At 71.9% G+C, this 52,497-nt stretch carries 51 protein-coding genes, 1 tRNA gene and 1 pseudogene (1 of these 53 cut by a window edge); 22 read left to right on the top strand and 31 right to left on the bottom strand.

The features are described from left to right. Nucleotides 1–193 precede the first annotated feature (193 nt). From galK to galT, 3 genes are read right to left on the bottom strand one after another with little or no spacing between them, the layout of a single operon-like run. Complete coding sequence (galK, locus tag ACFWWQ_RS15305; protein ID WP_384595916.1) at nt 194–1,390, bottom strand: galactokinase; 1,197 nt, start codon at nt 1,388–1,390, stop codon at nt 194–196. Continuing rightward, nucleotides 1,390–2,583, bottom strand: a complete 1,194-nt coding sequence (galE, locus tag ACFWWQ_RS15300) for a UDP-glucose 4-epimerase GalE (RefSeq protein ID WP_384595913.1) — start codon at nt 2,581–2,583, stop codon at nt 1,390–1,392. The genes galK and galE overlap by 1 nt, the downstream gene beginning before the upstream one ends. Beyond that, nucleotides 2,580–3,650: a galactose-1-phosphate uridylyltransferase gene (gene galT / locus ACFWWQ_RS15295; RefSeq protein WP_384595909.1), complete on the bottom strand. Its 1,071-nt coding sequence runs from the start codon at nt 3,648–3,650 to the stop codon at nt 2,580–2,582. Before galT ends, galE begins: the two co-directional genes overlap by 4 nt. 305 nt (nt 3,651–3,955) lie before the next feature. Between galT and ACFWWQ_RS15290 the strand changes: the two genes are divergently transcribed. Both ACFWWQ_RS15290 and ACFWWQ_RS15285 read left to right on the top strand, forming a co-directional pair. After that, a complete protein-coding gene (locus ACFWWQ_RS15290; protein WP_384595906.1) occupies nt 3,956–5,626 on the top strand; it encodes a sodium:solute symporter family protein in 1,671 nt (556 codons plus the stop codon). An 18-nt stretch (nt 5,627–5,644) separates the two neighbouring features. Then, the gene (locus tag ACFWWQ_RS15285) at nt 5,645–5,953 is read left to right on the top strand and encodes a hypothetical protein (protein WP_384595903.1); all 309 of its coding nucleotides are present in this window, start codon (nt 5,645–5,647) and stop codon (nt 5,951–5,953) included. A 75-nt stretch (nt 5,954–6,028) separates the two neighbouring features. Here the strand turns inward: ACFWWQ_RS15285 and ACFWWQ_RS15280 are convergent, their stop codons facing one another. The 4 genes from ACFWWQ_RS15280 to ACFWWQ_RS15265 form a co-directional block, all read right to left on the bottom strand. Next, nucleotides 6,029–6,721 (bottom strand): response regulator transcription factor, encoded by a 693-nt coding sequence (locus tag ACFWWQ_RS15280; RefSeq protein ID WP_384595900.1) that lies wholly within the window; start codon nt 6,719–6,721, stop codon nt 6,029–6,031. A 147-nt stretch (nt 6,722–6,868) separates the two neighbouring features. Then, entirely contained in the window at nt 6,869–8,665 is a 1,797-nt protein-coding gene (locus ACFWWQ_RS15275; RefSeq protein ID WP_384595897.1) for an ABC-F family ATP-binding cassette domain-containing protein, read from the bottom strand. A 117-nt stretch (nt 8,666–8,782) separates the two neighbouring features. Continuing rightward, complete coding sequence (gene cyaB, locus ACFWWQ_RS15270) at nt 8,783–9,355, bottom strand: class IV adenylate cyclase (protein WP_384595894.1); 573 nt, start codon at nt 9,353–9,355, stop codon at nt 8,783–8,785. Nucleotides 9,356–9,359: 4 nt separating this feature from the next. Next, entirely contained in the window at nt 9,360–10,742 is a 1,383-nt protein-coding gene (locus ACFWWQ_RS15265) for a hypothetical protein (protein ID WP_384595891.1), read from the bottom strand. A 186-nt stretch (nt 10,743–10,928) separates the two neighbouring features. On the opposite strand from ACFWWQ_RS15265, the gene ACFWWQ_RS15260 reads away from it, so the two are divergent. Beyond that, the gene (locus ACFWWQ_RS15260; RefSeq protein WP_384595888.1) at nt 10,929–12,206 is read left to right on the top strand and encodes a hypothetical protein; all 1,278 of its coding nucleotides are present in this window, start codon (nt 10,929–10,931) and stop codon (nt 12,204–12,206) included. Then, nucleotides 12,203–12,844, top strand: coding sequence for a GNAT family N-acetyltransferase (locus tag ACFWWQ_RS15255; RefSeq protein ID WP_384595885.1), 642 nt, complete (start codon nt 12,203–12,205; stop codon nt 12,842–12,844). The genes ACFWWQ_RS15260 and ACFWWQ_RS15255 overlap by 4 nt, the downstream gene beginning before the upstream one ends. A 109-nt stretch (nt 12,845–12,953) precedes the next feature. On the opposite strand, the gene ACFWWQ_RS15250 is transcribed toward ACFWWQ_RS15255, so the two are convergent. After that, a complete protein-coding gene (locus tag ACFWWQ_RS15250) occupies nt 12,954–13,469 on the bottom strand; it encodes a glycosyltransferase (RefSeq protein WP_384595933.1) in 516 nt (171 codons plus the stop codon). A gap of 73 nt (nt 13,470–13,542) precedes the next feature. On the opposite strand from ACFWWQ_RS15250, the gene ACFWWQ_RS15245 reads away from it, so the two are divergent. Beyond that, nucleotides 13,543–14,316, top strand: coding sequence for a glycosyltransferase family 2 protein (locus ACFWWQ_RS15245; protein WP_384595882.1), 774 nt, complete (start codon nt 13,543–13,545; stop codon nt 14,314–14,316). Between the two features lie 89 nt (nt 14,317–14,405). On the opposite strand, the gene ACFWWQ_RS15240 is transcribed toward ACFWWQ_RS15245, so the two are convergent. Both ACFWWQ_RS15240 and ACFWWQ_RS15235 read right to left on the bottom strand, forming a co-directional pair. Beyond that, nucleotides 14,406–14,744, bottom strand: coding sequence for a hypothetical protein (locus tag ACFWWQ_RS15240; protein WP_384595879.1), 339 nt, complete (start codon nt 14,742–14,744; stop codon nt 14,406–14,408). Beyond that, complete coding sequence (locus ACFWWQ_RS15235; protein WP_384595876.1) at nt 14,741–14,956, bottom strand: hypothetical protein; 216 nt, start codon at nt 14,954–14,956, stop codon at nt 14,741–14,743. The genes ACFWWQ_RS15240 and ACFWWQ_RS15235 overlap by 4 nt, the downstream gene beginning before the upstream one ends. 228 nt (nt 14,957–15,184) lie before the next feature. Between ACFWWQ_RS15235 and ACFWWQ_RS15230 the strand changes: the two genes are divergently transcribed. Together ACFWWQ_RS15230 and ACFWWQ_RS15225 are read left to right on the top strand one after the other, a co-directional pair. Further along, nucleotides 15,185–16,039: a helix-turn-helix domain-containing protein gene (locus ACFWWQ_RS15230; protein WP_384595873.1), complete on the top strand. Its 855-nt coding sequence runs from the start codon at nt 15,185–15,187 to the stop codon at nt 16,037–16,039. Nucleotides 16,040–16,049: 10 nt separating this feature from the next. Continuing rightward, a complete protein-coding gene (locus ACFWWQ_RS15225; protein ID WP_384595870.1) occupies nt 16,050–16,250 on the top strand; it encodes a DUF397 domain-containing protein in 201 nt (66 codons plus the stop codon). A 1,040-nt stretch (nt 16,251–17,290) separates the two neighbouring features. On the opposite strand, the gene ACFWWQ_RS15220 is transcribed toward ACFWWQ_RS15225, so the two are convergent. From ACFWWQ_RS15220 to rsmI, 5 genes are all read right to left on the bottom strand, one after another. Further along, nucleotides 17,291–18,190, bottom strand: coding sequence for a 4-(cytidine 5'-diphospho)-2-C-methyl-D-erythritol kinase (locus tag ACFWWQ_RS15220; RefSeq protein WP_384595867.1), 900 nt, complete (start codon nt 18,188–18,190; stop codon nt 17,291–17,293). Next, a complete protein-coding gene (gene rsmA, locus ACFWWQ_RS15215; RefSeq protein ID WP_384595864.1) occupies nt 18,187–19,152 on the bottom strand; it encodes a 16S rRNA (adenine(1518)-N(6)/adenine(1519)-N(6))-dimethyltransferase RsmA in 966 nt (321 codons plus the stop codon). Before rsmA ends, ACFWWQ_RS15220 begins: the two co-directional genes overlap by 4 nt. A gap of 121 nt (nt 19,153–19,273) precedes the next feature. Further along, on the bottom strand, nt 19,274–20,227 hold the full coding sequence (locus ACFWWQ_RS15210; protein ID WP_384595861.1) for a TatD family hydrolase: 954 nt from the start codon (nt 20,225–20,227) through the stop codon (nt 19,274–19,276). Nucleotides 20,228–20,300: 73 nt separating this feature from the next. Continuing rightward, the gene (locus ACFWWQ_RS15205; protein ID WP_384595858.1) at nt 20,301–20,765 is read right to left on the bottom strand and encodes a hypothetical protein; all 465 of its coding nucleotides are present in this window, start codon (nt 20,763–20,765) and stop codon (nt 20,301–20,303) included. A gap of 255 nt (nt 20,766–21,020) precedes the next feature. After that, nucleotides 21,021–21,911 (bottom strand): 16S rRNA (cytidine(1402)-2'-O)-methyltransferase, encoded by an 891-nt coding sequence (gene rsmI, locus ACFWWQ_RS15200; protein ID WP_384595855.1) that lies wholly within the window; start codon nt 21,909–21,911, stop codon nt 21,021–21,023. A gap of 329 nt (nt 21,912–22,240) precedes the next feature. On the opposite strand from rsmI, the gene ACFWWQ_RS15195 reads away from it, so the two are divergent. Genes ACFWWQ_RS15195 through ACFWWQ_RS15185 form a run of 3 tightly spaced genes read left to right on the top strand, consistent with a single transcriptional unit; the run spans nt 22,241 to nt 24,567 of the window. Next, a complete protein-coding gene (locus tag ACFWWQ_RS15195; RefSeq protein WP_384595852.1) occupies nt 22,241–22,519 on the top strand; it encodes a hypothetical protein in 279 nt (92 codons plus the stop codon). Nucleotides 22,520–22,534: 15 nt separating this feature from the next. Further along, nucleotides 22,535–22,771 (top strand): hypothetical protein, encoded by a 237-nt coding sequence (locus ACFWWQ_RS15190; RefSeq protein WP_384595848.1) that lies wholly within the window; start codon nt 22,535–22,537, stop codon nt 22,769–22,771. Between the two features lie 59 nt (nt 22,772–22,830). Beyond that, a complete protein-coding gene (locus tag ACFWWQ_RS15185) occupies nt 22,831–24,567 on the top strand; it encodes a dolichyl-phosphate-mannose--protein mannosyltransferase (protein WP_384595845.1) in 1,737 nt (578 codons plus the stop codon). Nucleotides 24,568–24,611: 44 nt separating this feature from the next. Here the strand turns inward: ACFWWQ_RS15185 and ACFWWQ_RS15180 are convergent, their stop codons facing one another. Then, on the bottom strand, nt 24,612–25,499 hold the full coding sequence (locus ACFWWQ_RS15180) for an alpha/beta fold hydrolase (RefSeq protein WP_384595842.1): 888 nt from the start codon (nt 25,497–25,499) through the stop codon (nt 24,612–24,614). Nucleotides 25,500–25,720: 221 nt separating this feature from the next. Here ACFWWQ_RS15180 and ACFWWQ_RS15175 point away from each other — a divergent pair, with 221 nt between their 5' ends. Together ACFWWQ_RS15175 and ACFWWQ_RS15170 are read left to right on the top strand one after the other, a co-directional pair. After that, nucleotides 25,721–27,367 carry a penicillin-binding transpeptidase domain-containing protein gene (locus ACFWWQ_RS15175; protein ID WP_384595839.1) on the top strand — a complete coding sequence of 549 codons (1,647 nt, stop codon included), beginning with the start codon at nt 25,721–25,723 and terminating at the stop codon, nt 27,365–27,367. Nucleotides 27,368–27,676: 309 nt separating this feature from the next. Further along, nucleotides 27,677–28,525 (top strand): EamA family transporter, encoded by an 849-nt coding sequence (locus tag ACFWWQ_RS15170; protein WP_384595836.1) that lies wholly within the window; start codon nt 27,677–27,679, stop codon nt 28,523–28,525. Between the two features lie 48 nt (nt 28,526–28,573). Here ACFWWQ_RS15170 and ACFWWQ_RS15165 read toward each other — a convergent pair whose 3' ends face one another. Beyond that, nucleotides 28,574–29,812, bottom strand: a complete 1,239-nt coding sequence (locus tag ACFWWQ_RS15165) for a serine hydrolase domain-containing protein (protein WP_384595833.1) — start codon at nt 29,810–29,812, stop codon at nt 28,574–28,576. Nucleotides 29,813–30,228: 416 nt separating this feature from the next. Here ACFWWQ_RS15165 and ACFWWQ_RS15160 point away from each other — a divergent pair, with 416 nt between their 5' ends. Continuing rightward, entirely contained in the window at nt 30,229–33,570 is a 3,342-nt protein-coding gene (locus ACFWWQ_RS15160) for a S41 family peptidase (protein ID WP_384595930.1), read from the top strand. A gap of 225 nt (nt 33,571–33,795) precedes the next feature. Here ACFWWQ_RS15160 and ACFWWQ_RS15155 read toward each other — a convergent pair whose 3' ends face one another. The 4 genes from ACFWWQ_RS15155 to ACFWWQ_RS15140 all read right to left on the bottom strand — a co-directional run bounded on the left by ACFWWQ_RS15155 (nt 33,796) and on the right by ACFWWQ_RS15140 (nt 37,674). Further along, nucleotides 33,796–33,954, bottom strand: a complete 159-nt coding sequence (locus tag ACFWWQ_RS15155; protein ID WP_384595831.1) for a hypothetical protein — start codon at nt 33,952–33,954, stop codon at nt 33,796–33,798. 230 nt (nt 33,955–34,184) lie between these two features. After that, nucleotides 34,185–35,066, bottom strand: a complete 882-nt coding sequence (locus ACFWWQ_RS15150; protein WP_384595828.1) for an SDR family oxidoreductase — start codon at nt 35,064–35,066, stop codon at nt 34,185–34,187. Next, nucleotides 35,063–36,154: an alpha/beta fold hydrolase gene (locus tag ACFWWQ_RS15145; RefSeq protein ID WP_384595825.1), complete on the bottom strand. Its 1,092-nt coding sequence runs from the start codon at nt 36,152–36,154 to the stop codon at nt 35,063–35,065. Before ACFWWQ_RS15145 ends, ACFWWQ_RS15150 begins: the two co-directional genes overlap by 4 nt. Then, on the bottom strand, nt 36,151–37,674 hold the full coding sequence (locus ACFWWQ_RS15140) for a flavin-containing monooxygenase (protein WP_384595822.1): 1,524 nt from the start codon (nt 37,672–37,674) through the stop codon (nt 36,151–36,153). The genes ACFWWQ_RS15145 and ACFWWQ_RS15140 overlap by 4 nt, the downstream gene beginning before the upstream one ends. Before the next feature lie 163 nt (nt 37,675–37,837). Here ACFWWQ_RS15140 and ACFWWQ_RS15135 point away from each other — a divergent pair, with 163 nt between their 5' ends. Further along, on the top strand, nt 37,838–38,644 hold the full coding sequence (locus ACFWWQ_RS15135) for a MerR family transcriptional regulator (RefSeq protein WP_384595819.1): 807 nt from the start codon (nt 37,838–37,840) through the stop codon (nt 38,642–38,644). A gap of 17 nt (nt 38,645–38,661) precedes the next feature. On the opposite strand, the gene ACFWWQ_RS15130 is transcribed toward ACFWWQ_RS15135, so the two are convergent. Next, the gene (locus ACFWWQ_RS15130; protein ID WP_384595816.1) at nt 38,662–39,207 is read right to left on the bottom strand and encodes an NUDIX domain-containing protein; all 546 of its coding nucleotides are present in this window, start codon (nt 39,205–39,207) and stop codon (nt 38,662–38,664) included. 479 nt (nt 39,208–39,686) lie between these two features. Between ACFWWQ_RS15130 and ACFWWQ_RS15125 the strand changes: the two genes are divergently transcribed. Together ACFWWQ_RS15125 and ACFWWQ_RS15120 are read left to right on the top strand one after the other, a co-directional pair. Beyond that, nucleotides 39,687–40,529, top strand: a complete 843-nt coding sequence (locus ACFWWQ_RS15125; protein WP_384595812.1) for a Scr1 family TA system antitoxin-like transcriptional regulator — start codon at nt 39,687–39,689, stop codon at nt 40,527–40,529. Then, nucleotides 40,526–40,735 (top strand): DUF397 domain-containing protein, encoded by a 210-nt coding sequence (locus ACFWWQ_RS15120; RefSeq protein WP_384595808.1) that lies wholly within the window; start codon nt 40,526–40,528, stop codon nt 40,733–40,735. Before ACFWWQ_RS15125 ends, ACFWWQ_RS15120 begins: the two co-directional genes overlap by 4 nt. Before the next feature lie 95 nt (nt 40,736–40,830). Here the strand turns inward: ACFWWQ_RS15120 and ACFWWQ_RS15115 are convergent, their stop codons facing one another. Then, nucleotides 40,831–41,634, bottom strand: a complete 804-nt coding sequence (locus ACFWWQ_RS15115) for an exodeoxyribonuclease III (protein ID WP_384595804.1) — start codon at nt 41,632–41,634, stop codon at nt 40,831–40,833. Between the two features lie 157 nt (nt 41,635–41,791). Between ACFWWQ_RS15115 and ACFWWQ_RS15110 the strand changes: the two genes are divergently transcribed. The 6 genes and pseudogenes from ACFWWQ_RS15110 to ACFWWQ_RS15085 all read left to right on the top strand — a co-directional run bounded on the left by ACFWWQ_RS15110 (nt 41,792) and on the right by ACFWWQ_RS15085 (nt 47,791). Further along, complete coding sequence (locus tag ACFWWQ_RS15110; protein ID WP_384595926.1) at nt 41,792–42,274, top strand: GNAT family N-acetyltransferase; 483 nt, start codon at nt 41,792–41,794, stop codon at nt 42,272–42,274. A gap of 129 nt (nt 42,275–42,403) precedes the next feature. Beyond that, nucleotides 42,404–43,330 (top strand): ABC transporter ATP-binding protein, encoded by a 927-nt coding sequence (locus ACFWWQ_RS15105; RefSeq protein WP_384595801.1) that lies wholly within the window; start codon nt 42,404–42,406, stop codon nt 43,328–43,330. A gap of 50 nt (nt 43,331–43,380) precedes the next feature. Continuing rightward, nucleotides 43,381–44,358 carry an ABC transporter permease subunit gene (locus ACFWWQ_RS15100; RefSeq protein WP_384595797.1) on the top strand — a complete coding sequence of 326 codons (978 nt, stop codon included), beginning with the start codon at nt 43,381–43,383 and terminating at the stop codon, nt 44,356–44,358. Nucleotides 44,359–44,539: 181 nt separating this feature from the next. Then, nucleotides 44,540–44,938 (top strand): GntR family transcriptional regulator, encoded by a 399-nt coding sequence (locus ACFWWQ_RS15095; RefSeq protein WP_384595794.1) that lies wholly within the window; start codon nt 44,540–44,542, stop codon nt 44,936–44,938. Between the two features lie 408 nt (nt 44,939–45,346). After that, a pseudogene (locus ACFWWQ_RS15090) lies at nt 45,347–46,138 on the top strand (MerR family transcriptional regulator); the annotation flags it as partial. Between the two features lie 369 nt (nt 46,139–46,507). Continuing rightward, nucleotides 46,508–47,791, top strand: coding sequence for a glycosyltransferase (locus tag ACFWWQ_RS15085; RefSeq protein WP_384595791.1), 1,284 nt, complete (start codon nt 46,508–46,510; stop codon nt 47,789–47,791). A 253-nt stretch (nt 47,792–48,044) separates the two neighbouring features. Here the strand turns inward: ACFWWQ_RS15085 and ACFWWQ_RS15080 are convergent, their stop codons facing one another. Further along, entirely contained in the window at nt 48,045–48,404 is a 360-nt protein-coding gene (locus ACFWWQ_RS15080; protein ID WP_384595788.1) for a transcriptional regulator, read from the bottom strand. Then, complete coding sequence (locus tag ACFWWQ_RS15075) at nt 48,401–48,946, bottom strand: hypothetical protein (RefSeq protein WP_384595785.1); 546 nt, start codon at nt 48,944–48,946, stop codon at nt 48,401–48,403. The genes ACFWWQ_RS15080 and ACFWWQ_RS15075 overlap by 4 nt, the downstream gene beginning before the upstream one ends. Before the next feature lie 235 nt (nt 48,947–49,181). After that, nucleotides 49,182–49,835 (bottom strand): LysE family translocator, encoded by a 654-nt coding sequence (locus ACFWWQ_RS15070; RefSeq protein WP_384595782.1) that lies wholly within the window; start codon nt 49,833–49,835, stop codon nt 49,182–49,184. Between the two features lie 195 nt (nt 49,836–50,030). Next, nucleotides 50,031–50,103: transfer RNA gene (locus ACFWWQ_RS15065), tRNA-Ala, on the bottom strand. A gap of 72 nt (nt 50,104–50,175) precedes the next feature. Further along, a complete protein-coding gene (locus ACFWWQ_RS15060; RefSeq protein ID WP_384595778.1) occupies nt 50,176–51,225 on the bottom strand; it encodes a hypothetical protein in 1,050 nt (349 codons plus the stop codon). Between the two features lie 151 nt (nt 51,226–51,376). Further along, entirely contained in the window at nt 51,377–52,000 is a 624-nt protein-coding gene (locus ACFWWQ_RS15055) for a GNAT family N-acetyltransferase (RefSeq protein ID WP_384595923.1), read from the bottom strand. Next, nucleotides 51,997–52,497, bottom strand: a complete 501-nt coding sequence (locus tag ACFWWQ_RS15050) for a molybdenum cofactor biosynthesis protein B (RefSeq protein ID WP_384595775.1) — start codon at nt 52,495–52,497, stop codon at nt 51,997–51,999. The genes ACFWWQ_RS15055 and ACFWWQ_RS15050 overlap by 4 nt, the downstream gene beginning before the upstream one ends. Beyond that, on the bottom strand, nt 52,494–52,497 hold the end of the coding sequence (gene moaC / locus ACFWWQ_RS15045) for a cyclic pyranopterin monophosphate synthase MoaC (protein ID WP_384595772.1). It continues 479 nt past the right edge of the window; only the last 4 of its 483 coding nucleotides appear in the window; the start codon falls outside the window, past its right edge — the gene reads right to left on this strand; the stop codon is at nt 52,494–52,496. The genes ACFWWQ_RS15050 and moaC overlap by 4 nt, the downstream gene beginning before the upstream one ends.

Raw genomic sequence — 52,497 nt, 5'->3', positions numbered from 1 at the left:
GGCCCCCACCGGCGCGCATCTCAGGATACGGACGGGGGCCGGTGCTCAACAGGGGGAGCGGCCCTTTGCCGAAAGTCCCGGCGCGCACGGCCGCGGCGCGCTCCCTCGCCCGCGCCGGTGCGTACCGCCGGGGTGGTGCACCGGGTTGACGCGCCCGTCCCGGCGCGCGCCCGACGGCACGTCAGGCGGCGCGTCAGGCGGTGCGGTGCGCGCCCGGCCCGGGGCGGGCGGTGAAGACGCGCGGGGCGGCGTGCCCGGCGGCGGTGAAGGCCGCGTGGACGGCCTCGGTGATCTCCCGCGCCGCCGCGTCCTCGGCGAGGGCGATCGCCGAGCCGCCGAAGCCGCCGCCGGTCATCCGGGCGCCGAGCGCACCGGCGGCCAGCGCGGTGTCGACGGCGAGGTCGAGTTCGGCGCAGGAGACGGCGAAGTCGTCGCGGAGCGAGGCGTGCCCGGCGGTCAGCAGCGGGCCGACGGCGCGCGGCTCCCCGGCGTCCAGCCGGGCGATGACTTCCTGGACCCGGTGGTTCTCGGTGACGATGTGCCGCACCAGGGGCTGCACATCGGGGAGTTCGCCCAACTCGGCCAGAGCGTCCGGGAGTTGGGCGTGAGCGATGTCGCGCAGGGCGGGGAGACCGAGGTGGCGGGCGGCGCGTTCGCAGCCCGCGCGGCGCTCGGCGTACGCGCCGTCGGCCAGGGCGTGGCGGACGCGGGTGTCGACGACGAGCAGCCGCAGACCGTGGCCGGTGAGGTCGAAGGGGACCTGGCGGGCGGTGAGGTCGCGGGTGTCGAGGAGGAGGGCGTGGCCGGTGGTGCAGCGGGCGGCGGCCGTCTGGTCCATGATCCCGCAGGGCACGCCGACGAAGGCGTTCTCGGCGCGCTGCGCCAGACGGGCCAGCTCCCGCCGGTCGAGCCCGAGCCCGTACAGCCCGTCGAGGGCGAGGGCGGTGGCGACCTCCAGGGCGGCGGACGAGGAGAGTCCGGCGCCGGTGGGCACCGTGCTGTCGAGGTGCAGGTCGACGCCGCCGACGGGCAGTCCGGCATCGCGCATCGCCCACACCACACCCGCCGGGTACGCGGCCCAGCCCAGGTCCCGGCCGGGCTCCAGGGCGTCGGCCGGGACCTCGACGACGCCGCCGGGGACGTCGCCGGAGTGCAGCCGCAGCGTCCCGTCGGTGCGGGGCGCGGCGGCGGCGAGGGTGGTGTCGGTCAGGGCGAAGGGCAGCACGAAGCCGTCGTTGTAGTCGGTGTGTTCACCGATCAGGTTGACCCGGCCGGGCGCCGCCCAGATGCCGGTGGGCCCGGCACCGTACACGGCGCGGAACGCCGCTTCGGTGCGGGCCGCGCCGTGCGGGGGGCCGGTCGGCGGGGCGGCGGCTTCGTGCGCGGGCATCAGGACTCCTTCGTCCGGGCGGTGCGGCGGGCGAACTCCCAGGCGTCCGCGATGATTCCGGCGAGGTCGGCGCGGGTGGGGCGCCAGCCGAGGCGGTCGGCGGCGGTCCGCGCGGAGGCGACGAGGACGGCCGGGTCGCCGGGGCGGCGTTCCGCGAGGATCTCGGGGATCGGGTGGCCGGTGACCTTGCGGGCGGTGTCGATGACCTCGCGGACGGAGAAGCCGTTGCCGTTGCCGAGGTTACAGATGAGGTGTTCGCCGGGGCGGACGTGGGGTCGGGCGCCCAGGGCCTCGCCCTCGGGCGCCGCGCCGCCCGGAGCCGGACGGGCCTCTTCCGAAGCCCCTTCCGAAGCCCCTTCCGAAGCCCCTTCCGAAGCCCCTTCCGAAGCCGCCGTGGCCGCCGTCGCCGCCGTGGCCGCCGTGGCCGCCGTGGCCGCCCGGGCCGCCCCGAGTGTCGCCTCCAGCGCCAGCAGATGGGCCTCGGCGAGGTCGGCGACGTGGATGTAGTCGCGGACGCAGGTGCCGTCGGGGGTCGGGTAGTCGTCGCCGTAGACGGAGATCGTCTCGCGGCGGCCCTGGGCGACCTGGAGGACGAGCGGGATGAGGTGCGACTCGGGGTCGTGGCGCTCACCGCAGTCGCCGTACGCCCCGGCGACGTTGAAGTACCGCAGCGAGACGGCGGCCAGGCCGTGGGCGGCCGCCTCGCCGCCGATGAGGTGGTCGACGGCGAGCTTGCTCGCACCGTACGGGCTGGTCGGCGCGGTGGCGGCGGCCTCGGTGACCGGGGTGGCGGCCGGCTCGCCGTAGGTGGCAGCGGTCGAGGAGAAGACGAGGGCGCGCACGCCCGCGCCGCGCATCGCGTCGAGGAGGTCCATGGTGCCGCCGACGTTGTTGCGCCAGTACTTCGCCGGGTCCGCGACGGACTCGCCGACCTGCGAGAACGCGGCGAAGTGCAGCACGGCGTCGTAGGAGGCGTCGAGGTACCGGGCGGCGTCCTGGACGCGGCCCTCGATGAAGCGGGCACCGGCGGGGACGCCCTCGCGGTGGCCGGTGGAGAGGTCGTCGAGGACGGTGACGTCGTGCCCGGCTTCGAGCAGATGGGCGGCGACGACGCTGCCGACATAGCCGGCACCGCCGGTGACCAGGCACTTCGCTCGGGTGGTCGGCTTCTGGGGCGGCACGCTCACACTCACTTGGTCGCTACCTCTCGCAGTCGCTGGGCCGCGGCTTCCGGCGGCACATCGTTGATGAACACGTTCATGCCGGATTCGGAACCCGCGAGAAACTTCAGCTTTCCGGCGGTACGGCGAATGGTGAAGAGCTCCAGATGGAGCGCGAACTGGGCGCGGTCGTCGGCGCGGACCGGCGCCTGGTGCCAGGCGGCGATGTACGGCGTGCGGGCCGCGGCGTCCGCGTCCGGTCCCTGACCGTCGCCCTCGCCGAAGATCCGGTCGAACCGGCGCAACAGTTCCAGATAGACCTGTGGGAACTCTGTGCGCGCCGCGTCGTCGAGCGCGGTCAGGTCGGGGACCCGGCGGCGCGGGTAGAGGTGGACCTCGTACGGCCAGTGGGCGGCGTACGGCACGAAGGCGGTCCAGTGGTCGGTGTCGAGGACGATGCGGGTGCCGTCGGCGCGTTCGCGGGCGACGGTCTCGTCGAAGAGGTTGGCGCCGGTGGCCTCGCGGTGTGCGGTGAGCGAGGCGAGCATGCGGGCGGTGCGCGGGGTGGTGAAGGGGTACGCGTAGATCTGGCCGTGCGGGTGGCCGAGGGTGACACCGATCTCGGCGCCGCGGTTCTCGAAGCAGAAGACCTGGGCGACCTGCGGGAGTCGCTGGAGGGCGGCGGTGCGGTCGGTCCAGGCGGCGAGGACGAGGGCGGCCTGTTCCTCGGTGAGGTCGGCGAAGGACGCGTCGTGGTCGGGGGTGAAGCAGACGACCTCGCAGCGTCCGCTGTCCCCGGCGAGGGAGGGGAAGCGGTTCTCGAAGACGGCGACGTCGTAGTCGGCGGCGGGGATCTCGGACGGCCGCCCCTCGCGCGAGGGGCAGAGCGGGCAGGCGTCGGCCGGGGGGAGGTAGGTGCGGTCCTGGCGGTGCGAGGCGATGGCGACGTGGTCGCCGAGCAGCGGGTCGCGGCGGATCTCGGAGGCGGTGGCGACCTTCGGGAGGGGGCGGCGGTCGGGGGCGGCGCGGTCGACGTCGTCGCGGGAGTCGTAGTAGATGAGCTCCCGGCCGTCGGCCAGCCGGATCGTCGTCTTCTTCACGGGGGGCTCCTCCGCCTGCCACTCGGTCGCTGCCACAGCCTCGACCGAACACAAAAACAAACACAATGAAGCACAACCGAACAGAGCAGTCAACACGGGGCTGGAACGCGGGCATGGGGCACCGGATGCGCTTCAGATCGGGCATTAACCCACAAAAACGCCCCCCTATCGGGCCCTTATCCAAACTGAAACGAACACAACTGTTCAGTTTCCGGAATCCCGGGCGTAGCTTTTTGTGCGTTCCACGTGAGCACAACGATGTGTCCTCCTGGGGGTCTCCCCCAGCCCCCGGAAATGAGTGCCCCATGATCACCTTGGCCGAAGGGCTCAGGCTCCCCACCAACGGGCTCGACTACGCGATCCTGGCCCTCTACTTCGCCGTCGTCCTCGGCATCGGCATCGCCGCCCGGCGCAGCGTCCGCACGAGCCTGGACTTCTTCCTCTCCGGCCGGTCACTGCCCGCCTGGGTCACCGGTCTCGCGTTCGTCGCCGCCAACCTCGGCGCCACCGAAATCCTCGGCATGGCCGCCAACGGCGCGCAGTACGGCGCCTACACCGTCCACTGGTACTGGATCGGCGCCATCCCCGCGATGGTCTTCCTGGGCCTGGTGATGATGCCGTTCTACTACGGCTCCAAGGTCCGCTCGGTGCCCGAATTCCTGCTGCACCGCTTCGGCCCGTCCTCGCATCTGCTGTCGTCGTTGATCTTCGCCGTGTCGTCGGTGCTGATCGCGGGCGTCAACCTCTACGCGATGGCGATCGTGCTGCAGGCGCTGCTCGGCTGGCCGCAGTGGGTGGCGATCGTCGTCGCCGGGTTCTTCGTCCTGGCGTACATCACCATCGGGGGGCTCTCCTCGGCGATCTACAACGAGGTGCTGCAGTTCTTCGTCATCCTCGCCGCGCTGATCCCGCTGACGATCGTCGGGCTCAAGCGCGTCGGCGGCTGGGACGGGCTGACCCACTCGCTGACCTCCTCGCACGGCGACGCGTTCCTCACCGCCTGGAAGGGCACCGGCATCGGCGAGGCCAACCCGCTGGGCGCCAACTGGCTCACCCTCGTCCTGGGGCTCGGCTTCGTGATGAGCTTCGGCTACTGGACGACCAACTTCGCCGAGGTGCAGCGCGCGCTGTCCGCGAAGAACCTCTCCGCCGCCAAGCGCACCCCGCTGATCGCCGCGTTCCCCAAGATCTTCATCCCGCTGGTCGTGGTCGTCCCCGGGCTGATAGCCCTGGTCATGGAGCCGACGCTCGGCAAGACGAAGGACGGGCTCCAGTACAACGACGCCATCCCGGTGCTGATGCGCGATCTGCTGCCCAACGGTGTCCTCGGCATCGCGGTGACCGGTCTGCTCGCCGCGTTCATGGCCGGTATGGCCGCCAACGTCTCGTCGTTCAACACCGTCTTCACCAACGACATCTGGGGCGCGTACCTGAAGAAGGGCCGCGAGGACGGCTACTACCTGAAGACCGGGCGGGTGGTCACCGCCGTCGGCGTGCTGATCGGCATGGGCACCGCGTTCATCGCCTCGTCCTTCAGCAACATCATGAACTACCTCCAGACGCTGTTCTCCTTCTTCAACGTCCCGCTGTTCGTCGTGTTCATCATCGGGATGTTCTGGAAGCGCACCAGCGCCGCCGCCGGGTTCTGGGGCCTGCTGTCCGGCACCGCCGCCGCGATGATCAACTACTTCGGGCTCTACAAGCAGGGCGTCATCGCCATCCCGTCCGAGCAGGGCGCCAACTTCGTCTCGTCGATCGTCGCGTTCGTCGTCGGCGCGGTGGTGATGGTCCTGGTCACCCTCGTCACCAAGCCGAAACCGGCCGCATCGCTCGCCGGGCTCGTCTACGGCACGCGGTCGCCCGGCATGGCGGAGCTGCCCGCCGACGGCGACGACGCGTGGTACCGCAAGCCCGCCCTGCTGGGCTGGGGCGCGGTCGTCCTCGCCGCCCTCTGCTACGTCCCCTTCTCCTTCTGAGCCGGCCGGGAGCCCACCATGTCCGATTACCAGCACGACGCCGCCGCCCTCGAACGCGAATCGGCGACCGCCGCCCGGCTCTTCGACGTCCGGCGCATCATCGGCGGACTGTTCGCCGTCTACGGCGTGATCGTCACCGTCGCCGGGTTCACCGCCTCCGACGCGGATCTGAAGAAGGCCCAGGGGATCAACATCAACCTCTGGACCGGCCTGGGCATGTTCGCCCTCGGGGTGTTCTTCCTGGTCTGGCTGAAGCTGCGGCCCACCGTGCCGCCTACCGCCGAGGAGCTGGGCGCCCAGGAGCCGGAGGGCACCCCGGCACCCTGATCCGACGGGCCCGGGCCGTCGCTACGTACACGGGCCCGGGCCCTCGCTACGTACGCGCGCGGGCCCGGGCCCTCGCTACGGCCGCGGGCCCGGGCCCTCCGCCGCCTCCGCGGCCCGCTCCAGCAACCCGGTGCGGGCCGCCAGCGCCGCCGCCTCCAGCCGCGAGCCGACCTCCAGCTTCATCAGCACCCGCTGCACATGGGTGCGCGCGGTGGACGGCGCGGTGCCCATGCCCGCCGCGATCTGCCGGGTGCCCTCGCCGTCGGCGACCCGCAGCAGCACCTCGACCTCGCGCGGCGTGAGCAGCGCCAGCAGCCGCGCGCCCTCGTCGTCCGGCTCCGCCGCCGGGTGCAGCAGCTCCTCGCACGCCTGCTGGAGCAGGAGCGGCGCGACGGCCACCTCGCCCGCCCGCGCCTTGAGCATCGCCCGCTCCACGCCCTCGATGCGCTCGTCGTGCCGGACGTAGCCGGAGGCGCCCGCGGCGAACGCGGCGGCGATGCCCCGCGGCGACGGCACCGGGCCCAGCACCACCACCGCGATGCCCGGCCGCTCCCGCTTGATCCGCACCACCGGGTCGAACACCCCGGGCTCGGCGGGCACCGCCGTCCCCAGCAGGCACACCTCCGGGGCCCGGCTCACCACCAGATCCGCGGCCTTGGCGCACGGCGCGGCCGCGGCCAGCACCCGGTGCCCCCGCAGCTTCAGGGCCGAGGCCAGCGCCTCGGCCAGCAGACGGTGATCGTCGACCACCATGAGCCGTACGCCCATTGCGCGGCCCTCCTCCCGGCGCACGGGGCCCCCGCCGGGCCCGCCGTGCACGGGAAGCTACACGCTCACCGCGCCGGGCGCGCCCCGTCCGGCCGGACTCGGCCGGATTGCCGGGCCTCCGGGAGGCGCGCCGCTCGGGCGGGGTCGTCAGGCGTCCTCGGCCAGCTCCATCCAGCGCATCTCCAACTCCTCGCGGCGGCCCACCAGTTCGCGCAGTTCGGCGTCGAGGCCGGCGACCTTCTCGAAGTCGGTGGCATGCTCGGCGATCCGCTCGTGCAGCTTCGTCTCCTGGTCGCCGATCTTGTCCAACTGCCGTTCGATCCGCTGGAGTTCCTTCTGCGCCGCACGGTTGACCGCCGCCGGCTTCTTCGGCGCCTCGGCCTGCGCGGGCACCGGGGCCGCCGCCTCGGCCATCTCCTGGCGCCGCTCGATGTACTCGTCGAGACCGCGCGGCAGCATCCGCAGCCGGAAGTCGCCGAGCAGCGCGAAGACCCGGTCGGTGGTGCGCTCGACGAAGTACCGGTCGTGGCTGATGACGATCATCGAGCCGGGCCAGCCGTCGAGCACGTCCTCCAGCTGCGTCAGCGTCTCGATGTCGAGGTCGTTGGTGGGCTCGTCGAGGAAGAGGACGTTGGGCTCGTCCATCAGCAGCCGCAGGATCTGGAGGCGGCGGCGCTCACCGCCGGAGAGGTCCCCGACCGGCGTCCACTGCTTCTCCTTGGTGAAGCCGAACTTCTCGCACAGCTGCCCCGCGGTCATCTCCCGGCCCTTGCCGAGGTCGACGCGCTCACGGACCGCCTGCACCGCCTCCAGCACCCGCCACGCCGGGTTCAGCTCGGCGACCTCCTGGGAGAGGTACGCCAGCTTCACGGTCTTGCCGACGACGACCTTGCCGCCGACCGGCTGCACCTCGCCCTGCGTACGCGCCGCCTCGGCGAGCGCCCGCAGCAGCGAGGTCTTGCCCGCACCGTTGACGCCGACCAGACCGATCCGGTCGCCGGGGCCCAGCTGCCAGGTCAGGTGCTTGAGCAGCACCTTCGGCCCGGCCTGAACGGTCACGTCCTCCAGCTCGAAGACGGTCCTGCCCAGCCGGGAGCTGGCGAACTTCATCAGCTCGGCGCTGTCCCGCGGCGGCGGTACGTCCGCGATCAGCTCGTTGGCCGCCTCGATGCGGAACCGCGGCTTGCTGGTGCGCGCCGGAGCGCCGCGCCGCAGCCAGGCCAGCTCCTTGCGCATCAGGTTCTGCCGCTTGGTCTCCTCCGTCGCCGCGATGCGCTCCCGCTCGGCCCGCGCGAAGACGTAGTCGCTGTAGCCGCCCTCGTACTCGTGGACGTCGCCGCGCTGCACGTCCCACATGCGGGTGCAGACCTGGTCGAGGAACCAACGGTCGTGGGTGACGCAGACCAGCGCGGAGCGGCGGGCCTGGAGGTGGCGGGCGAGCCAGGAGATGCCCTCGACGTCGAGGTGGTTGGTGGGCTCGTCGAGGACGATGAGGTCCTGTTCGGCGATGAGCAGCTTCGCCAGCGCGATACGGCGGCGCTCACCGCCGGAGAGCGGGCCGATGACGGTGTCCAGGCCCTGCCCGAAGCCCGGCAGGTCCAGGCCGCCGAAGAGGCCGGTCAGCACGTCGCGGATCTTGGCGTTGCCCGCCCACTCGTGGTCCGCGAGATCGCCGATGACCTCGTGGCGGACGGTGGCCGCCGGGTCCAGCGAATCGTGCTGGGTGAGCACGCCCAGGCGCAGGCCACCGGCGTGGGTGACGCGGCCGTCGTCCGCGCCCTCCAGCTTGGCGAGGATCCGGATCAGGGTGGTCTTGCCGTCACCGTTACGCCCGACGACGCCGATCCGGTCCCCCTCGTTGACGCCGAGCGAGACACCGTCGAGGAGGGCACGCGTCCCGTAGACCTTGCCGACGGCTTCCAGATTGACGAGGTTGGTGGCCATTGCTCTCCCTGCTGACGGCCCGCGCGGCTCCGGTACGGCGCACGCTCCCTGGGCCCTTCCAGGATCCCATGGTGGGGGCGGGGGGCGGGGCGCTGCCCCGGGGCCTGGGGAGGGGCGTTACGCGCGCTGCCCGAGGGCCAGGTCACGGTAGGGAAGCGCAACCGTGGGATGGCCCACGATGCCGAGGCTCTTCTCGATGTCCTCGACGAGTTCGGCGGCGCCGACAGCCGTGGGCCGGTTGACCTCCGTTTCCACGAAGGTGCCGACCCCGCTGACGGTGTCGATGCTGACCGTGACGCCGACGATGTCGGGATGGCGGTAGCTGGTGCGGTTCTTCTCGACGCGGACCAGCTCACGCATCCCGATAAAGGTGAGCAGCCTCTCAGCCGTGGATGCCTGCTCGCCCTCGCTGAGGATGACGTTCGTCTCGACCTTGGACACCACGTCGTCACGATCGTGGGTCGTCGGTGTCGAGGCAGGCTTGTAGGTGATCTCTGCGAAATCGCCCCTTCGCCGGACCCGCAGGCACTCGACCGTCTTCAAGTAGTCGACGTCCGGGCGGCTGTAGTACGTGTCGGTCTCGGTCGCCGGAGCGTCCGCCACATAACCGAGCTCAGCGAGTAGTGGAGTGATACTGCTTCCGTCATCCGGAAGCTCCCGCTTCCGCTCCACCTCGATGGTGTCGGCCATGTGGTCATCCTCCTGAGTTCACCGCCGAGTACATGCGAGCAAGGTTCGCCCTGCTGCACCACTGCTGCACCGCGTGCATGGCGGACTGTAGGGCGTCGGCGTCCGCGAGGGGAATGTTCGAGAACAACACGAGTTGCTTCGCATCCCGCAAGGGATTGGGTAACGCACGGCGAAGATAGCGGTTGTAGTAGCTCCGATCGCGCTGGATCACATCTTCCACCCGGACGGGCATGAGCACGGTCCGATTGTCCCGGTGGGCTTCGGCGGAGCTGACGGCGAACGTCGCGAGCAGCGTGTCGACCGTCATGTACGCATAGGTTTCGCGCCCCTCGCGGGTTTTCCAATGCTCCCAGACTTCCTGACACTCTCCCTCGCCGGCTTCCGCTGATGCAAGGAATTGCGAGAGCGCGATGTCGGTGCACTGATCGAAAATGTCACCGTCCACGATGTGGTGGTCGGCGTATCGCTCGCTCAGTGCAAGCATCATTGCCTTCTGGGAGATCGGGAGCCGGCCCGAATCTGTCAGTCGGTAGTGCACTCGTTTGTGTCCCGTCTTGGCGTCGATCCAGTCCGAGGCCATATGCCCGTCGAGGAACGGCACGAAGCCGAGCACTCCGGAACGCCAGGCGTGATCGCGCAGCGTGATGTAGTGCCGCTGGACCTCGCGGAAGATCCCGATCGGTGCGGAAATGAACACGTGGGGGCCGTTGGCGATTTCCTCCACAGGGACGATGTGCGAATCCTGCCGAACGGTCACCTCGTCGCCCTCTCCGTGATAGGGGTGCGTCCCTTCGCGGAGGTACTGCGGCAGAAACATTCGGAGGAATTGCACCCAGGAATTCGCCCCGTAAGTCTGCACCGCACGGTCGTGCAGGGAACCACCGTCCACCGCGTATACGTCGCGGTAGGCGAACAGGCCGCCTTCCCTCAGCACGGTGGGGATCATCCGAATCATCGAGTGCAGACCGGCATATCCGCCACCGTAGCTGTACACCTCATGCATGAGGGCCGAGGCGCTGATCACGTCCACCGGCTCCGTGACCAGCGTCCCGATGTCCTGCGCAAAACCGGTCACCAGGTCGCATGTGCCGATCCTGTCGAATTCCTCCATCGCCTGATGGAGCGACGTCGAGACAATGCCAGGCGCCTCCACGAGGGTGAGGTTCACATTCCGGTGCGCGTGCCCGCCGGCGGCGAGCCGAGCGGCCAGGAAGGCGACGGCCGAGCCTCCGCCCGGCCCGATTTCCACCAGCCGAGGGGAGTCCTTCGCCACTCGCTGCAGTGCCTGGTACGCGAGGTACCCCTTCTCCTCCCCGTGCGCGTTGGCCGCCACGTCCAGATAGCCGGCGGCGGTCTTGGACTCGGTCGCGAATTTCGATGCGTTCACCTTGCGCCCCCATGGTTTTGCGTCGTATCCCGGCTCGGCACAGGCCGTTGTTGCGTACCCCCAGTGCATCGCCCGGGAAGGAGGTGCGGGTGCTGCGCGACCGGACGTTCAGGCGGACGTTTTCCACCGCTCCGTACGGCCAACTCGCTACGGTGAGGGGCCATCCGCGATGGCGAGGGGGAGCGCATGGCGGGCAAGGCCGCGGACGGACTGGCGGGCTTACGGCAGGCAGCAGGCCACACGCAGCGGTCGTTCGTGGTGGCGTTCTTGGACGAAGCCGCGCGGCTCGGTCTCGACGCCTCGCTCAGCGTGCGGCAACTGCGGCGTTGGGAGCGCGAGACACCGCCGCCGTTGCCCCACCCGAGTCAGCAGGCTGTGTTGGAAGCCATGCTCGGCGTGCCGTTGACCGAGATGGGGTTCGACGTTCCCAGGCATCGCATGACGGTTGCGGTGCCTCTCAGCGACGCTGGAGAGGTGAAGAGGAGAACGTTCGTCGCCGACACCGGCATCCTCGCCGCGGGAGCCTTCTTCCCCACCCGGTCAGGCATGCGCGTGGGAACGGCCGACCTCGGCCGACTCCGTATGCGGTTGGACGGCCTCTACCGGACGGACCACACGGAAGGCAGCGTGCCGGCGATGGCGAAGGCGCGCCGTATCGAGGACGAGATCACCGGCATCCTCGGCGCCGCCTCATACACCTCCCGCGTCGGACGCGAACTTCAGACCATGCTCGCCGAACTGCACGGGCACCGGGCCTGGTACGGCTATGACGGTGGCCTCATCGGCGAGGGCCGCGCGGCATGTATCGAGGCTCTCGCGGCTGCGCAGCTCGTTGACAATCCCCTCCTCCAGGTCTCCGTACTGGAGACTCTTGTGCTCCTCGCGATCAAGGCAGGGCGGGTGTGGGAAGCCGTCAGTGCGGTCGAGCATGCCTACCACCTCGCCGCCGGCGCAGGCGCCGGACCCACCGTGCATCTCGTGATCGCATTGCGAGACGCCAATGTGGCCATCCATGCGGGAGACCTGTCCGGTGCCCGGCGTGCCCTGAGCCGTGCCGTGGCCCACCAGGGGCGCACCGATACCGATGTGGAGGTACCCAACTGGGCGCAGTTCGCCGGACCGTTCGAGGTGGACTACGCCACGGCCGACATGTACGTGCGTGCGGCGCAACCCCAACGTGCCGTGCCATTCCTCCGTGCCGCCGTGCGAGGCATCGGCGGCGATCTCGCCCGCAACAGCGCTTCTTACCGCGTGAAACTGGCAGGCGTACTCCTCGATGCCGGGGAAGTCGAGGAAGCGTGTGAGGAGATGCGCGCGGTTCTCGACGTGTACGGAGGCATCGGCTCTCCGCGACTGCTGGGCAAGATCCAAGAGTTTCGGCGAGCCGCTCGCCGAGTCGACAGCCCGGCGGCTCGCGAATGCGGCGAGCGCATCCGGGAGACCGTCCGAGGAGATACCGCATGACGCAGAAGGAGAACACCCTCGTCGAGTGCCTGGACGGGTCGGCCTCCGCGGGCGCCGAGGACGCGTTCCGGCTGGTGTACGCCGAAGTGTTCGCAGAGCCGCCCTACAACGAGACCGAGGACGACGTCGCGGCGACCTTCCGGCGCTTCCGCTCGCAGACCCGTAAGCGCACATTCCGCGGAGTTCTGGCCCGCACAGGGGACGGTGAACCGGTCGGTATGGCGTACGGCTACCCGCTCGGGCCCCGCACCCGGTGGTGGGATCAGCTCACCCGGCCGGTACCGGACGACATGCGCCGCGAGGACGGGCACCGGACCTTCGGCCTCATGGAGATCGCGGTACGTGGGCCGTGGCGCGGGCACGGCACCGCCGGCCGGCTCCATGCGGCCTTGCTCGCCGGCACCGAGGCCGAGCGCGTGCTGCTCAATGTCCACCCGGGCAGCAAGGCAGCGCAGGCGGCATACCGCGCGTGGGGCTATCGAAAGATCGGCGAGGCACGTCCGTGGGAAGGCGCGGACCTGCATGACGTGATGCTGCTCGACCGGACCACTGAGGCCACCGCCCGCCCCGCCGATGACAGTGAGGCAGGCGGCCGGGGCGAGGCCGGGCCGGAGCGACCCCGCCGACGGCAGAGCTGAGGGGCACAGGCGCCCCTCAGCCGCGCCCGCCGCCACCCGACGACCACGCGTTGAGCGCCCGTACGGCTTCTTCCAGCTCCCGGCGCCTGGCGCGCTGCTTCGCCCGAGGTCAGGAGGTAACGCGGAGCGTCAGTTCGCGAAGCTGGCGGCCGGTGGTAGCGATGTCGTATCGGCGCGCGTTATGGAGAGCAGCCTTGGTCAGGGCCTTGCGCCGGTGGGAGTCTCGGCCCATCTCGTCCAGGGCCGCAGCCAGCGAGCGAGGGTCGCCAGGGGTGTAGGCAACGCCGGCACTTCCGAGGATTTCCCTCACACCGGGAAGATCGGAGTAGGTAACCGGGAGTCCGTGGGCTTGGGCCTCAATGAGGACAAGTCCGAATGCCTCCAGACCTCTGGTCGTGAAGACGAAGGCGTCGAAGTTCGGCAGGCGGCGCCACAGTTCGGCGCGGGGCAGGAACGGATCAAAATGGACCCGGTCCCGCAACCCGAGTTCGATGGCCCGCTGCTCCAGATGCTCCCGTAGGGGTCCTTTACCGATCACGGCCAAGTGGTGCGGCTGATCGGCCCATGCGAGGGCTTCGATGGCGGTGATCGTGGATTTGTTGTCGTCCAGACGCCCGGCGTGCACCAAGGACAGGGGCTCCTACTCGCTTGCGGTGTTTGAATGGGGTGTCGGTCCTGATCTGGCGAGGAGATGTGCTGTGCCCCTGGTGTCTGTCGTGATGCCCGTCTACAACTCGGCGGCCACCCTCGGCGCAGCCGTCCGATCGGTACTCACGCAGACCCACAGCGACCTGGAGCTGCTGGTCACCGACGACCAGTCCTCCGACGGCTCCATGGAGCTGCTCCGCGAGTTCGCCGCCCAGGACGAGCGCGTCCTGCCGGAGGCGGCGCCCGAACGGGGTGGCGCGGGGCGGGCCCGCAATCTCGCGATCGAGCGGGCCCGCGGGGACTACGTCGCCTTTCTCGACAGCGACGACATGTGGCTTCCGGAGAAGACCGAGAAACAGCTCGCCTTCGCCGCGGCAGGCGACGCGCCCCTGACGTTCACCTCGTACTTCAAGATGGACGCCGACTACACCGGCGAGAGCACCGACTGGGTCCCGAACGGCCGGGTGATCCGCGCACGAGAACATGTGGACTACCGCGCCATGCTGGTCCAGGACCACATCGGTGCCCTCACCGCCATGTACGACCGCAGGGTCCTGGGCACGAGGCTGATGCCGGAGATGCGCAAGCGCCAGGACTACGCGCTGTGGCTGTCGATCATGCGGGACGGCGCTGACGCCCGGGGCCTGGCTGAGCCGCTTGCCGTGTACAGGGCCCACCAGGCGGGATCGCTGTCCTCCAACAAGCTGTCCTTGGTCAAGTACAACTGGGCCCTGTACCGCGAGCACGAGCATCTGCCGGTCCCGCGAGCGACGCGGGCGCTGGCCGGCGCTGTGTGGCAGTCGCTGCGCAACTCGCGCATCTGACTCCGTGCACGGGCCCGGGGAGCCCAGTGCGCGACCGTGGTGCATCGCAGTGCTGGACATCGCGCAGCTCGCCCTCTCTCCGGGCGGCCTCACCCCCGCCCGCCGCCACCCGACGACCACGCGTTGAGCGCCCGTACGGCTTCTTCCAGCTCCCGGCGCCTGGCGCGCTGCTTCGCCAGGCTCTGCCGCTCCTGCGCGGCGAGTACGTACGGCCGGACGAGGCGGTTGCCCTCGTCCCCCGGGGGGAGCAGGTCGGGCGGTACCCGGAGGGCGTATACGAGGCGTCGCCTCCGCGGAACCGTCGGCGGCCGGGCCGTCGCGGCGAGGGCGCCGATACTACAGGTCGCGCGATGACCGCCCCGCCCCGGAAGTAACCGCCCCAGCAGTGCTCCGAAGATCGTGCGGACAAGGCCGATCGCGCCGCTCACCGGGTGGCCGCTTTACGCAGAACCTCGGTGAGCTTGTGGGCGGTGGCCGCGTTGCAGTTGCCGAGAGCGACGAGCGGGACACCGTAGCTGCCCGCGAAGCTGGGCAGGTCGATGCCGAGCGATGGCAGCGTGATGCCGTTGTCCTTGAGCGCGGTACGCAGCTGCTCGGCGAGGTCGTGTACGTCGTCGGGGGCGGGGTGGTGGGTGGGCATGCGGCTACACCTTTCTGTGCGCGGCGTTGGGCGCGCTGAAGTGAGCCCTTGGGGGGGGCCAACGGGCATGCGGAGGGCGGCACTTGGGAGGTCCCGCGTGCTGCACTGCACTACTCGGAAGGTAGGCGCATATATGCGCCGTAGCAAGCTTGTCGCAGAGCATTAACCAGGTTGAGTGGACCGTCCTCACCGGCACGCGCAAGACTGTGCGCAAAAGGGGAAGGTGACATGCCACCGAGGGACAACCCAACGGCCCGCCAGGTTCGACTCGGCGGCGAGCTACGGAAGTTGCGCGAGCGCGCAGGCAAGACCGCCCGAGAGGCGGCGGGGATGGTTTCGACCGACCAGGCCAAGATCAGCCACATAGAGGCAGGACGCATCGGAGTCAGCGAGGACCGCATCCGCCGACTCGCCGCCTTCTACGCCTGCGATGACGAGGCCCTCGTCGAGGCGCTGTGCACCATCGCGCGCGAGCACCGTGGACAGCACTGGTGGGACGACTATCGCGGCGTGCTCGCTCCGGGGTTCCTCGATATCGCCGAGCTTGAACACCACTGCACGGCCTTGCGGTGCATGCAACCCGTCACTTTTCCCGGCATTCTCCAGACCGAAAGCTACGCACACGCCCTCTTCGCCAGCGTCATTCCGCAGCTTCCCGAGGACGAACTGAAGGCTCGGGTCGAGCATCGCATGAAGCGGCAGGACATCTTGGAACGCGATGCACCGCCGAAATTCAAGGCCCTCGTGCATGAGGCAGCGCTACGTATGCGAGTAGGCGGACGAAAGGTTCTGCGCGGGCAGCTCGAACACCTCCTGTCCGTGTCCGAACGCCCCGGCCTGAGCCTGCGGGTCATCCCGTTCACGAGCGAGGACTTCATCGACGTGACACAGACAGCGATGTACGCGAGCGGCGTCGTCCCGCAGCTCGATACCGTTCACATCGATACCCCGTTGGGCGTCCTCTACTTGGGTGCAGCCGCCGACCTTGACCGTTATCGCGTGCTACTCGACCGCGCCGAGCAAGCTGCACTCACGCCTGGGGAGTCGCAAAACTTTATCCACCACGTCACAAAAGAACTGTGAGATCCAGGGCATGAACAGCGAAATCGAGTGGCAGAAGTCGAGCTTCTCCAGCGGCGCCAGCGAGCAGTGCCTCGAAACCGCCATAGCCGACGGTGAAATCCTCCTGCGCGAAAGCGACGACCCCACCGTCATCGTCAAAACCACCCCGGAAAAACTCGCCGCCTTCATCCTCGGCGTGAAGAACGGCGAGTTCGACCACTTCGTCAGCTAATACTCCGGTCGCAGATCTCTGGCGAGCCTCGAAGCTCCAGAGTCATGGTTCCGGAGTGGTCGCCCCATGAAGCAGCACGAGGTGTGCGCTCTGCCTACCCGGTAGCGCAGACAACGAAAGCATGCAGATTGACGGTGACGGACCCCAGGTTGGCCCCCGTAACTGTCCAAGAATTGACGTCGGCTTCGGAAGAGGACAGATGAGTCTGTACGGGGTTGCTTTCGAACTCTCCTCCTCCGCCGGTAGGAGTTGTACCGGCTGGGCAAAATGCTGCGGTGGAGCGGTCCTGCCCGGGGGGAACCGGTTCCGACCGACCGACAACCTGGGTGTAGGTCACCTGGGAGACGCGCTTGGTGCCTGATTTGCCGTTGCCACCTCCTTGCGCGGCAGCAACTCCTGCACCGACAGCGACGGTTACGAATACTGCGATCGTGGAAATTCCGATGTGCTTCATCCAGACCTGCCTTGTGTCGTGGTGGCCTTGGACTTTTCTCTTCCCACGATGCCCACATACACCCGGCTAATCGCTCACCCGGCCTAAGAAAAAACGATTCCCCGTGCTCGAAAAGACTCATGCGTGATGCTATCGCCCGCGTCCTTTACCGGGTGCTCGCTTTTACTGCCTTGGGCCCGCCGACCCGAGCCCGCACGCCACAGCCCGGAATACCTCGCGGCGCAGCCCGCAACCATCGACGAGCCCGCCACCGTAACCCCCTGGTCCCGCCCCGGTAAAGGAGAAGTTCAGGCACTTTCCGGCAGCAGACCGAGAGCACGCCAGAGCCGCACGCGATCCGCGAACGGCGACGTGCGACAGCGCTCGCAACCATGGGCGTGAACTACCCGTACACGTACGAGGGCGCCCCGTTCCCCACAGTCCTCGTTCTCCATGGTGAAGTACCCGTTATGAGCTTCGGGAAGGCACGTCCGTGGGAGGGTGCGGACGTTCATGACGTCATGATGCTCGGCCTGCGTCGGACGGCCTCATAAGCGACGGCTGAGCGGAGCCCAGGGCGCTGCCCCGGCCCCGCATCACGCCGTCGTCACACCACCGTCGCGCCGGGTGCCGGGGAGGCGGCGATCCGCGCCGAGCGGCAGGTGCCGGATGCCGTCAGTGCCGCAGCGACCTTCTCCGCCGCCTCGGCATCCGCGGCGAGGAACGCGGTCGTCGGGCCGGAGCCGGAGACCAGCGTGGCGAGCGCCCCCGCAGCGGCCCCCGCGTCGAGGGTGGCCGCCAGCGACGGCCGCAGGGAGAGCGCGGCGGGCTGGAGATCGTTGACGAGTTCCCCGGCCAGCGCCGTCGCATCGCCCGCCGCGAGCGCGGCGAGGAGGGCGGGCGACGCGGCCGGTTCCGGTACGTCCACCCCGGCCGTCAGGCGGTCGAACTCGCCGTAGACCGCCGGGGTGGACAGGCCACCATCCGCGACCGCGAAGACCCAGTGGAAGGTGCCGCCGACCGGCAGCGGGGTCAGGACCTCTCCGCGGCCGGTGCCCAGCGCCGCCCCGCCGACCAGGCTGAACGGCACATCGCTGCCCAACTCGGCGCAGATGTCGAGGAGTTCGGCGCGGGAGGCGCCCGTCCGCCACAGGGTGTCGCAGGCCAGCAGGGCGCCGGCGGCGTCGGCGCTGCCGCCCGCCATGCCGCCCGCTACGGGGATGTCCTTCTTCAGGTGCAGATGGACGTCGGGGGTGCGGCCGTGGCGGGCCGCGAGGAGGGTGGCGGCGCGGGCGGCGAGGTTGGTGGCGTCGAGCGGGATGCTGTCTGCGCCCTCGCCCTCGGCGGTGATCCGCAGCCCGTCGGCCGGGGCGGCGGTGACCTCGTCGTACAGGCCGACGGCGAGGAAGACGTTGGCCAGGTCGTGGAAGCCGTCCGGGCGGGCGGCGCCTACCGCCAGCTGGACGTTGACCTTCGCCGGGACCCGTACCGTCACCGCCGCGCTCACCGCGTACCTCCCTGCTCCCGCTGCTCCTGCTGTTCCCGTTGCTCCCGCTGCTCCTGCTGTTCCTGCCGGCTCGTCGCGCTCCCCGGCCCGCGGCGCGGCCCGTGTTCCGCGATGCGGGCGAACTCCTCGACGGTCAGTGCCTCGCCGCGCGCCTTCGGGGAGATCCCGGCGGCGGTCAGCGCCTCCTCGGCGGCGGCGGCCGAACCGGCCCAGCCCGCCAGCGCCGCCCGCAGCGTCTTACGGCGCTGGGCGAACGCGGCGTCGACCACCGCGAAGACCTCGGCGCGGCTCGCGGTGGTCTCCGGCGGCTGCCGCCGCACCAGCGACACCAGGCCGGAGTCGACGTTCGGCGCGGGCCAGAAGACGTTCCGGCCGATCGACCCGGCGCGCTTGACCTCGGCGTACCAGTTGGCCTTGACGGACGGCACGCCGTAGACCTTGTTGCCGGGGCGGGCCGCAAGCCGGTCGGCGACCTCGGCCTGCACCATCACCAGGGTGCGCTCCAGGGTCGGGAACGTCGCGAGCATGTGCAGCAGCACCGGCACCGCGACGTTGTACGGCAGATTGGCGACGAGCGCGGTGGGCGCGGTCCCCGGCAGTTCGGTGACCTGCATCGCGTCGCTGTGGACCAGCGCGAACCGGTCGGCGCGCTCCGGCAGCCGCGCCGCGACGGTCGCCGGGAGCGCCGCGGCCAGCACGTCGTCGATCTCCACGGCGGTGACCGCGTCGGCCGTCTCCAACAGCCCCAGGGTCAGCGAGCCGAGGCCCGGGCCGACCTCGACGACGGTGTCGTCGGGCCGCACGTCCGCGGTCCGGACGATCCGCCGGACGGTGTTGGCGTCGATGACGAAGTTCTGGCCGCGCTGCTTGGTGGGGCGTACGCCCAGCGCGGCGGCCAGCTCGCGGATGTCGGCGGGGCCCAGCAGGGGGCCGGACTCGCCGCCGGTGGTGCTCTCACTCATGCCGAAGCCTCGCCGCGCGCCGCCGTGACCGTCCACGGGGCGCGCCTTTCCGTTGTTCGCTCGCTGCGCTGGTTCACCGGTGCAGCTTACGGGCCGGGCGGGGGCCGGACCGCCCGCGCGGTCAGTACCCGAAGGCCCGTGCCGTGTTCGCCGCGACGGCGGTGGCAAGCGCGTCCTCGGTGGCGCCCTTGACCTCGGCCATCGCCCGCAGCGTGACGGGGATGAGGTACGGCGCGTTGGGGCGGCCGCGGAACGGCGCGGGGGTGAGGAACGGCGCGTCGGTCTCGACGAGCAGCAGCTCGGCGGGGGCCACCGCGAGCGCGTCGCGCAGCGGCTTGGCGTTCTTGAAGGTGACGTTCCCGGCGAAGGAGAGGAAGTACCCGGCCGCCGCGCACTCCTCGGCCATCGCGGCGTCGCCGGAGAAGCAGTGGAAGACGGTGCGGTCCGGGGCGCCCTCCTCGCGCAGGATCCGCAGCACGTCGGCGTGGGCCTCCCGGTCGTGGATGACCAGCGCCTTGCCGTGCCGCTTGGCGATCTCGATGTGCGCGCGGAACGAGCGCTCCTGGGCGGCCATGCCCTCGGCGCCGGTACGGAAGTAGTCAAGACCGGTCTCGCCGACGCCCCTGACGTGCGGGAGGGCGGCCAGCGCGTCGATGGCGGCGAGCGCCTCGTCCAGCGCAGCGTCACCGCCGGGCTCGCGGGCGCCTTGCCGGGACCATCCGTCGGGGTCACCGAGGACGATGCGCGGCGCCTCGTTGGGGTGCAGCGCGACGGCCGCGTGCACCGCCTCGTACGCGGCGGCGGTCTCCGCGGCCCACCGCGATCCGGCGACGTCGCAGCCCACCTGGACGACGGTGGTGACGCCGACGGACGCCGCCTTGGCGAGGGCGTCCTCGACGGTGCCCTGCTGCATGTCGAGGTGGGTGTGGGAGTCGGCGACCGGCACCCGTAGCGGCTCGGGCAGCGGCGGCGGGGCGTCCTTCGCGTCCTTCCCCGCCTTCACCGCCTTGGACGAGTCGCCGCTCGCGGCGGCGGTGGGCTGGGCGGTCTCGGAGCCGGTGTCGTGCGGGGCCATGGCCGCGATCCTACGAGGACGGCGGCCATGGCCTCACCTCGCGGTCACCGGGCGCCGGGCCCGGGCGCCCGCGTCAGCGGCGGTGGTGCTGGAAGGGGTGGAGCAGGTCGGAGAGGTGCCAGTGGTGGCCGTGCGGCGTCTCGGCGGCGGAGCTGCCCGGATTCTCCGGCCGGCCGGCGGGCTTCTTCGTCGCGGGCTTCTTCGCCGCGGGCCGCTTCGTCGTACCGCCGGTGCGCTGGTGCAGGCTCTCGATCGCGTGGGACACCTTCGAAACCTCGCCCGCGCGCATGATCCGCACCACGGTGGAGCCGCAGCTGAGGCAGCCCGGACTGGTCAGCGGGGACGGCACCCGCTCGCCGTCCGCGAAGTAGACGACGTGCGTGACGCCCTTGACGTCCACGTGGTGCCGTATCTCGTACGCCTGCTCCCAGCCGTGGCCGCACCTCATGCAGGCGAACGCGTACGCCTCGTGAACGGGGGCCTCGGTGGTGGGGTGGGCGTCGGGGTAGGTGGTGCGGATGTCCGCGATCTCACTCATGTGCCGCTCCTCTTGTCCGTAGGACAAGGTCTCCGGGGAACCGTGCGTCCCGGTCACCAGTGGACTCCTGTCCCGGGCGAGGTGCGGCGGATGTTCTCACCTGTTGGCCCAGATTTGGCCGGCTCCAGGCCAAAGACCCGGCCGTCCGGATGCTCCCTTTACCCTTCGAGGTGGGCCGTTTACCTTCCGGCAGCGGCTTTCGGACACCGGACGGGCCGGGCCAGGCGTCAGGCACCTGCGGTCAGGCAGCGGCGGTCAGGCGCCGGAGCCCTTTCCGTCGGCTTTCCTCTCGGCCTTCTCGGCGTTCTTCGCCGCCACCACCGCGTCGAACACCTCCCGCTTCGGCAGCCCCGCGTCGGCGGCGACCGCGGCGATGGCCTCCTTGCGGCGCTCCCCGGCCTCCTCCCGGACCTGCACCCGGCGCACCAGCTCCTCGGGCCCCAGCTCCTGCGGGCCGGCCTCGGGAGCACCCTCGACCACGACGGTGATCTCCCCGCGCACGCCCTCGGCCGCCCACGCCGCCAGCTCGCCGAGCCCGCCGCGCTTGACCTCCTCGTACGTCTTGGTCAGCTCCCGGCAGACGGCGGCGCGGCGGTCGGCGCCGAACACCTCGGCCATCGCGGCGAGGGTGTCGTCGAGGCGGTGCGGTGCCTCGAAGTAGACGAGGGTGCGGCGCTCGTCCGCGACCTCCCGCAGCTTGGTGAGGCGTTCGCCCTGCTTACGGGGGAGGAAGCCCTCGAAGCAGAAACGGTCGACGGGCAGCCCGGACACCGCGAGCGCGGTCAGCACGGCGCTCGGCCCGGGGACCGCGGTGACCTTCACGCCCCGCTCGACGGCGGCGGCGACGAGGCGGTAGCCGGGGTCGGAGACCGACGGCATCCCGGCGTCGGTGACCAGCAGCACCCGGGCGCCCCCGGCCAGCGCGTCGGCCAGCTCCGGCGTCCGGGCCGCTTCGTTGCCCTCGAAGTACGACACGATCCGGCCACCGGGCGTCACGTCGAGCCCCTGGGTGAGGCGGCGCAGCCGCCGGGTGTCCTCGGCGGCGATCACGTCGGCGGCGGCCAGCTCGGTGGCGAGGCGCGGCGGGGCGTCCGCGATGTCGCCGATGGGCGTCCCTGCAAGTACCAGTGTCCCTGTGTTGCCCATTGCGCCCTTCTCACCTGCACTTTTATCGTGTTGCGCCGCGGTCTGAGGCGCCTGGGGAGTCGCTGGGGAGCGTTGACCGCCGAGGACTCCCCCCGCAGTCTGCCAACCGTCGCCCGGTCCTCCGCTCCCGCCTGCGGCAGGAAGTACGCAGAGTGATCGAACGTGATGTCCAGCGACTCGCGGCCGGCCACCCCGCCGGAGTGACCACCGACTCCTCGGGCTCCCACTGTACGGAGGCGTAAGCCGGCCGGTCCCGCACCCGATTGCCGGAGGGCAGTGGCCGCAAGAAAATGAAAGGGACACATCACGAACGAACCCAGGGAAGGATCATGGCCAACATCAGTCTCATGAGTACCGGCCGGCTCTTCCTGGCCAAAGGCCAACAGGCTTGGTTCGGCTACTACTACCAAGGGCCGTCGACCACCCACGCCTTCATCCGGCCGTCGCTGACCCACACCCCTTTCACCGGCTCACACCCCTACTTGAAGTACACCGCCGAGTACGCGGGATACGACCACAGCACCGCGCCCTACACCGGCTGGGGAGTCATCGCGACCTCGGAGCAGGACGACTCCGAATTCGTCTTCAACATCGTGGCCATCAGCTGACCCGGGGAGCACCTCATGCGCCTCAAAGCACTCTACGAACCGGACGGGACGATCATCGCCATGGCGGAGATCCGGGACCATGAGGAGGGACACCTCGAACTCCGTCCACCCTCGTCGGCGGAGCATCCGACCGAGCAACAGGTGGCGGATCTGGACGTTCCCGACGAATTCCGGGAGCGCCCCCTGGCGGAGGTGGCGGCCGGCTTCCGTGTGGAGTCGACTGCGGAGGGCGTCCGCCTGTCCCGGAAGTAACGACGCCCTCGTCACCCACCCTGCGGCGTACCCCGCCGTCCACAGGCCGCTTCCCTACGATGGGCCAGGTGACCAGTGACACCGCGACCGACGCCGTAGCCCGCAGCGCCGACCAGCCCGACCGGCGGCCGCCCGCGTGGCAGCGCAGGCTGCGCCGCTTCGGCTACGCGGGCGGCCCCCGGCCCGACGTCCGCACGCGGCTGGTGCCCCCCTTCCCGCAGCCCGGCACCCGGCTGTGGGAGCTGTGCGGCGTCCGCCCGGCGCTGGCGGCGCGGCTGGCCCGCGCCTCGGGGTGGGCCGGTCCGCTGCTGGTGACGCTGCTCGCCGGGGTGCTGCGGTTCTGGCACCTCGGCAGCCCGGACAAGGTGATATTCGACGAGACGTACTACCCGAAGGACGCCTGGTCGCTGCTCCAGTTCGGCTACGAGGGCACCTGGGACAAGCACGCCAACGACGCACTCGTCGGCCATCCGGCGAGGATCCTCCTCCATTCCGACCCGTCGTACGTGGTCCATCCCCCGATGGGGAAGTGGCTGATCGCCGTCGGTGAGTGGGCGTTCGGGATGAATCCGTTCGGCTGGCGGTTCATGGTGGCGCTGCTCGGCACGCTGTCGGTGCTGCTGGTCTGCCGGATCGGGCGGCGGCTGCTGCGGTCGACGGCGCTGGGCTGCCTGGCGGGCGCGCTGCTCGCCGTGGACGGGCTGCACTTCGTGATGAGCCGGACCGCGCTGTTGGACCTCATCGTGATGTTCTGGGTGCTCGCCGCGTTCGGCGCGCTGCTGCTGGACCGGGACCGCACGCGGGCCCGGCTGGCGGCGGCGCTGCCCGTCGACGCGGAGGGGCAGGCACATCCGGACGGCACGGTCGGCGACCGGCTGCGGCTGGGCTGGCGGCCCTGGCGGATCACGGCCGGGGTCTGTCTGGGCCTGGCGTCGGCGACGAAGTGGAACGGCCTGTACTTCCTGGCCGCGTTCGCGCTGATGTCGGTGGTGTGGGACGTCGGCGCGCGGCGCACGGCCGGGGCGCGGTGCCCGGTGTGGTCGGTGCTGCGGCGCGATGTGGTGCCCGCGTTCGGCGCGACGGTCGTGGTGGCGGTGGCGACGTATCTGGCGTCGTGGTCGGGGTGGTTCGCCACCAAGGGCGGCTACTACCGCGAGTGGGCGACGACCCCCGAGGGCCGCACCGGCGCCTGGACCTGGCTACCGGACTGGCTGCGCAGCCTCTGGCACTACCAGACCGAGGTCTACGCCTTCCACACCGGCCTGACCACCCCGCACACCTACCAGTCGAACCCGTGGAGCTGGCTGGTCCTGGGCCGCCCGGTCTCGTACTTCTACGAGGGCCCGAAGGCCGGACACGACGGCTGCACCGCGGCGGAGGGCTGCGCCCGCGAGGTGCTGGCGATCGGCACCCCGCTGCTGTGGTGGGCGGCGTGCTGCGCGCTCGCCTACGTCCTCTACCGCTGGGCGTTCGCATGCGACTGGCGCGCGGGCGCCATCGCCTGCGGCGTGGCCGCCGGGTATCTGCCGTGGTTCTTCTACCAGGAACGGACGATCTTCCTCTTCTACGCCGTGGTGTTCGTGCCGTTCCTCTGCCTGGCCCTGGCGATGATGATCGGCGCGATCATCGGCCCACCGGGCTCGTCGGAACGCCGCCGCACCCTCGGCGCGGTCGGCGCGGGCGTCCTCGTCCTGCTCATCGTGTGGAACTTCATCTACTTCTATCCGATCTACACCGGCCTGCCGATCCCGAAGTCGGACTGGCATCGGCGGATGTGGTTCGACACGTGGGTGTGAGGCGGGACGGGCCGCGCTTCCGAGGGCGACGCCCGGGGGCCGGGTCAGGTGTCCCCACCCGCGCGGGCCAGCAGCGTCGTCAGCACCTCCGCGGCATGCGTCCACAGCAGCGCCCCGCCCGCGTCCGGGACGAGGTGGCGGCGGGCGCCGGGGATGCGGGTGGTGAGGCGGGTGCCGTGGTCCGGGGAGTGGGTGGTGTCCTCGGTGCCGTACCAGATGTCGGTGGGGACGGTGATGGCGCCGAGGTCCAGGGGCCAGCGGGACATGGCGAGGACGGTGTCACGGGCGTAGCCGGACGCCGCGCCCTGGGCGAAGCCCTCGTCGAGGGCGCGGCGGTAGGCGGCGGCGAACGCCGGGGCCTCGTAGACGGCGCGGTCGCACGCGGGGCTCGCGGCGAGGACCATCTCCCGCATCGCCCCGGCGGTGAAGGAGGCGAAGAACTCCTCCGCGGCGGCCGGGTCGCGGGCGGTCAGCGCGACCAGTTCGCGTGGCCCGGGGTCGAGAGAGCCCGCGGTGGCGATCTCGTCCGCGGCAGAGACCAGGGCCAGGGCCCTGGCGACGCCCGCGACGGCGCAGGCGAGGGCGAACGGCGCGCCCTGGGAGTTGCCGACGACGGCCGGGCGGCCCAGGCCCCGCGCCGCGCACAGCGCCCGTAGGTCGGCGGCGAAGCCGGCGAGGGTGCGGCCGGGCGCCGGGGTGGACGCGCCGAGGCCAGGGCGGTCGACGGAGACGAGACGGACGCCGAGCCCGTCGACGACGTCCGCGCCGCACCCCAGCCACCGGCTGGTGGCCGCCCCCGGACACAGCACCACGGGCCGCCCGTCCCCCGGCCCCCACTCCGCCCAGCCGAGCAACCGCCCGTCGGGGAGCCGGGCCGTACCGGTACGGGCGGGGTTTCCGACGGGTGCGGGGTGTGCCGGTTGTGCGGTCATGGCGTCCATCCTCGGCGGGGGCGGGGCGGGGCGCATCGGGTTTTCCGGCGGGCGGGCGGCCCGGCCGGTTCCCCGCAGCTGGGAACGTGCCCCGCACCGGACCGTTCATCCGACCGTGCCCCGATCGAGACGGACCGGCACTCTCCGGGTTTCCGCCGTCCCATAGAGTGCGCATCAGGCCCCGGCCACGCGGGGTGAGGCACTGGGAGGGGAACGGTCGCATGCGCCGTGAGGTGAAGTACGGACTGATCGGCGGATCCGCGGTGCTGGTCGCCGGGGTGGTCGGCGGGTTCGCGCTGTTCGGCGGCGGTTCGGACGGCTCGTCCGCGCAGGGGGTGGCGGCCGCCGACGCCAAGAACGGCGGCGCCGGGGTGAAGGCCGGACCGGCGTCCGCGCAGGAGATCGCCACCACGTCCCGGGACTTCCTGGCCGCCTGGCAGTCCGCCGACGCCGCGAAGGCGGCGGGCCTGACCGACGACCCGGCCGCCGCGAAGACCGCGCTCGGCTCGTTCGCCAAGCAGGCGCACCTCAGCCACGTCACCGTCAAACCCGACGCCCCCAACGGCGACAAGGTGCCCTACACCGTCACCGCGCAGCTCTCCTACCAGGGCCATCAGGCGCCGTACTCCTACACCTCCGCGCTCCACGTCCGGCGCGACGCCGCCACCGGCGAGCCCCGGGTCAACTGGAATCTCGCTGTGCTCCACCCCGCCCTCACCAAGGGCGACACCCTGCGCACCGGGCCCTCCGGAACGGCCCCGATCAACGCCGTGGACCGCAACGGCAAGCCGCTGACCGCCAAGGACCACCCGGAGCTGGCGGGGGTGCTGGAGGGCCTGCGCGACAAGTTCGGCGGCAAAGCGGGCGGTGCGCCCGGCATAGAGCTGGCCGTCCATCACGCCGCGGACGGCAAGAACACCAAGCCCGACACCTCGCTGAAGGTCCTCACCAAGGGCACCCCGGGCACCCTGAAGACGACCCTGGACTCCACGCTCCAGGCCATCGCCCAGAAGCAGGTCGACGCCCGGAAGAACGCTTCCGCCGTCGCCCTCAAGCCCAGCACCGGCGAGATCCTCGCGCTCGCGCACTCCCCCGCGAAGGGCTTCAACGTCGCCACCGGCGGCTCCCTCGCCCCCGGCTCCACGATGAAGATCGTCACCGCCGCGTTGCTGATGGACAAGGGCCTGACCTCGCCGGGCAAGCAGCACCCGTGCCCGAAGTACACGACGGTCGACGGCTGGAAGTTCCACAACGACCAGATGAGCGAGATCCCGCACGGTACCTTCGCGCAGAGCTTCGCCGCGTCCTGCAACAACGCCTTCATCGGCGAGGCGAAGAACCTCAACAACGACGACCTGACGGTGGAGGCTCGGGACGTCTTCGGTATCGGTCTCAACTGGCAGACCGGCATCCCGACCTTCGACGGCATCGTGCCGGTGCAGGACGGCGCACAGATGGGCGCGTCCCTGATCGGCCAGGGCGGGGTGCGGATGAACCCGCTGAACGTCGCCTCGCTCGCCGCGACCGCGCAGTCCGGCGTCTTCCGCCAGCCCTACCTCGTCTCCCCCGACGTCGACCACCGGAAGCTGGCCACCGCGGCGCGCCGGATGAAGCCGGACACCGCCGCCGGGCTGAAGTCGCTGATGCACACCACCGCGGTGGCCGGTACGGCGGTCAAGCCGATGGCCGGGCTCAGCGGCGACATCGGCGCGAAGACCGGCTCCGCCGAGGTCGACAACCAGAAGAAGCCGAACGCCTGGTTCACCGCGTACCGCAACGACATGGCCGCCGCGGCGCTCGTCCCGGCCAGCGGCCACGGCGGCGACAACGCGGGCCCGGTGGTCCGCGCCCTGCTCTCCGAGGGCTGACCGCCCCGCGTACCGGTACACCGCCCCGTCCCGCCCTCCGGCGGTGCGGGGCGGTTCCGCGAGATCCGGAAGACGACCAAGCGATCACCGGGAGGAGACCGTCCGGCATCCACCATGTGACCTGTCGGTGAGAGCCTGCTCACCTTTTCGTCGCGTGGCCCGTACAGCCTTCGCTAGCGTGCGGGGCATGAGCGTCTTCCCGCCCAACCGCCCCGCCCCGGCGGCCGATCGGGCGCGCGCCCGTCGGGCCGCCCTCATCCGCCGGCGCCGTGCCACCGCCCCCGCGGCGAGCCCCGCCGAGCCCACCGCATGACGCCCCTCGTCGTCGTGGCCGTGCTCATCGCCGCGGTCACCCACGCCAGTTGGAACGCCATCGCCCACGGCATCCGCGACCAGCTTCTCGCCTTCACCCTGGTCGGCGGCGGCGGTGCCGTCTGCGGACTGGCCCTCGCCCCGTTCACGCCGCTCCCCGCGGCCGCCGCCTGGCCGTATCTCCTCGGCTCCGCCGTCCTGCACATCGTCTACCAGGTGCTGCTGATGCAGTCGTTCCGGCTGGGCGAGTTCGGGCAGATGTATCCGATCGCCCGCGGCACCGCGCCGCTGGTCGTCACCGTCCTCGCGGCGGTCTTCGTCGGTGAGGTGCCCGGCCCCTGGGCGCTCGCCGGGGTCGCGCTGGCCTCGGCCGGACTGCTCGGTGTCGCCCTGTGGGGGCTGCGCGGCTCCGGGGCGCGCCCGCAGTGGCCGGCGCTCCTCGCGGCCCTCGCCACCGGCCTGTCCATCGCCTCGTACACCACCGTCGACGGGCTCGGCGTCCGGGCGTCGGGCACGTCGCTCGGCTACATCGCCTGGCTGATGCTGCTGGAGGGCATCGCCATCCCCGTCTACGCGCTGGCGGTCCGCCGCCGTCAACTCCTCGTCCAGCTGAAGCCGTTCGCGCTGCGCGGGGCGCTCGGCGGGGTGCTGTCGGTGTTCGCGTACGGGCTGGTGCTGTGGGCGCAGACGCAGGCGGCGCTGGCGCCGATCGCGGCGCTGCGCGAATCGTCGATCATCGTCGGCGCGGCCATCGGCGCCCTGTTCTTCAAGGAACGCTTCGGTGCGCCGCGGATCGCGGCCGCCGGGCTGATGGTGGTCGGCATCGGGCTGATGCTGCACAGCTGACCACCGGGAAAGCGGGGGCTCCGGCGTGGCCGGGGCCCCTTCGTCCGTTCAGCGGGTGGGTGCGGGGGCGGCCAGGGCGCGGACGAGGGCCTGGGCGCGGGGGTCGGCGGTGACGTTGCGCTGCATGCCGTTGGTGACGTACCCGAAGGACAGGCCGGACTCGGGGTCGGCGAAGGCGAGCGCGCCGCCGCGCCCGGGGTGGCCGAACGAGCCGGGCGCCAACAGCGGGGACGCGCCACTGTGCAGCATGAAGCCCAGGCCGAAGCGGGTGCCCACGACAAGGGTGCGGTCCGGGCCCGCGGACTCCTCCGTACGGGCCAGGGTCAGCGTGGCGGGTGCGAAGAGGCGTGCGTGGCCGTCGGGAGCGCCGGCGGTGCCGTCGGCGTCGACCGGGCCGATGAGCGCGGCGTAACAGCGGGCCAGCGAGCGGGCGGTGGCGATACCGGCGGAGGCGGGCAGCTGGGCGGCGCGGTAGGCCGGGGCGTTCTCGTCGGGCGCCGGGGTGATGGCGGCGAAGGCGCGGCTGGTGAGGGACGCCGGGTCGCGGTAGGCGTCGGCGACCGACCGCTTGGGGCGCACCCGCAGACCGCCCGCGGGGTCCGGCTCGGGCGTCGTGACGTCGGCGAGGCGCCCGGCGCGGGCCTGCTGACCGAGCGGCAGACCGAGCCAGAGGTCGAGGCCGAGCGGCCCGGCGATCTCGTCGGCGATCCAGGCGCCGATGGTGCGGCCGGTGACCCGCAGGACGAGTTCCGCCAGCAGCCAGCTGTAGGTCTGGGCGTGGTAGCCGTGGTCGGTGCCGGGCGTCCAGACGGGCGCCTGCGCGGCGAGGGCGGCGGGGCCGCTGACGCCGTCGACGGCCTGCTCCGGGGTGAGCGGGGCGTCGAGGACGGGCAGTCCGGCGCGGTGCGACAGCAGGTGGCGGACGAGGACGCGGTCCTTGCCCGCGGCCTTGAACTCCGGCCAGTACGTGCCGACCGGCGCGTCCAGATCGAGGAGTCCGCGCTGGTGGAGCAGGAGCGGGACGACGGCGGCGACGCCCTTGGTGGCGGAGCGGACGACCTGAGCGGTGCCCTCCTGCCAGGGCGCGTCCGGGCGGCCGTCGACGGCGGGGCCGAGGTCGTCGCCGCCGTCGCCGTGTTTCGTACCGGCCCAGAGGTCGACGACCTTGCGGCCGTCGCGGTAGACGGCGACGGCGGCGCCGCGCTCGCCGCGGTGGGTGAAGTTGGCCGTGAAAGCGTCCCGGACCGGCTCGAAGCCGTCCTCGACCCTGCCCTGGACGTCCACCACGTGTTTCCCGCTTCCCACTGTTCCGTCGCTTTGGTGACCCTTCCATGGTGCCTCGCGCGAAGCGGTGCTCATGACCGGGGCCGGTTCGGCGTGGGGTTCGTCACAGCGGGCCGGATGCGCGTCGGCGGGCCTTGCGGTCACCGGACGCGGGCCGAACCGGCGGGGCCGTACCGGACGGTGGGTATGCCTCAGCTCGTCGTCGCGGCGCGGGCCCCGGGTGCCGCTCGCGAACCTGCCGAGGGGCCGCCCGCCTTGAGCGGAGTCGTCCCGATGGCTCCTACGGCCCGCCGTACGCACCTGCCGAGTTGCCGCCCGGCCGAGGCAGCGGAACGATGAGACGGGTGAGCGACGCACGCGCGGCCGTCGGGCCGCACCCGGAGCCGGAACCCGCCGCACCGCCCGGAAGGCTGCGCCGGATGCCGGTGCCGCCGGGCCCGCCACCCGCGTCCTACCTGCGGTATCCGCATCTCCACGGCGACCTGCTCTGCTTCACCGCCGAGGACGACCTGTGGGTCGCGCCCCTCGTACCGGAGGGCGTGGAGCCGGAGCGCGCCTGGCGGCTGACCGTCGACCGCACCCGGGTGGGCCACCCCCGCTTCTCCCCCGACGGCCGCCACCTCGCGTTCACCACCTGGCGCTCGCTCGACCCGGAGGTGCACCTCGTACCGGTCGAGGGCGGGCCCGCACGGCGGCTGACGTACTGGGGCAGCACGGATGCCCGGGTCTGCGGGTGGACGCCGCCGGACAAGGACGGGGTATCCCACATCCTCGCGGTCGCCTCGCACGGCCAGCCGTTCTCGTACTACTCGTGGGCGTACCGCCTCCCCGTGGGGGGCGGGCCCGGCGCGCGGCTGCCCTGGGGGCCGGTCTCCGACATCGCCGTCGCCGACCTGGACGGGGAGCGGCGCACCCTGCTGCTCAGCGGGAAGCCGCCGCACGAACCTGCCTCGTGGAAGCGGTACCGGGGCGGTGCCATGGGCCGGATGTGGCTGCACGGCACCCGGCTGCTGCCGAAGCTGCGCGGCCATCTGGACTCGGTGATGTGCGTCGGCGGCCGGATCGCGTTCCTCTCCGACCACGAGGGCGTCGGCAACGTCTACTCCTGCCTGCCGGACGGCACCGATCTGCGCCGCCACACCGATCACGACGACTTCTACGCCCGGCACGCCTCGACCGACGGCTCCCGCATCGTCTACCAGTGCGCCGGTGACCTCTGGCTGGTCGACGACCTCGCGCCCGCCGCCCGGCCCCGGAAGCTGGCGGTCCGGGTGGGCGGGCCGCGCACCGGGCGCCGCACGTACCAGGTGCCGACCACCTCGAACGTCACCTCGCTGGCGGTGGACGCCACCGGCCGGGCCAGCGCGATCGGGGTGCGCGGCAGCCTGTACTGGCTCACCCACCGCGACGGCCCGGCCCGCGCCCTGCACGACGTACCCGGCATCCGGGTGCGGCTCCCGGAGATGCTGGGCGACACCGGCCGCATCGCGTACGTCACCGACGCGGAGGGCGAGGACGCCGTCGAGATCGCCGGGCTGCCGCGGGCCAGCGGGGTGGGCGACCCGCGGCGGCTGGCGGCGGGGCGGCTGGGCCGGGTCCATGAGGTGGTGGCGTCGCCGGACGGCACCCGCCTCGCGGTGGCCGCCCACGACGGCCGCCTGCTGCTGGTCGATGTGCGGCGGCCGGAGGACCGCGCCGAGGAGGAACCGCCTGGGACGGAAGGGGACGACGAACCCGGCGAGTCCCCACTCCCCGACGACGTCACCGAGTTGATCCGTTCCGCCAACGGCCCGGTGCGCGATCTGGCGTTCTCGCCGGACTCGCGGTGGCTGACCTGGTCGCATCCGGGGATCGGCCGGTCGCTGCGGCAGATCAAGATGGCCCGGCTCGCCGACCGGATGATCGTGGACGTCACCAACGGCCGGTTCGAGGACGAACAGCCGGTCTTCACCCGCGACGGCCGCTATCTGGCGTTCCTGTCCTGGCGCGGCTTCGACCCGGTCTACGACGTGCACACCGGCGACCTGTCGTTCCCGCTGGGCTGCCGCCCGCACCTCGTCCCGCTGTCGTCCGCGACGCCGTCGCCGTTCGCCCTGTCGCCGGAGGGCCGCCCGGCCGCGGGCGGGCTCGACCCGGCCGAGAACCCGCCGGTGGCCGAGGGCCCGGTGCTGGTCGAGGTGGAGGGGCTGCCCGAGCGGGTCACGCCGTTCCCCGTCGCCGCGTCGAAGTACTCCTCGCTGCGGCCGGTCGCCGGGGGCGGTCTGGTGTGGCTGCGCTGGCCGATCTCCGGGGCGCTCGGCGAGACGTTCGCCAACCCGGACAACACCTCGGGCCGGCCCACCCTCGAACACTTCGACCTGGTCAAGGCGCGGCGTACCGAACTGACCTCCTCGCTCGACCGGTTCGCGCTCAGCGGCGACGGCACCCGGCTCGTCGTCAACGACGAGGGCGACCTGCGCGCCGTCCCCGCCACCGAACAGGCCGACAGCGACTCGACGGTCCATCTGGACCTGCGGCGCATCCTCCACGAGGTGCACCCGGAGGCGGAGTGGCGGCAGGCGTACGAGGAGGCGGGCCGGATCGTCCGGTCGTACTTCTGGGACCCGGGGATGTCCGGCATCGACTGGGACGCGGTGCTCGCGCAGTACCGTCCGCTGCTCGACCGCGTCGCCTCCCCCGACGAGTTCGCCGATCTGCTGCGGGAGGTCCTGGGCGAGCTGGGCACCTCGCACGCGTACGTCGCCGGGGCGCGGCGCAACGAGGGCCCGCCGCACTACCAGCGGCCGATGGGCCTGCTGGGCGCCAACTTCGTGCCGCGCGGCGGGCGTTGGGTGCTCAAGCGGATCCTGCCGGGCGAGTCGTCGGACTCCAAGGCCCGCTCCCCACTGGCCGGTACCGGCATCCGCGAGGGCGCGGCGCTGACGCATGTCGACGGCCGCCGGGTCGATCCGGTCGCCGGGCCCTCGCCGCTGCTGTCGGCGGCGGGCGGCACGACGGTGGAGCTGACGTTCGCCCCGGCGGAGGGGGCCGGGCCGCCGCGCCGGGTGGCGGTGGTGCCGCTGGTCGACGAGCGGCCGCTGCGCTACCAGGACTGGGTGCAGCGGCGCCGGGCGGTGGTCCGGGAGCTGAGCGACGGCCGGTGCGGCTATCTCCACATCCCGGACATGGGCGGCTCGGGCTGGGCGCAGTTCAACCGCGATCTGCGGATGGAGGTGTCGCGCCCGGCACTGATCGTCGACGTCCGTGGCAACGCCGGGGGCAACATCTCCGAGCTGGTCATCGAGAAGCTGACCCGCACCATCATGGGCTGGGACCTGACGCGTGACGCGCAGCCCGTGTCGTACACGCAGAACGCGCCGCGCGGGCCGGTCGTCGCGGTCGCCGACGAGATGACCTCGTCCGACGGCGACATGATCACCGCGGCGTTCAAGCTCCAGGGCATCGGCCCGGTGGTGGGCATGCGCACCTGGGGCGGGGTGGTCGGGATGACCGGGCGGCACCGGCTCGGCGACGGTACGGCGATCACGGTGCCGATGAACGCGGCGTGGTTCAAGGTGTACGGCTGGGGCGTGGAGAACCACGGCGTCGAGGTCGACATCGAGGCGCTGCGCTCCCCGCTGGACTGGGCCGAGAACCGCCACCCGCAGCTCGGCGTCGCCGTCCGCACCGCCCTGGAACTCCTCGACCGCCACCCGGCCGCCACCCCGCCCGACCTCTCCGACGTCCCGGACCTGCGCCGCCCGGAGCTGCCGCCGCGCTGAACGGTACGGGCGCCGAGCGGTACGGGCATCGAGCAGTACGGGCGCCGAGCGGTACGGGCTGCGCGGGCCGGTACGCCTCTCCGACGTCCCGGACCTGCGCTCGCGCTGGACGGGCTGCGCTGAGCGGGCCGGTACGGGGGCCCGGCCCCGGGACGGCCGTACGCGGAAGGCGCACCCGGTGCGTGGTCCGGGTGCGCCTTCCGCGTACGGGGCGGGCCGCCGGGGTCAGTACCCGGTGGGGTCCGTCTGCTCGGTGCCGTGCTCGGGCTCGCCCGGCCCGTCGGCGGTCCCCGCGCCGCGCCGGGCCGCCTCCGCGTCGGCCTCCGCGCGCGCCCGCTGTGCCAGCTGTTCGGCCTTGACCTGGAACTGCTCCCTGAGCCCCATGCGGTTCACTCCCGTCGGATGTCGGGTGCCGGACGCGACCAGCCTCGCACGCACCCCCGCCACCCGCATTTCGATCAATTGCCGATCAACGGGGCGTCGGGGGCGGTGCGTTGCCTGCCGGGCCGGGGCCGCGCGGACCGCTTCGGGCGGGGCCGCGCCCGACTTGGAAGCCCGTCATACGCCGTCCGTCACACGCCGTCCCTCACACGCCGTCCGTCACACGCCGTCCGTCACCGCTCCGCGCGCGCCTTCTCGTCCGCCTCGCCCCCGGCGCCGACCAGCCCGGTGTGCATCCCGTCGAGCCGGTCCCCGAACCGCCGCATCTCCCGCTGCCCGACCGTGCCGATGAGCGCGGGCAGATACCCGCGGACCGCCTGCATCCCGCGCAGCCACCACTGGCCGTAGACGTGCGCGGAGCGCCGTTCGACGCCGTCCGCGATCCGGTCGACGGCGGGCCCCAGCGGATACGTCTTGTTCGACGGCCACGGCAGCCGGGACCGCAGCTCCCGCATGAGGTCGTCCCGGTCGGCGCCGCGCACCATGTCCGTGTCGGTCCAGCTCAGATACCCGACGGCGACCCGTACACCCTTGTGGCCGACCTCGCCGCGCAGGCTGTGCGCGAACGCCTCGACGCCCGACTTGGAGGCGCAGTACGCCGTCATCATGGGCGCCGGGGTGAGCGCGGCGAGCGAGGCGATCTGGAGGAAGTAGCCGCGCGACTCGGTCAGGGCGGGCAGGAAGGCGCGGGCGGTGACCGCGCCGCCGATGAGGTTGACCTCGATGACCCGCCGCCACGCGTCCGGGTCGGAGTCGGCGAACGGGCCGCCGGTCGCCACCCCGGCGTTGGCGACGACCGCGTCCACCTTCCCGAACCGTTCCTTCACCTCGGCGGCGACCCGCGTCATCGCGGTGTGGTCGGTGACATCGGCGTACCAGTGGTGGGCCGGGCCGCGCAGCGAGACCGCGACCTCGCGGAGCGCGTCCGGCTCCAACCCGACCAGCGCGAGGGCGGCGCCGCGCGCCGACAGCTTGCGGGCCAGCAGCTCACCCACCCCGCGCGCCGCCCCGGTCACCACCACGACCTGGCCCTGAAGTCCCTTGCGCCCGCTCATGCCGCCTCTCCTTTCTTCTTCCCGTCCGTCTTCCTGTCCGTGTTCCCGTCCGTGTTCCCGTCCGTGTTCCCGCCGTTGCGCCGCGCGGCGGTGTCGGCGTCGGCTTTCTTTCCGGATGGCTTCCTGGCGGATCCCTCGGGCTCCGCCGCCTTCTCTCCGGAAGGCTTCCCGAGAGATCCCTCCGCCGCCAGGTGCTCGGCCACCAGCGCGCGCAGTCGGGTCACCACCGCGCCCGGGTTCTCCAGCGGCGTCATATGGCCCAGGCCCGGCAGCTCCGTCACCCGGCGGCAGTCGGGCAGCACGGACGCCAGCCGTCGCGCGTGCACCACCGGGGTGAGCCGGTCCGCGGTGCCGACGAGGACCTCCGCCGGTACGTCCAACCGCGCGGCCCCACCGGTGAGTTCGAGCCCGTACAGCACCCGCCCCCAGTGGCCGCGGGCCCCGGTCGGGCAGGCGTGGACGATACGGGCGCACGCCTCGACCTGCTCCGGGGAGGAACCGGCGCCCATCGTGGCGTACTTCAGGGCCGCCTTCGTCACGGGGCTGACCGGGCCGAGCGGCGCGCGCGAGCCGAGCATCAGCCGGTGTGCCCGGCGGCGGCCCCGCGGTGTGCGCAGCGGGATGACCCGCGATTCGGCGGACAGATCGGCGGCGCCGGTGCTGGCCAGCAGGACGGCGGCGGCGCGCTCGCGCAGTACGGGGCGGTCGGCCGCGGCCATGATCGTCATGCCGCCCATGGAGTGGCCGCCGACGACGGCGCGTTCGCCCGGCGCCAGCGTCGCCTCCAGGACGGCGGTCAGGTCGTCGGCGAGGGCGGTGGTGCTGTAGCCGCCGGGCCCGGGGGCCGGGCTGCGGCCGTGGCCGCGCTGGTCGTAGACGATGACGCGGTGGTCGGCGGCGAGGTCGCGGACGACGGGCGCCCAGAAGGCGGTGGAGCAGGTCCAGCCGTGGGCGAGGACGACGGCCGGGGCACCCTCGGGCCCGTGGATCTCTGCGTACAGCCGGGCGCCGCCGGAGGTGACGTGCAGCGCCCGGCGGGGCGACGGCGGGGCGTACGGTCCGCTGGTGACGTGTCCGAGGCGCTTCATACGGCGGCCTCCTCGGCGAGGGCGGCGGTGGCGGGGGCGCGGCGGCCGGCCGCGGGGCGCAGCAGGGCGTACTCGGCCAGGTCGATTTGGCGGGTCTCGCGCCGGAACTCGGCGGTGGTGCCGGGCCAGGCGGTGGTGTTGCGGCCGTTGGCGTCGAGGTACCAGCTGTCGCAGCCGCCGGTGGTCCACACGGTGCGTGCCATGCGCCGCTGCATGCGGTCACTCCAGGCAGCCACCGCCTCGGGGCGGGTGTCGAGCGCGATCCGGCCGCCGAGGACGTCGAGTTGGTGCAGGTAGTCGGCCAGATAGTTCAGCTGGGACTCGATCATGAGGATCATCGAGCTGTTGCCCAGGGCGGTGTTGGGGCCGATGAGGGTGAGGAAGTTGGGGAACCCGTCGGTGCTGATGCCGCGCAGCGACTCCATGCCGCTCTTCCAGCGTTCGGCGAGGGTGACGCCGTCGGCGCCGGTGATGCGGCCGGCGATGGGCATGTCGGTGACGTGGAAGCCGGTGCCGAAGACGATCGCGTCGGCCTCGGTGCGGCTGCCGTCGGAGCCGATGAGGGTGGAGCCGCTGACCTCCCGCAGCCCGGCGGCGATCACGTCGACATTCGGTCGGGTGAGCGCCGGGTAGTAGCTGTTGGACAGCAGGATGCGCTTGCAGCCGATGCGGTAGTCGGGCGTGAGCTTGGCGCGCAGCGCGGGGTCCTTGACCGCCCGCCGCAGGTGCGCCCGGCCGACGGTTTCGACGAGCCCGAGTGCGTTCGGCCGCTTGGTGAAGGCGCTGACCTGGAGTTCCCGGATGCCCCAGAGGAGTCCGCGGCGCGCGGCGCGGGTGGCGGGCACCTTGGTGTGGAGCCAGCGCTCCAGCCCGGTGATCTTGCGGTCGGCGCGCGGCAGCACCCAGGCGGGGGTGCGCTGGAAGAGGCTGAGGCGGCCGGCCTCGGGCTGGATGGCCGGGACGATCTGGATGGCGGAGGCGCCGGTGCCGATCATGGCGATGCGCTTGCCGCGCAGGTCGTAGTCGTGGTCCCAGCGGGCGGAGTGGAACACCTTGCCGGGGAAGGTCGCAAGGCCCGGGATGTCGGGGATCTTCGGGCCGGAGAGCGGCCCGGTCGCCGCGACGAGGACGTCGGCGGTGAGGGGCCCGCGCGCCGTCCCGATCTCCCAGCGCAGCGCGTCACGGTCCCACCGCGCGTGCTCCACCTCGGCGTGGAACCGCAGATGGGGGCGGATCCCGAAGGTGTCCGCGACATGCTCCAGGTAGGCGCGGATATGGGGCTGCCCGGAGAAGTTCCGCGGCCACCGGGGGTTGGGCGCGAAGGAGAACGAGTAGAGGTGCGAGGGCACATCGCATGCGCACCCCGGATAGCTGTTGTCCCGCCAGGTGCCGCCCACCGACCCGGCGCGCTCCAGGACCACGAAGTCGGTGATCCCCTCACGGCGCAGCCGTACGGCCGCCCCCAGGCCACCGAACCCCGATCCGATCACCGCCACCCGCACGTGTTCGCGCTCGGACATGCCACCGCCTCCCCAGGTCACCGACCCTGCCCATCGCGCCAGTAATTACTGGCACAGTTGGAGCGTAGGTCAGCTCCGTACCGAGCGGTAGGGGTCGCACGCAGGGAAGTTACCGCCCGGTTGCACCCGGAGCCGCCGTCCGCGCCGCGCATAGGGTGACCGGGTGGCCGCGAACGAGAACCCGAACGACCAGCACAAACAGCGCGAGTACCGGATGGCAGAGCTGGCCGCCGAAGCCGGTATCACCGTCCGGACGCTGCGCTTCTACCGCGAACGCAAACTGATCCCGCCGCCGCGCCGCGAGGGCCGTATAGCTTGGTACAACAAGCACCACCTCGCCCGGCTCCGCTCCATCGCCGCCCTCCTGGAGCGCGGCCACACCCTCGGCGGCATCACCGAACTCCTCGCCGCCTTCGAGAGCGGCCGCGACGTCGGCGAACTCCTGGGCCTGGGCGCGACGTTCGTGACCCCCTGGTCGGACGAGACCCCGGTCCGTCTCACCCCCGAGGAACTGGCCGACCACTACAGCGGCGACTCCACCGCCGAAAACCTCGCCGCCTCCCTCGACATCGGCTATCTCGCGGTGGACGGCGACGAGTTCGTGCACACCAGCCGCCGCCTCCTGGACGCCTCCACCACCCTCGTCGCCCGGGGCATCCCGCTCGCCGCCGTCCTGGAGGCGGGCCGCGCCGTCCGCACCCACGCCGACGCCGTCGCCGCCATCGCGAGCACCCTGATCCGCACCCACCTCGTCGACCCGCCCACGGGCACACCCCCCACCCCCCAGGACATCGACCACCTCGCCCACACCGTCGAGGAACTCCACCCCGTCTTCCAGGCCGTCATCGACGCGGAGATCACCATGGCGATGGACCGCCGCGTCCGCACGGAGCTGGACTGCTGGCTGCGGGGGGAGACGGGGGGCGGGGACGGCGAGCAGGCGGCCCGGGCGGGAGGCGCGGACGGATAGCGCGGGGAAGCCGCACGTCAGACCGCGGCAACGAAGGGGCGGAGCCGGGCGGCGATACGGCCGTCGATCTCACCGAGGGCGGCCCAGCGCGCGAGACCACGGGCCAGAACGACGGAGGGAACGGCGCCGCCATGGGTGACGAAGAGGTACCGGAAGCCGACACGGACCGGCCTGCCCTGCGTGACGTCGATCATCACGGGCCCCTCCGCCACCCCCGGCGCCCACGCCTCCCGGACGCCGCCGAACTCGCGGAGCAGCGCGTACGCGGTGTCACGGAGGCTGAGGTCCCCGGGCTGTGGCGCCCCTTCGGGAAACGCCCAGCGGCTGCCGTGACGGAGCAGCAGCACACGCCCCCGCTCATCGAGCAGCAGCGCCCCGGCGAGAATCTCCGGACACCGCCCACCGTGCGGACAACGCCCCCGCCGCGCGTGATCACACAAGGCGTCGTACAACGTCATCAACGCCCCCTGTTCCTCTGGGTGTTCACGGAGATAGTCGGTCATCTCACGGGTGACGGCACCCGCTTCGGTCGCCTGCGTCATCGGGGCGTCCGTGGTGGTCATTGATTCGCCTTCCGTTGGTGGGGGTGTCCGGCAATCACGGCGTTGCAGCTCCGGACCGTCAGGGTGCGTCCGTGGGTACGGGCGTCCTCCCGGTCCTGGGCGCACAGTTGGCACACGTCGCACTCCGGCGCGGGGACAGGCTCCGGCTCGGGCACATCGGCAGGCGACGCGGCGACCCCTTCATGAACGTTCACGGGCAACTGCCTTGCCGGGCTCGGATTCTGCGCCTGCATTCCCATGGGCCCGCCTCCTCTGCCGGACTGTGGGGGCGCATTCCTCCGGAAACGCGCCGAGCATTCACCACCGCGAGCTCACGCTGTGCGGTCGACTGCTCACAAGGCTGGGGCATTCCTGGCTACGCTGGGGAGGGTTTCAGCGCCCAACCTGTGCAGTGGTCACGACGACATATGTGCGCGCCGTTCACCGCAGGTAGTGGCGCCCTCGGAAATTCGTGACCAGACCGGTGGTCAGGGGGAAAAATGAGTGGAGAAACTGACAGCGCGGCGGACACCGAGGGTGTGCGGGACCCGCGCAAGGAGTTCGCAGAGGAGTGCAAGAGCGCTCGCGAGCTGTATCCGAGCGGGCCGTTGACGCAGACCGACCTGGGCCGGTTGGTGCGCGTTTCCAAGAGCACCATTTCCCGGGTGGAGAACTGCGTAGGTCCGGTCCCCCCGGGGCTCCCACCGCTCCTGGACCAGGTATTTGCAACGGACGGCCTGTTCAAGCGGCTGTACGAAGAGATCCATGCGCAGGCGTTCCCGGCACATTCACGGCAACGGATCGAATGGGAAACGAAGGCCGTCGTCATCGCCGAATGGTCTCCCACCGTCGTCCCGGGCCTGCTCCAGACTCCTGACTACGCACGGTCTCTCTTCCGCGAAGGTGACCCTCGGGCCAGTGACACCGAGTTGGTGAACAAGGTGCGCACCCGCATCGCTCGGCAACAGATCCTGACCGGCAGCACGCCTCCGGACTTCTCCGTGATCCTCTGCGAGTCGGTCATTCAGCGCGTAGTTGGAAGCCGCGAAGTGATGCGAGAGCAACTAGCCGTGCTCCTGGAGCACACGACGCACCCCACCACGGTTCTCCAAGTGCTTCCACTCGCTGCGGGCACGCACGGACTGATGGACGGCACCCTGTCGATCCTCACCACTGCGGACGGCCCGCCCGTGGTCTACACGGAAGGCATCCGGTCAGGCGCCATCATCGACGAACCGTCGGAAGTTCGGCATCTGTCGCGGTCTTACGATGTCCTCACGGCTTCCGCTCTATCCCGTGACGCGTCCGCCCAGATGATCCGACATCACATGGAGGCATTGTGACCCCGCCGAACCCCTCCTGGGTTAAGTCCAGTTACAGCAGCCAAGACGGCGGCAACTGCCTGGAGTGGTCCCCCGCCTCCGCCACGGCGACCCACATCGTCCCCGTCCGCGACAGCAAGCTGACGGACAGCGCGATACTCACCCCCAACGCACACGCCTGGGCAAGCTTCATCGGCGCGGTCAAGGGTGGGCAGTTCGGCGCCTGACCCCCGTATACGCGAAAGCGCGCCCCCGTACCGGCGACCGAGCCGGTGCGGGGGCGCGTCGCGTAGCGCGGTGTCCCGTTGGGACGGGGACGCCCTCAGTCCCCGTACACCACCGTCACCGGCGCATGATCGCTCCACCGGGTGTCATAGCTCTCCGCGCGTTCCACGAATGCCTTGGTCGCGCGGCGGGCGAGGCCCGTGGTGGCCATGTGGTAATCGATGCGCCAGCCCGCGTCGTTGTCGAAGGCGCGGCCGCGGTAGGACCACCAGGAGTACGGGCCGTCGGTGTCCGGGTGCAGGGCGCGGACGACGTCGACGTAGCCGCCGGAGGTCTCCGACAGGACCTCGGTCAGCCAGGCGCGCTCCTCGGGGAGGAAGCCGGACTTCTTCTGGTTGGCCTTCCAGTTTTTCAGGTCGGCTTCCTGATGGGCGATGTTCCAGTCGCCGCAAACCAGCACCTCGCGGCCCTCGGCCGCCGCGCGGGCGCGCAGACCGGTCAGGTACGGCAGGAATTCCTTCAGGAAGCGTTCCTTTTCGTCCTGGCGCTCGGTGCCGACCTCGCCGGACGGGAGGTAGAGCGAGGCCACCGTCACACCGGGCAGATCGGCCTCCACGTAGCGGCCGCCGGCGTCGAACTCCGTCGACCCGAAGCCCACCCGTACGGCGTCCGGCTCCCGCCGCGTGTAGAGCGACACGCCCGCGCGCCCCTTCGCCTCGGCGGGGGCGTGCACGACGTGCCAGCCCTCGGGCTCGCGGACCTCCGCGGGGATCTGGGCGGTCTCCGCGCGGACCTCCTGGAGGCAGAGCACGTCCGCGGCGGTCTCCGCCAGCCACGGCACGAAGCCCTTCTTGGCGGCGGCGCGCAGGCCGTTCACGTTCACGGTGGTCACGGTGAGCAAGGCGGGCTCCTCAGGTTCACAAGCGGCGGCGGCAGTCCCACGCGTTCCCGGTCGTCACGGTGAGCGTCCCGACGATAACCGGCCCGCGGGGCCCGACCGCAAAGCCACTCGCCCGGTACGGCGGGTGCGCCGTACGCTTTCCGGAATGAAGACCGGTGTGGAGATACAGCCCGCTCGCTACGACCACCCCGACGCGGTGATCCTCGACGCGCTGGTGCAGCAGGAGTACGTCCGCCGCTACGGCGAGACGGACTTCACACCGCTCGACGCCGCGATGTTCGTCCCGCCGCGCGGCATGTACCTGCTCGCGTACGACGGCGGCCGGCCGGTGGCCACCGGCGGCTGGCGGACCGAGGAGGACGCCGCCAAGGGGTACGCCGCCGGGGACGCCGAGATCAAGCGGATGTTCGTGATCGAGGAGGCCCGGGGACGCGGTCTCGCCCGGCGCATCCTGGCCGCCCTGGAGGCCGACGCACGGGCGGCGGGCCGCACCCGGATGGTGCTGGAGACCGGCACCGAACAGCCGGAGGCGCTGTCTCTGTACGCGTCCTGCGGGTATCTGATGGTCCCCGAGCCGGAGAAGTTCGGGGAGTTCCGGACGTACGACGACAGCCGGTGCATGCGGAAGGCGCTGGTGTAGGGCCGCCCGCCGCCTTCTCCTCCTACCTCCTTCCCCTTAGTCACCCCCACTCGTCACCCCTGTTTGACAGGTCTCCGTCCAGCTCTCCATACTCATTCCACTAATCAACTAGCTAAAGGGGTGAGCCGGGTGAGCAACCAGAGCCCATGGGCGATCGAGGCCGACGGTCTGGGGAAGAAGTACCGCCGCGGCTGGGCGCTTCAGGACTGCTCGTTCCGGCTCCCGGCAGGGCGTATCTGCGCGCTGGTCGGGCCCAACGGCGCCGGCAAGAGCACCTTCCTGGGGACCACGACGCGGCTGGTGCAGCCGTCCGCCGGCTCGCTGCGGCTGTTCGGGGTGCCGGTCTCCGACCCGGCCGCCCTGAAGCGGATCGCGTTCCTCGCCCAGGACAAGCCGCTCTACCCGCGCTTCACGGTGGCCGAGACGCTGCGGATGGGCCGCGAGCTGAACCCCAACTGGGACCAGGCCCTGGCCGAGCGGATCGTGAAGTCGGGCAACGTCCCGTTCACCGCCAAGGTCGGCACCCTCTCCGGCGGCCAGCGCACCCGCGTCGCCTTCGCGCTGGCCTTCGGCAAGCGGCCCGACCTGCTGCTGCTCGACGAGCCGATGGCCGACCTGGACCCGCTGGCCCGCCACGAGATGGCCGGGCTGCTGATGTCCGAGGCCGCCGAGCACGGCACGACCGTCCTGATGTCGTCCCACATGCTCTCCGAGATGGAGGACATGTGTGACTTCCTCCTCGTCCTCTCGGAAGGCCGGCTCCGGATGGGCGGCCCGACCGACGAACTGGTCCCCGCACACTCCCTGGTGACGGGCGTGGCCTCCGGCGACGGCGTCCCGGACGAGCTGTCACGCCACCACACCGTCGTCGAATCCCGCGTCACCGGGCGGCAGTTCACCGCCCTGATCCGCCCCGGCGCGCCGCTCTCCGACAGCTGGGACCTACAGGTGCCGGGCCTGGAGGAGGTGCTGCTGGCGTATCTGCGGTCGCCGCAGGCGCCCAACCTGATCGCGGACGAGGCCCGTCTCGACGGCCGCGCCGGACGTGCCGCATGACCACGGACACCCGGGCGGAGCATCGCCCCCACCCCGAGCGGAACACCCGCATGAGTGACACCACCACCGGCCGCGCCCCTGCCGCCTCCGGCGGGCTGCTGCACGGCCTGCCCTGGCTGGTCTGGCGCCGGCACCGTGCGGCCCTGGCCTGCGGCCTCGCCATTACCGTGCTGGTCTCCGCGTACTTCGTGTACCAGCACTTCGCCGTGGTCGACTTCCTCCAGCAGCACGGCGCCCGGGCCGGCGGCGATGCGGGCACGAAGTTCGGCGAGGAGTTCGGCACGGCCTTCGAGGGCGGCGTCACGCTGCTGCAGTTCCTGCCCGCGCTCATCGGTCTCTTCCTCGGCGCCCCGCTGATCGCCGGGGAGCAGGAGCACGGCACGATCCGGCTGGTCACCACGCAGTCCGTCAGCCGCGGCCGGTGGATCGCCGCGACGCTCGCGCTGCCCCTGGCCCTCGTCGCGGTCTGCACCACCACGCTGTCGATGACGTTCCGGTGGATGTGGGTCCCGGCCCGCACCCTCGCGTTCCACGGCGACTGGCTGATGAGCGGCCCGTACGACGTCACCGGCCCGATGCTGCCGGCCAAGGCGCTCTTCTTCGCGGTCTGCGGCATCGCCCTCGGCATGCTCCTCAAGCGGATACTCACCTCGATGGTCGCCCTCATCGTCTTCATGGGCGCGTTCAGCATCGTCTGGGACCGTGTCCCCGAGCGCCTGGCCCAGCTGCGGCACGCGTTCGCCCCGCTCCACCAGACACCGCAGATCGCGGCGGACTCCATCTACATGGACAACTGGATCGCCACCGCCGACGGCAGGCTCTACGGCATCGGCACCTGCGTCAACGAACCCACCGAAGCCGCCATCGACGCGTGCCGGGCCAAGATGGGCATCACCCAGGACGTCACCGACTACTTCAGCTTCGACCAGATGGCGGGCATGCAGTGGCGGGGGGCGCTCATCCTGCTGGCGGCGAGCGCGCTGATCCTCGGGTTCGTCGTCTGGCGTGCCCGCCGGCGGCCGCTCTGAGCGCCGACCGGACCGTCGCCCCCGGTCACCTGCCGTGCCGCGCTTTGACACCCGGTAGTGGTCGCACCATCATCAATCGGTCGGACCGTACGGAGTCCGGCTCCCACGGCATACGGTGGCAGTGGGGGCGCCCGGGCCCGCACGGGGCCGGCGGGCCGCGACGGGCGGAAGAGTCGGAGAGGTGGTGAGCGTGGTCGAGTTCCGGATCGACCGGCGCAGTGGCGTGGCCACCTACCTCCAGATCGTCCAGCAGGTGCAGCAGGCGCTGCGGCTGGGCACCCTGGTCGAGGGCGACCGTCTGCCGACCGCGGCGCAGGTCGCGGCCACCACCAAGGTCAATCCGAACACCACGCTGAAGGCATACCGCGAGCTGGAGCGCGAGGGCCTGGTCGAGCCGCGGCCCGGCCTCGGCACCTTCGTCAGCCGCACCCTGGCCCGCCCCCAGTCCGCGGCCGACACCCAGCTCCGCGAGGAACTGCGCGCCTGGATGAGCCGGGCCCGCACCGCCGGTCTCACCCGCGAGGACACCCAGGCGGTGCTCAACTCCGTGGTGCAGGACACGTATCCGGAGAGTGGCTGAGGCACCCTCCGGGGGAAGGTGGTGCACCGGGCCGGGTGGGACGTCCCGGCGTCGGGCCTCCCGGCGTCGGGGCCCTCCCGCCGTTGGAGCCTCCCGGCGCCGGGGCCCTCTCCCCGTCGCACCGCCCCTGAGAGCGCGCCGCTCTCGGGGGCGTTCCGCTTCCCTGGGGTGCTTCCGGGGGGGGCGGCTTCTTCCCTGGGATGCTTCCGGGGGCGTTCGGCTTCCCGGAGCGTTCCCGTTTCCCGGTGGCCCGCTTCCGGGCCGCTCCCGCTCCCCCGGGGCGCTCCCGCTTGACCCTTACGTCGCGTCAGGGCGCACCCTGTGCGGGTGACGGGGGGCGGCTCGCCCCGGGCCCCTACGAGTGGGTCCGGGGCTCCGCCGCGAGGAGCCATGACGGAAGGCACCGCGATGAGCTACACGGTCGGCCAGGTGTCCCGCTTCGCGGGCATCACGGTGCGCACCCTGCACCACTACGACAAGGCCGGACTGCTCAGCCCGGGCGACCGCAGCCCGGCCGGGTACCGCCTCTACAACGACGCCGACCTCGCCCGGCTCCAGCAGATCCTCTTCTACCGCGAGCTGGGTTTCCCGCTCGACGAGATCGCCACCCTCCTCCAGGGCCCGGACGCCGACCTCCTCGGCCGGCTGCGCGCCCGCCACCGCCGTCTCACCGAGGAGATCACCCGCCTCGGCCGCCTGGTCGAGGTCGCCGAGCGGGCCATGGAGGTCCAGCAGACCGGCGTACGGCTGACGCCCGACGAACGGTTCGAGGTGTTCGGCGAGGTCGCCTTCGACCTCAGTTACGCCACCGACGCCCAGCACAAATGGCACCACAGCGCGGCCCATCAACGCGCGATGGCCCGCGCCGACTCCCACACCAAGGAGGACTGGGCCCGCCTCATGGCCGAGGCGGCCGCCTGGCGCACCCGCCTGCTCGCCGCCTACGACGCCGAGGAACCCCCGGACGGCCCGACGGCGATGGACCTGGCCGAGGAACACCGCGCCCACATCAGCCACTGGTTCACCCCCTGCCCCACCGACATGCACACCCGCATCGCCGACGACTTCCTCACCGACCCCCGCGCCTTCGCCCTCCTTGTTCCCCCGTCGGAGCAGCGCCCGGGGCTGGCGTTGTATGTGCATACGGCCATATGCGCCAATGCGGTGCGGGGGGCGGGGACGGCTGGGCCGTCGGTGGAGGTGGAAGCGGCTTCACCGTCGGTGGGGGCGGGGACGGCTTCACCGTCGGTGGATGGGGACGCCGGACCGGCGTCCGGACCGGCGGGCCCTCCGTCCTCCGGACCGCCGTCGTCCTCCGGCTCGTCGTCCTCCGGCTCGGCGTCCTCCGGCTCGGCGTCCGCGCCACCGTCCGGCCCCACGCCTGGGCCCTGACGCCTGGCCCGCGCCTTCCGGACACCCGGCACCCGGCACCCGGCACCCGGCACCCGGCACCCGGCACCCGCGAGCCAACTGTCCGCACCACACCTCACGCTCCCCCCGCTGCCCTCTCCCGCCGCCCTCTCCCCACTTCTCCCGTTCCGGACGTCGCCCGCACGGAAGGCCAACGCCATGAAGATCCTCATCACCGCCGCCGGTTCGTACGGCGACATCGCCCCGTACACCGGTATCGGCGCCGCCCTCATCGCAGCAGGTCACGACGTGGCGATCGCCACACACGACACCTTCGCCCCGCTCGTCCGCGCCGCCGGGCCGGAGTTCCGGCGACTGCCCGCCGATCCACACGCCCGGCGTCCGGGCGGCGCCGGTCCCGGTGCCGGGCACGGTGGCCAACGGGCCCTGATGCGCACCGCCGCCGCGTTCATCGACGAACTGGGGGCGGGCATGGCCGACGCCGTCACCCCGGGCACGGAACTGCTACTGCTCTCCACGACCACCGCCCCGCTCGGCCGCCACCTCTGCGAGGCGCACGACATCCCCGCGCTGGGCCTTTCCCTCCAACCCACCGCACCCACAAGGGAGTTCGCCCCCGTAGTGGCCGGCGGGCGGAACCTGGGCCGCTGGGGCAACCTCCTCGCGGGCCGCCTCGCCCCACGCATCGTCGACCGGCTCCACGCCGACGCGACCCGCGCCCTCCGCGCCCGCCTCGGCCTGCCGCCCGCCACCCCGGGCGCCGTCCGCCGCCGCACCGAAGCGGCCCGGCCGCGGGTGCTGCACGGTTTCAGCGAGGTCCTGCTGCCACGGCCCGCCGACTGGCGCCCGGGCCTCGACGTCGTCGGCAACTGGTGGCCCTGGCACGCCCCCGACGCCCAACTCCCGCCCGACCTCGAAGACTTCCTGGCCGACGGCCCGCCCCCGGTCTTCATCGGCTTCGGCAGCATGGCATCCGGCGAGGGCGAACGTCTCGGCGCCCTCGCCGTACGGGCCCTACGCCGCGCCAAGGTCCGCGGCATCCTCCAGTCGGGCAACGCGGGCCTGGCCGCCCCGGACACCTCCGGGCCTCCCCCGCACACCGTGCACACCGCGTCCAACGTCCTCACCATCGGAGAGGGCCCGCACGCCCTGCTCTTCCCCCGCACCGCGGTGGTGGTGCACCACGCGGGCGCCGGCACCTCGGCCGCCGCTCTCCGCGCGGGCGTCCCGAGCGTGCCCGTACCGGTCACCGCCGACCAGCCGTTCTGGGCCGGCCGCCTGGCCACACTGGGGGCGGCCACACCCCCGATCCCGTTCGCCGACCTCTCCGACGACGAGTCCGCCGACCGACTGGCCGCGGCACTCATCCGGGCCACCACCGAGCCCACACACCGCACCCGCGCCGCCGACGCCGCCCGCCGGATGGCGACGGAGGACGGCATCGCCGCCGTCGTCTCCGCGGTGGCGCGCCTGGCCGACTGACCTACCGCCCGCTCCGGATCGCACGAGGCCGCACCGGGCCAGGCCGGGCAGAGCGGGTCCGGGCAGAGCCAGGACGGGCAGAGCGGGTCCGGGCAGAGCGGGTCCGGATCACACCGATCCAGGCCGGACCGGACCGCACGAGGCCACACCGCACCGGACCCGATCGCACGAGGCCAGATCGCACCAGAGCGGGCCTGGCAGGACCAAGCCGCGCCAGGCGCGGTCACACCAGGCCCGGCCAACTCGCCCCCAGCTACTCCCCCGCCCCACCGGCGCGCGCCCGAGTGCCCGCGCTCCGGGCCGTATCCGCGATCCCCTGGAGCGCCGCCAGGTGACCGGTGAGCGCCAAGTGCCCGGCGTCGGTGAGGGAGAGCCAAGTGCGGGCGCGCTTACCCACGTACCCCTTGCGGATGTCGACGTATCCGGCCGCCTCCAGCGCCGACGCGGCCTTGCTGAGCACCGAGTCGGACACCTGACAGCAGTCGCGTACGGCGGCGAACTCCGCCTCGTCACAGGCCGAGAGGAAGGCCACCACCGTCAGCCGCGTCGGCTGGTGGATCGCCGCGTCCAGTTGCGGAGCTCCGGATGCTCCGGGGCCCGCATCGCCGCTCACGCCGCCCCCGGAGCATCCCGCAGCTGCGACAACTCCCGCCGGACGGTGGCGTTGCGCCATGCGAACAGGCCCCATATGAAGAGGCCCGCGACCACGGACGCCGCGAGGCGCAGCGCGGACTCCCCGGCCCCGAGCAACAGCCCCACACCCCATGTCGCCCCGCACCCCACAAAGGCGGCCAGCAGCCAGAGGCGGTTCCGCCGCAGTCGGTCCGACAAGGACTCCGACACCACCACTCCCGTGCTGCGCGCGCCGAACTGCCGCATCACGAGGAGCAGCGCCATCCCTACGCACCAGACCAGCAGGGACACCAGGACCGGGTACCCGCGCCGCCCCACGCTCCAGCTCTGCACGACACCGGGCACCGCCACGACCAACGCGAGCACCGGGCCGTACCACCAAGGGAAGAGCCTCGCCCGGAGTCCGGCCCGCACCCGGGCCGCCTCCACCTCCCGCAGCCCGCCCATCGCGTCCAGAGCCGAAACGCCCGCTCCGTCGCCCGCCACAACCGGTGTGTCCTCCCGCGCCGCCATCACGCTCACCGTCCCCTCTCCCCGACGCCCCAACCGGGCGCCGCACTTCGCCGTACAACCCCACCCTGCCAAGTACTTTCCACTGCGGAAAGTACTTTCCTGAAGAGAATATAGGAGGGAGGACTGACAGGTGGGCGATCAGACACACCACACCCCAACTCACCCCAGCCCGCTTCGACTCACCCCAGCCCGCTTCGACTCGCCCCAGCCCGCTTCGACTCGCCCCAGCCCGCTTCGACTCGCCCTACCCCGCGCTGGCCGGACCCGCGCTGACCGGACCCGAGGTGTCCGCGGCCAACGTGACCGCAAGCATCCCCAGCACCCCGCCCCTCACGTACCGCTGGAGCTTCAGCCAGGAGGGGCGGCGGGCGAGGAAGGCGGCTATCGCACCGGCGGTCAGGACGAGGGCGAGGTTCACGGCGACGCTGACCACGATCTGGACCGCACCGAGGGCGAGCCCCTGGAGCAGCACATGCCCCTCGTCCAGGTCGATGAACTGCGGTATGAGCGAGAGGTACATGACGGCGATCTTCGGGTTGAGCAGGTTGGTCATCAGCCCCATGGTGAAGAGCTTGCGCGGCGCATCGCGCGGCACCTCCTGCGGCGCGAAGACCGCGAGGCCACCCGGCTTCAGGGCGTTCCACGCCAGGTAGGCGAGGTAGGCGGCGCCCGCCAGCTTCACCGCGACGTACAGCTCGGGCACGGCGAGGAAGACGACCGACAGGCCCAGGCTGGCGGCGATGAGATACACCAGGAAGCCCAGCGCCACCCCGCCCAGCGAGATCATCCCGGCCCGCCGCCCCTGCGTGATCCTGCGGGAGACCAGATAGATCATGTTCGGCCCGGGCGTGAGCACCACGCCCAGCGCCACCGCCGACACACCGAGAACCCCACTCAACTCAACAAGTCAGGAGCTTGGTCCAGAAGCCCCCTCGTCGAACTCAACACGTCCCACGCTGTCCGCGACCTCCAGCAACGGAAGCTCGGCAAACACCTCGGCAACCAGGCGGATCCCGAGTAGTTGCTGCACTTCGCTGCTGTACGACACGAAAGAGCCCCCACCGGATCTCTCCGGCAGGGGCTCTGACGTCGGTGGACCTGAGGGGATTCGAACCCCTGACCCCCTCGTTGCGAACGAGGTGCGCTACCAGCTGCGCCACAGGCCCTTGCGACGTGTGAAACTCTAGCATCCCGATGGCGGTGCCCGGAAATCGCTTCCTGTGCTGGTCAGCGGGGGGCTACTCGTTCGCGGCGCGCGGCCGGTCGTAGTCGTCCGGGGCGGCGTCGTGGCCGGCGGGCGCCGGGGAGGCGTACTGATCGAACAGCGGGGTGCGGCCCCGGGGACGGCGGGACGGGGCGGGCTGCTCCTGGCGCTGCGACTCGGGGTGCTCGGCGGCGGCGCTGGAGCGGGCGGAGCTCCAGGCGTCGTCGGCGTCGAGGTCGACGTGGCTGGTGGCGCGGGGGGCCACGGGCGCGGTGACGTAGGTGGGGAGCGGTACGGGGACCGGCTCCCAGCTGCCGGACGCCGGGTGCGGGCGCTCCCGCTCGCGCTGCTGGTCGACCCACTCGGCGTGGTCGGTCTCCTCCACGAGCGCGCGGCGGCCGGCCGTCTGGGCGGGCTCGGGGCGCGGCTCCGGGTGGGGTTCGGCCGGGGCGTCAGCGACGGGGTCGGCCGGGTGGTCTGCGGCGGGCGGCTGGTCGGCCGCCCGCGGAGGGCGGGGGCGGCCTTCCCGCAGCCGTTGCGCCGCCGCCTCCGCCTTGCGCTGGTCCATGGTGAAGGTGAAGCGGCGGCGCTCCTGGGTGCGGAGGTAGACGATGTACGCGCTCAGGAGGAGGGCGGGGGCGGCGGGGGCCCAGAGGAAGGCGGTGCCGCCGACCGCGGCGACGACCGCGCCGACGGTGAAGGCGAGGAAGAGGACCGTGATGGTGCGCCGACGGCGGGCGAGGACCTTGGCCCGCTTGGCGCGCTCCGTGAGCGAGGGGCGCGGCGGGTGGGCGGCGACCCGGGTGCGGGGGTCGGCCGCGGGTTCTCCGGGGGGCCGGACGTCGGCCTCGTCGGGCCGGTGGTCCGGTTCCTGCTCGTCGGCGGCATCGTCGGCGAGGTCGTCCTGCTCCTTGTCGTAGCGGCGCTGCATGGCCGCACGGCCGGAGAGGAGCCGGATGGCCGTACTGAAGCGCTCCGTGGGACGCGCTTCGTTCAGCTCGTCCTGCCTACGGAGCCACATCGGCACCAAGTAGGCAGCCCAGGCCCCGACGATGACTGCGTAGATGAGGCCGCTGCTTCTCACGACTCACACGGTAGAGGGGTTTGCGCGGGGCCATCCGCCAATTGAGCCGGCGTGTCGCACGATCTGGCTGATATCTCGAACTTTTTTTGTGATTGTTGAGATCAGCACTCTCCGCATGTGGCCATTCGGTGGATTAATTCGAACAGGTATTTCATTTGTGGGATGTGCTGGGCTTCTGCCGTCGCCAGCGGTTCAGCATGCCTTCGGGCGCCTCTTCCGCGGTCAGGGCGAATACCGCGTGGTCACGCCAGGCGCCGTCGATGTGCAGATAGCGCGGGCGCAGCCCCTCCTCGCGGAATCCGAGTTTCTCCACCACCCGGCGGCTGGGCGCGTTCTCGGGGCGAATGCACACCTCGATACGGTGCAGCCCCACGCTGCGGAAGCAGTGGTCGACGGCGAGCGCGACGGCGGTCGGAATGACGCCGCGGCCGGCGACCTCGCGGTCGACCCAGTAGCCGATATGGCCCGAGCACATCGAGCCCCAGGTGATCCCGGCAATGGTGAGCTGGCCGACCAGACGGCCCTGGTACTCGACGACGAACGGCAGCATCCGGCCCGCGTACGCCTCGGCCCGCAGATGGCGGACCATCTGACGGTAGGTCGGGCGGTGCGGTACGGGGATGCCGGGTGGGGGCGGCGGGACCGTCGCCTCCCAGGGGCGCAGCCAGTCGCGGTTACGGCGGTTGACCTCGCGCCAGGCGCGCTGGTCGCGCAGTTTTATCGGCCGGAGGATGACGTCGTTGTCCGTGAGGACGACCGGCCAGGGCGCGTTCAGTGGGTGCTCCGCGGGGGTCCGGGGTGGTCGCCGCCGCGGATCTGGTCGACGGCGTGCGGCAGGAGGCCGGCGAGGACGGCGAGGCCGTCGCGTACGCCGCCGGTCGAGCCGGGGAGGTTGACGATGAGGGTGGCACCGGCGACCCCGGCCAGACCGCGGGAGAGAGCCGCGGTGGGGACGGACTCGCGGCCCGCGGCGCGCAGCGCCTCCGGGATGCCGGGGATGTCGCGGTCAAGGACGGCGCGGGTGGCCTCGGGGGTGCGGTCGGTGGGCGAGATGCCGGTGCCGCCGGTGGTGACGACGGCGTCGTACCCGGCGGCGACGGCCTCGCGGAGGGCCTGTTCGACGGGGTCGCCGTCCGGGACGACGCGCGGGCCGTCGACCGTGAAGCCCATGGCCGTCAGCCCCTCGACGAGCAGCGGGCCGCCCTTGTCGGGGTAGACACCGGCGGCCGCACGGCGGGAAGCGGTGATGACGAGGGCGCGCGGGGCGGTCAT

The organism is Streptomyces sp. NPDC059080 (assembly GCF_042739975.1).
In the GTDB taxonomy this organism is placed as follows: Bacteria; Actinomycetota; Actinomycetes; order Streptomycetales; family Streptomycetaceae; genus Streptomyces; species Streptomyces benahoarensis.
The sequence above is the reverse complement of the archived record's forward strand: the minus strand, read 5'-3'. Positions and strand labels throughout refer to the sequence as shown.

Bases quoted from the DNA above. Each gene is read 5' to 3' on its own strand.
- galK (WP_384595916.1), bottom strand. From the start codon at position 1,390: ATGCCCGCGCACGAAGCCGCCGCCCCGCCGACCGGCCCCCCGCACGGC.
- ACFWWQ_RS15290 (WP_384595906.1), top strand. From the start codon at position 3,956: ATGATCACCTTGGCCGAAGGGCTCAGGCTCCCCACCAACGGGCTCGAC.
- ACFWWQ_RS15285 (WP_384595903.1), top strand. From the start codon at position 5,645: ATGTCCGATTACCAGCACGACGCCGCCGCCCTCGAACGCGAATCGGCG.
- ACFWWQ_RS15280 (WP_384595900.1), bottom strand. From the start codon at position 6,721: ATGGGCGTACGGCTCATGGTGGTCGACGATCACCGTCTGCTGGCCGAG.
- ACFWWQ_RS15275 (WP_384595897.1), bottom strand. From the start codon at position 8,665: ATGGCCACCAACCTCGTCAATCTGGAAGCCGTCGGCAAGGTCTACGGG.
- cyaB (WP_384595894.1), bottom strand. From the start codon at position 9,355: ATGGCCGACACCATCGAGGTGGAGCGGAAGCGGGAGCTTCCGGATGAC.
- ACFWWQ_RS15260 (WP_384595888.1), top strand. From the start codon at position 10,929: ATGGCGGGCAAGGCCGCGGACGGACTGGCGGGCTTACGGCAGGCAGCA.
- ACFWWQ_RS15255 (WP_384595885.1), top strand. From the start codon at position 12,203: ATGACGCAGAAGGAGAACACCCTCGTCGAGTGCCTGGACGGGTCGGCC.
- ACFWWQ_RS15235 (WP_384595876.1), bottom strand. From the start codon at position 14,956: ATGCCCACCCACCACCCCGCCCCCGACGACGTACACGACCTCGCCGAG.
- ACFWWQ_RS15230 (WP_384595873.1), top strand. From the start codon at position 15,185: ATGCCACCGAGGGACAACCCAACGGCCCGCCAGGTTCGACTCGGCGGC.
- ACFWWQ_RS15225 (WP_384595870.1), top strand. From the start codon at position 16,050: ATGAACAGCGAAATCGAGTGGCAGAAGTCGAGCTTCTCCAGCGGCGCC.
- rsmA (WP_384595864.1), bottom strand. From the start codon at position 19,152: ATGAGTGAGAGCACCACCGGCGGCGAGTCCGGCCCCCTGCTGGGCCCC.
- ACFWWQ_RS15210 (WP_384595861.1), bottom strand. From the start codon at position 20,227: ATGGCCCCGCACGACACCGGCTCCGAGACCGCCCAGCCCACCGCCGCC.
- ACFWWQ_RS15205 (WP_384595858.1), bottom strand. From the start codon at position 20,765: ATGAGTGAGATCGCGGACATCCGCACCACCTACCCCGACGCCCACCCC.
- rsmI (WP_384595855.1), bottom strand. From the start codon at position 21,911: ATGGGCAACACAGGGACACTGGTACTTGCAGGGACGCCCATCGGCGAC.
- ACFWWQ_RS15195 (WP_384595852.1), top strand. From the start codon at position 22,241: ATGGCCAACATCAGTCTCATGAGTACCGGCCGGCTCTTCCTGGCCAAA.
- ACFWWQ_RS15190 (WP_384595848.1), top strand. From the start codon at position 22,535: ATGCGCCTCAAAGCACTCTACGAACCGGACGGGACGATCATCGCCATG.
- ACFWWQ_RS15185 (WP_384595845.1), top strand. From the start codon at position 22,831: ATGGGCCAGGTGACCAGTGACACCGCGACCGACGCCGTAGCCCGCAGC.
- ACFWWQ_RS15180 (WP_384595842.1), bottom strand. From the start codon at position 25,499: ATGACCGCACAACCGGCACACCCCGCACCCGTCGGAAACCCCGCCCGT.
- ACFWWQ_RS15175 (WP_384595839.1), top strand. From the start codon at position 25,721: ATGCGCCGTGAGGTGAAGTACGGACTGATCGGCGGATCCGCGGTGCTG.
- ACFWWQ_RS15170 (WP_384595836.1), top strand. From the start codon at position 27,677: ATGACGCCCCTCGTCGTCGTGGCCGTGCTCATCGCCGCGGTCACCCAC.
- ACFWWQ_RS15160 (WP_384595930.1), top strand. From the start codon at position 30,229: ATGCCGGTGCCGCCGGGCCCGCCACCCGCGTCCTACCTGCGGTATCCG.
- ACFWWQ_RS15155 (WP_384595831.1), bottom strand. From the start codon at position 33,954: ATGGGGCTCAGGGAGCAGTTCCAGGTCAAGGCCGAACAGCTGGCACAG.
- ACFWWQ_RS15150 (WP_384595828.1), bottom strand. From the start codon at position 35,066: ATGAGCGGGCGCAAGGGACTTCAGGGCCAGGTCGTGGTGGTGACCGGG.
- ACFWWQ_RS15145 (WP_384595825.1), bottom strand. From the start codon at position 36,154: ATGAAGCGCCTCGGACACGTCACCAGCGGACCGTACGCCCCGCCGTCG.
- ACFWWQ_RS15140 (WP_384595822.1), bottom strand. From the start codon at position 37,674: ATGTCCGAGCGCGAACACGTGCGGGTGGCGGTGATCGGATCGGGGTTC.
- ACFWWQ_RS15130 (WP_384595816.1), bottom strand. From the start codon at position 39,207: ATGACCACCACGGACGCCCCGATGACGCAGGCGACCGAAGCGGGTGCC.
- ACFWWQ_RS15125 (WP_384595812.1), top strand. From the start codon at position 39,687: ATGAGTGGAGAAACTGACAGCGCGGCGGACACCGAGGGTGTGCGGGAC.
- ACFWWQ_RS15100 (WP_384595797.1), top strand. From the start codon at position 43,381: ATGAGTGACACCACCACCGGCCGCGCCCCTGCCGCCTCCGGCGGGCTG.
- ACFWWQ_RS15085 (WP_384595791.1), top strand. From the start codon at position 46,508: ATGAAGATCCTCATCACCGCCGCCGGTTCGTACGGCGACATCGCCCCG.
- ACFWWQ_RS15050 (WP_384595775.1), bottom strand. From the start codon at position 52,497: ATGACCGCCCCGCGCGCCCTCGTCATCACCGCTTCCCGCCGTGCGGCC.